The following is a 57,671-nucleotide window of genomic DNA, read 5'->3' on the forward strand; positions in this document are numbered from 1 at the left end:
TTTATTTTTTCTTTAGCTACTTAGCTTTATCAACTACTATATGAAGCAGTAGATTGATTTTTAGTATTTTAGCTAAAATATACTTCTCGCAGGCTATTGGTTTCTATTGTTCATAGCGGTACAAGGAGTAGCAACCTAGGCTCTGGTAGCGGTTCCTGGATCTATCAGGATAGTTGTTTTTTGTGGTAGTGGCCAGATTGCCTTTCAGGAAAAGCCGCCGCAGCAACTAACCGCGTCTGCCTCGTTGCAGAGCTAGGTTTGCGTCAACTAAACTTATGCAATCAGGTAGCCAAAGGGCGAGCCGCCGCTGGGGAGTAGCCCCTGACCTAGGTAGCCGATCTAGCTGGCTGGCAGAGCGGAAAAAAACCAGCTGTTGACTCAGTTACTTTGCCTTACGGATATAAATATTTCCATTAAGGGTCTTCATCATTACTTCCGCTCCGCCGCCGTTCAGTTTGCCATACGTCCAGTTGTCGACGTTCACGCGGTAGGTGCCGCCTTCGCTGGTACGATTCACTTTGGGCGCGCTTTTCTCCGTCACCAGATCGAAGTCGCTATAGATTTCGCCGTGGTCGGTTTTGAGCTTTAGCGCCGCTTTTGTGTTGCTCGGAAAGGTCACATCTACCACACCGTTTACGCTGGAGAAAGCCATGGGCGTGCTGGATGTTACGGTTTTAAAGGTCGCAGTTACGGGGCCATTCACGGTGTTGGCTACGGCTGAGCCGCCCACGTCTTTCAGCTGAATGCCGCCGTTCACGTTGCCTACTTCCAGTTCGCCCGTCACGTTTTCCACCACAATGTTGCCATCCTGCACGGTGCTGACTTGCAGCGAGAAGTGCTGCGGAACCTTAATAGTGAGGTGTACGGGGTGCCGATAAGAGTCGGTTTTGATGTTCACGCGGTTGTCGTTTTCGTCCACTGTGAGCTCCACGCCCGAGTCGTTGTCGATGCGGCGCAGCCCATTGGCGCTGGGCGGAGTGGCACGGGTTGCGGTGCGTTTGCCAGCACGGGATTCTGCGTCGATGATAACGTCTTTGCCCGAGTAGCCGACTACGCTGACGGAGCCGTTGACGAGCTTCACGCGGAGCATACCCGGTTTGCCTGGCGAGCTAAGGGGCACGACGAGTTGATCTTTGTCGCCGGATTGGGCTAGGGTTGGCAGTGAGGCACCGAGTAGCGTCGTGAGCAAGCTAGCTCGGAGCAAATGGCGGGTGGCAGTAGGAAGAAAGGTCGTTTTCACTTGGTTTGCTGTTTGATGGTTACGTCGCCGTTGAGGGTTTCGAAGCGGAAGTCTTTGCCTCCTTTGCCGAGCCGCATGGCCGTATCCTTGTTGAGTTTGTAGCGGGTGCCGTTGCCGGAATTCTGCTTGTTCTGCGTGACCTGCACGGGTAGCGCTTCGACGTTGGGAAAATCGGTGAACAGCTCGCCGTGCATACTTTTGAAGTGTACATCTGCCGAAGCATCTTTCGGGTAGCTTACAATGATTTGCCCGTTGATGGTGTGATAGGAAGAGGCGCCATCGGGGGTGCCCACGTAAGACGCCTCCACGTTGCCGTTCACGGTGTGCGCCTTCGTAGTGCCGCGCACGTTGGTGAGGGCAATGGCGCCGTTCACGTTGTAGGCTTCCAGCTTCCCGCTCACATCCTGAATTGCGACCTTACCATTGTTCACTGTCGAGATGTGCAGGTTCAGCTGGCGCGGTACCTTCACCACGTAGTTAAAAGTGTAGTGATAATCGATTTCCTTGTGGTTCCGGTTGCCGCGCTCATTATGTGGGCGTGAGTCGTAGGGCGAGGCCGTGTAGGCGATGATGCTGTCGCCGCGTTGCTCGAAACCTAGCTGCGCTTCCTTCTTACCCAGCTCCAGCGTTTGCGCGTCATCGGCCCGGATGATCTTGGTAACTTCAAGCACTACTTTGTTGCCGTCGTAGCCTTGCACTGTCACGGCGCCATCGATGTTGTAGAGGGCTAGCACATTGCGGGTTGCGGCCGTCGCAACCGTGAATTCCTTGCTGACTTTCTCTGTCGATTCGCGGTTTTGAGCCAGGGCATAGCAGCTAGACAGCAGTGTTAGTATTCCTGTCAGCTGGGGTAGGATGGAAGGTTTCATCGTAGGGTTTATTGGAGGTGGTAGGCACTGATTGACCGTTGGACAAGGACTGAATGCTTTCTTTAATTTTGCCGCGCACCGCTTCATTCAGCGCCGGATCGTTCAGCAGGCGCCGCAACGGCTTCACCGACCGTTTCTCCTGCAACTGCACCATCACATCAGCCAGCGCCGACTGCACCAGTGGCGATTCTTGGTGCGCCAACGACTGCACCAGGCCTTGGCGCACGGCCGGCTCATGGGCGAGCTGGGAGAGGGCTTCGAGGGTGGCGAGGCGCACGTTTACATTTTCGTCGTGGTTGAGCGTGCTCAACAGGGCTTCCACTACCCTAGGGTTGGCATTACTCAACTCCTTGGTGTAGCTCACCGCCCGTAGCCGCTCGGTGGCCGAGGGGTTGTCGATGAGCGAGAGCAGCATCACCTGGCGCATATCGGCTACTTGCTTGGTGAGCGTGACGAGCTGTTGATTGTCAGGAGTTTGTGCAAGCTGTTGTTTGTTCAGCCAAAAGCCAACCGCCACGCCCACTCCAACCAGACCTAGGCTGTAAGCCAGCCGCAGGGCGTGTTGCGGCGTGAAGACCTCCTGCAGCCACTGCCACACCGTGGCCCAGGAGCTAGGTTTGGCCTGTATTTCTTCCTTATAAGAAGCAAGCATGGCGTAGAACGCCGGCCGCACGTTTTCGCTGGGTTCAGGCACGGGCATGGCGCTCATCATGCCCCACACTCTTTGCAGGGCCAGCAGCTCCTGGCGGCATTCGGTGCACTCCTCTAAGTGGGCGGCCACGGCAGAGCGGTCGGCTGCCGGAAGTTCGTGGTTCAAATAATCGATCAACTGCTCTTTGGCGTGTTCACAATTCATGGATCTATCGTCAGTTTTCAATTCGTAGATAAATGGTCTTCAGCTCGTTCATGGCCCGGTGCACCCGCACTTTCACGGCGCCTTCGGTGGTGTTCAGTACCCGGGCAATCTCCTCGTACTTCAGCTCCTGAAAACGGCTCAGTACTAGCACTTCGCGGTAGTCGTCGGAGAGGTGCGCCAGGGCACGGTGCAGGGTTGCTACTTCCTGTTCGCGCTGTAGGATGTCGTCGGCCCGCACGCCGCCCCCGATTTTCTCGCTCCAGTCGGCCACATCGGTGTGATGGGCGCTGTGGCGGTTTTTCTTCACGTGGTCGGCCAGCACGTTGCGGGCCAAGTGGTACATCCAGGTGCGGAACTCGCCCTCGGCCGTGTAGGTGTGGCGGTACTTCAGCATCCGGTAAAACACGGTCTGGACCAGGTCCTCGCTGGCTTCGGCCTGGCCCAGCATGTGGTAGAGAAATCCAAAAAGCCTGCGGTGGTAGCGTTCGAAGAGCAGGCCCATTCGGTCGACATCACCGGCTTTCACCCGGAGCATTAGCGCATTGTCAGTAAGCGTATCCAACCGGGAGAGAAGGTTTGGTGGAGGTGATTTTGATGTGGACACCGCGCTTTGGCGGGGAGGTTACAGCGAGGCCAAACTTTTTTTGAGAACGGCCAAAACGCATGTAGCGCGAAGCTCCTGCTTCGCGTATCGTTGCACGACTAAAGCTAGGTTCTCCCTTAGCCTAGATCGTGCAACGATACGCGAAGCAGGAGCTTCGCGCTACATACAAACGACAAACGGCGTTACGCCACCGATGCTACAGGCCGGCGCAGCCACAATACCGCTCCCAGCAGCACCAGCAGCACCAAAGCGGGTAAGCCACCGGCCAGCCCACCAGGAATTGTAGTGGCGTGCATGATGACAGCGCCCACCATGATGATGATTAGCCCAATGGCTGCTAGGCGCGTGAAGCGCGGCACCAACAAGCCTATGCCACCTAGCACTTCTGCTACTGCAATAACGTAAGCCAGCGCGCCGGGCAGCCCAATGCTGCTGAACATGCCTACTGTAGCTGGTAGGTCAGTGAGTTTTTTTAGGCCTGAAGCAACGAAAGCTAGGCCGAGCAAGCCTTGCAGAATCCAGGCAATGATGTTGCGAGTGGAAGAAGACATAACGACAGGAATAAACGTGGAAGAAGACAACGCTATTCAGCCAGTTCTCTGGCCGTTTAGTAGGAGCAAAGGTGTCGTCTGCTTGGTTTATTCCAGCTAGCAGTTTACCAAAGGGTACCGGTATACTGCGGTATACTGTATTGATTTACAGTAACTTTGCTAACTTGCCTTTTTCACTTCTTCATCCTTACGCGAAAGATTCAAGGCTAGTCGGTGTACGGGCTCCGTCTCATCGGCCGCCGATGGGTGCATAATGTGCGCGCGGTGCATCTGCCCCAACAGGCGCAAGGCGTCGATGACCGGAAACACATTCTCGCCATAAGGAGCAAGGGTGTACGTGACGGATACCGGCACCGTGTCGGCCTCGACGTGGCGAGTGATTAAGCCATTGATCTCTAGCTCCTTCAGTTCTTTGCTGAGCATTTTGGCGGTGATGCCCGTTACGTCGCGTTGCAGTTGCTTAAAGCGCCTTGGTCCGTCGAGGAGGCCCACGATGATGGGGAGCTTCCACTTGCCGCCGAGCAGGTCGAGGGCGTCGCGCACGTAGCGCATGGCGCTGGTGCATTCTTGGGAGTTTGCGGGGCGATGAGGGGGCTGTAACATGTGGTAAAGGTCGCTCAAAATCAGGTTTGTATCCTAGAGGATACCGGTATCCTTTGGTAAACCACTAGCCCAAATAAACCACCTGGTCTCCACCTTTGCTCGCACCAAACCGCTGCGAGTAGCCACTCTGAGTATGCCTGTTGCGCGCAGGGCCTGCCCAAGCTTGGCAACCGCGGTTGAGTTTCAATGAGTAGCAACCTAGGCATCCGGCCTGGTGCAGCCGCAGGGCACGTTGCGCTTTTCATTCTTAACTGTTCTCTTTCAGCCATGCACATTCTGCATATTATTTCCAGTCCCCGCGGCAACGCGGCATTCAGTATTCAGCTAGGCAACGCCTTGGTTGATAAGATCTTGTCAGCTAACCCCGGCAGCACGGTGCAGGTGTACGATCTCACCAACAAGTCCTTTCCCCACATGGAAGAGGTGTACCTGCAAGCCATCAACACGCCCGCCGAAGAGCACACGCCCGACCAGCAAGCCGCCGTGCGCCACTCCGACGAAGCCATTGCTGCCATTCAGGCTGCCGACACCATCGTCATTGGCGCGCCCATGTACAACTTCGGCATTTCATCCACGCTCAAAGCCTGGCTCGACCACATCGTGCGGGCCCGCGTCACGTTCCGCTACACCGAGCACGGCCCCGAGGGTTTGGTGCAAGGCAAGAAAGTGTACCTGGCGGCTTCGAGTGGCGGTATTTACTCCGAAGGACCCATGATGAGCCACGACTTTGTAGTGCCCTATCTGCGGGCCGTGCTGGGTACCCTCGGCATGACCGATCTGACGGTGGTGCGGGTAGAAGGCACCGCTATTCCCGGGGTGCAAGATACCGCCTTGGAGAAGGCGCTGGCTAGCATCGATGTAGCAACCACGGTCGAAGTATAATAAACTGGTTGTTAGTAGAAACAGCCTGCCCAGAACCAGTATTTGCTGGTTCTGGGCAGGCTGTTTTCGTTTAGGCCCGTACGCCACTTATTGAGCCAGTAGTGGCCAGTGTGCCAACAGCTCGAGTTGTGAGTTTTCGGGCGCGCGCAGGTAAGGGAAACAGAAATTGATAGTGGTTTGCACTAGTTCGTTCGGCTGTTGTAGTGGCTGCAACTTCTCCCAGAGCTCGGCAAAGCAGCAGTTGGGAACATCCGCCGGGGCCACGCCGTTAGATCTTCGTTCGAACCTGGCTGCCCACGTTCCGGGCGGGGATTTGTAATCTCTGCCTCCTGACAACTGCATTGCAACTCCGGCCGAGCGGCCCGGCTTACCGTCTGATTAAGCTAGGTTGGTTCTCAAGCTTCACTTTGCGAGACCACAGGCAAGGTAAACGCGAACATGCTGCCCGAACCTAGCTCACTCTCAACCCAAAGTTGCCCACCCTGGCTCGTGATGAACTCACGGGCAATGCTGAGACCTAGGCCTGAACCGCCTTTGTAGCCGTTCTTGTCCGGAATCTGCACGAAACGTTGGAAGATCTTTTCCTGATACTGCGGCGCGATACCGGGGCCGTGGTCCCGCACCCGTACTTGTACCTGCTTCCCATCGGGAGCTAGGTCAGCTTGGATATGAATAGCTTCTTGCTCAGGCGAGTAGCGGATGGCGTTGGCGAGCAAGTTGAGCAGGACCCAGGTGGTTTTCTCGATATCGGCGCGCACAGCGGGCAGCGTTTCGGGCACTTGCACATCGAGGGTGAGCTGCTTGGGCTGGAGCTGAAGCTGGATGGTATCGGCGGCAAACTGCACGATGTCGTAGACGCGGCTGGGCTGGAAGTTGAACTGAATGTTGCCCGATTCCAGCCGTGATACGTCGATGAGCTCGCCCACGAGCTTCAGTAGGCGCTGGTTTTCACGGTTCAGAGTGGCGAGCAGCTTCTGCTGCGCTTCGTTGATGGGCCCCACGCGCTGATCTTGCAACAGCATGAGACTGAAGTTGATACTCGACAGCGGCGTTTTCAGCTCATGCGACACAGTAGCGAGGAAGTTGGACTTGGCCTGATCGAGCTTCTTGAAATCAGATACGTTGCGCAGCAGCAGGATGGAGCCCACGAACGCCTTCTTCTCCAGTGCCTCGTTGTAGGAAACTACATCATGCACGATGAGGCGGTAGTACACTTCCTCGCCGGCCTGAGCTAGGGTGAGTAGGGGCGGGTCGGCTTCGCGACGATTAGGCGGCAAGTCGAGGTGGCGCAGCATCTCGCGGAGCAGGTCGTTTTCCTGGGCAACCTCGTCGGCGGCGCGGTTTTCGAGCTGGTCGAGCGGCAACCCTAGCAAGTTGCTGACCACCGGATTTGCCACAATTACGCGGCGGTTTTGGTCAATCAGCAGCAGGCCTTCATCGAGGCTATTCACGATGCTAACCACACGGTTGCGTTCCGTAATCAGCTCGGCGAGGGTAGAGGCACGATAGGCTTTGAGTTGTAGCAGCATTTGGTTGAACGACCGCGCCACCTGCCCAAACTCGTCGTTGCCCTCTTCCGGAATGGAAGCGGTAAAATCCTGGCGGGCCGCGTTGGTGAGGCTCGCCGTCAGCTGCCGCAGCGGAGCCACCGTCGCTTCAGGCACGCTGAAAATGAACATCATCGTGAATAATACGCTGAAGGTCAGTAACCCTAGGGTGTAGCGGTTGGCCTTGGTGGCGGTTAGCTGGGCAGCTAGGTTCTTACGCGTTAGAGCGTTCATGTTCACATGAATCATGCGCGCTGTTTGAGCTCGGAGCATCTGGTGCCGGGGCAAGATCTGCTCTAGGTAAAACGAGGCTGTGGGCGCGCTTTTCGACTGCGGGTCGAGCAGTAACTGGTAGTCGGCGAAAGTGCGGGTGAGGCTATCTACGAGCTGTTGTTCGCCGGCTTCGGTGATGTTGCCGGCTTCACGGGTCAGGCTTTGGCGAAACTGTTGTAGGCCGCGTTGCAGCGAAGCGGTATACTCTGCAGGGGCCGCGCCACCTAGGTAGCGCTGCTGCTCAAGGCGAGCCAAGGCGTCGAGGGCCGCAAACATCTGCTGACCTAGCTGCACCGAGTAAAAGTTGTCTTGCAACACCATCGAGGAGGAGCGCTCCAAGTGCTTCACCGAATACAAGGCGTAGGCACTGACCCCGATAAGTAAAGCCAGAACGGCCAAAAAGCCGAGTGTGATTTTGGTTTTTAAATTCATGCTGCTGAGCAGGCAAAATCCAGAACGTTATGTTCGCTCTGTATGACACGCTGGTTGTATAATCAGTAGGTTACCAAGTAAATATCCACGTCTCGATCCGATGCCGCGACGCGCCGCACGAGTTCGGTCGTTACGCTGCGCCGGGCTAGCTTTCCTAGCCAGTTCTTTTCGCTAGTTACGCCACAAATCAGCAGCGACACGTTTTGTTCGGCGGCTACGCGCAGTACTTCGGCCACTACATCGGTGCCTTTCACCCGCAGGATTTGGCCGCCTAGCTCCGTGGCGAGCTGGAGGTTGTTGATAAGGTGGCGCTGCGCCGCCAGCCCGATGCGGTCGGCTGATTCGGCGGGCGTTTGCACGTAGAGCACGGCCCAGCGGGCGCCGCCGAGGCGGTCGGCGAGGCGGGAGGTTTTACGGATGATTTCCTTGGCGGCTTCGGCGTTGGTGTTCACGCAGGCCAGCAGACGGTCGGCGTTGCGGCGTTGGGGCTGCACCGCCGACGCGCCCGTATCAATCTGACGGCCAAGCTGGTTAGCTACTTCGCGCAAGGCTAGCTCGCGCAGTTGCAATAGGTTATTGGGTTGGAAGAAGTTGCGCAGCGCGGCCGGCACTTTCTGCGGATCGTAGATCTTACCTTCCTCCAGGCGCGCCCGCAGCTCGTCCACCGTCAGATCGACGTTTACTACTTCGTCGGCTTGCTTGAGCACTTGGTCGGGCACCCGCTCGGTGACGTCGGTGCCGGTGATTTTCAGCACTTGGTCGTGCAGACTTTCTAGGTGCTGCACGTTCACGGCCGTAATCACCGAAATGCCCGCTCGCACGATGTCTTCCACATCCTGCCAGCGCTTCTCGTTCTTGGAGCCGGGCACGTTGGTGTGGGCTAGCTCATCGACAATCACCACTTGCGGGCGGCGCTGCAACACGGCGGCTAGGTCCATTTCCTCCAGGGCCCGGCCTTTGTAATAGAGCGTTTTGCGCGGCAGCAGAGGCAAGTCGCGCAGCTGTGCCACAGTGCCGGGGCGGCCGTGCGTTTCCACGTAGCCTAGCACCACGTCCACGCCGTGCTGGTGCAAGTCGTGGGCCTCTTGCAGCATGCGGTACGTTTTGCCCACGCCCGCCGCCAGACCTAGGTACACCTTCAGCCGGCCCCGGCGCTTCTGCTGCACCAAGCGCAGGAAGCGCTCGGCGGATTGGTCGCGCAGTTCATCTTCGGCCGGAGGCATGAGGTGAGATGGTGAAATAGTGAGAGGGTGAGTGGCTTTACTGCTTTGTTGCTGACGTCAGAACGGTGTAGAGACGCAATATTTTGCGTCTCTTCGTTGAACAACGTAGGTCGTACCATTTGGAGCAAACAACATCAGCAACGAGGAGACGCAAAATATTGCGTCTTTACATCAGTAAGGAGCCTGTGATGTGGCTGGTAAAGAGACTAAAACGACAGGGCAATGCTCGACGTCACGTTGCCGTAACTATCGGACGTGCGGCCGTCTTTCTGCTGGAAGATGTTGCTCTTGGCATCCAGCAAACGGCCCTCCACGCGGAAGACGACGTTGCTGGTGGGAGCATAATCGAGGTTGAGCGAACCGCCTTTTAGCTTCACGTCGGCGTCGGTGGCGGCGGGCATGATGGAGTTGATAATCACCCCATGATCAGCGTTATAGTACTCGACGCGGGCGGCGGCGGTCCACTTATCGGCTAGCTTGTAGCGCACAAAGGCGGCGCCGGTGTGCCAGGTGTCGGCTTTGGTGCCATCCTGGGCTTTTTCCTGTTTGCCTACGTCGAACACCAGGGCTAGGCTCAGGCGCTCGGTGGCCGTGTAGCTCACGTAGAAATCGTGGAAGTAGCGGCGGCGCTTCACCGAATCGGAGGGCTGCTCGTTGCCGTAGAAGGTGCTGGAGTTGATGAGCAGCTTCTCGGTGGGTTTCCATTGAATCTGGGTGCCGAGGGCTTTGCCTTGGTTGTTCTCGCGAATGTTCTGCCAGCCATTCAGCGCCAGCGCGGTCAAGGTCAGCTTGGGGTCGACTTCGTAGGTGAAGCGGGCGCCGGCCTCGTAGTAGGGCGAGTTTTCGGCCATGAGCGAGCGGGTCAGCGTCCAGTTGTCCTTGCTGATGGCCGACTCAAAGCCGATGTGCGAGGTGAAAATACCTAGGTCGAGCCACGCTTTTTGGAACGGGCGGAAGCCGGCGTACCCCTCGTAGATGTGCTTGAAAACTTGGTCTTCAGCGGCGTAGTTGGCCGCTACGTACGTACCCGCATGTAGGGCGAAAGCTCCGCGCACCTTCTCATCCTGGTAGCGCACCCCCACGATGCCGTTGTTGATGGTAAACTCGTTTTGGCGGTCGTGGGAGTAGAGGAAGCCGGGGCGGTCGTGGGTGTTGGCGTGCTTGAAGTCATAGCCATAGTAGCCATCGACGAAGCCGTAAAAGGTGAGGGGACTGGCACTGGGGGCTTTGATCGAATCAGCGGCGGAGGGCTGCTCCTGGGCTACGGCGGCGAAAACGGGCAGCGTGAAACCAAGGGCGAGCAGCAAAGAGTTTTTCATGGGGCGGTTAGCGGCTAGCCGAAGCTAGGTTATCGAGGGCTAGGTTGAGGCGCAGTACGTTGACCCGGTCGGGGTTGATGACGCCTTTTTCTAGGTTGTTGTTAATTAAGCTTTTAATGGTGTTGGGGTCGATGTTGCGGGCCTTAGCAATGCGGGCCACTTGCACGTAAGCACCCTGCGCCGACAAGTGCGGATCGAGGCCGGAGCCCGACGCGGTAATCAGCTCGGCGGGCACTTGGTCTTTCGTTACGCCGGGGTTTTGCAGCAGAAAGGTATCAAGCCGGGCCTTCACGGTACCTAGGTACTCAGGGTTGGAAGGGCCTTTGTTGGAGCCGGCCGAGCCGGCTGCGTTGTAATCCACGGCCGAAGGACGCGAGTTGAAGTACTCGGGCCGGTCGAATTTCTGCCCAACATTGTCGTAGCCGACCACGCGGCCGTTTTTGCTTGCCGTTACACCTAGGCCTTGGCCCGGTGCGAGTTGTACCCCCGCCCACACCAGGGCCGGGTAAATAAGGCAGCACACCACCAGCAGTACCAAGGTGAGGCGGATGGCTGGAAGCAGTTGATTTTTCATTTTAAGAAAAAGTAAAAAGCTAGGGTTAGAGCTAGTTCCCCTCCTTTTTTCAAGGAGGGGGGGCGGGGTGGTTCCTCGGTGAACGACTTGCGTTTGGTCGTTCTAATTTGATTATTCGTTGTAAACAACATCAGCAACGACGGTCAACCACCCCAGCGGCGCCGAAGGCGCCGCGTCCCCTCCTCATCTGAGGAGGGGAGCTGTCGTTCAATTAATTACATAAACACACCCACCAGCAAGTCAATCAGCTTGATGCCAATGAAGGGCACGATCACGCCACCTAGGCCATACACGAGCAGGTTGCGGCGGAGCAGCGCCGAGGCGCCGATGGGTTTGTAGGCGACCCCGCGCAAAGCCAGTGGCACCAGGGCCGGGATGATGATGGCGTTGAAGATAACCGCGCTCAGAATGGCTGACTGGGGCGACTCTAAGTGCATGATGTTCAATGCACCTAGGCTCGGAATGGCAACCATGAACAAGGCCGGCACGATGGCGAAATACTTGGCTACGTCGTTGGCGATGCTGAACGTGGTGAGCGTGCCGCGGGTCATGAGCAGCTGCTTGCCGATTTCGACCACTTCGATGAGTTTGGTGGGGTCGTTGTCGAGGTCGACCATGTTGCCGGCTTCTTTGGCGGCTTGAGTGCCCGAGTTCATGGCCACCCCTACGTCGGCTTGGGCGAGGGCGGGAGCGTCGTTGGTGCCGTCGCCCATCATGGCCACGAGTTTGCCGCTTTGCTGCTCGGTGCGGATGTAGGTCATTTTATCCTCGGGCTTGGCTTCGGCAATGAAGTCGTCGACGCCCGATTTCTCGGCGATGAACTTCGCCGTTAGGGGGTTGTCGCCGGTTACCATCACCGTTTTGATGCCCATTTTGCGCAGGCGCTCGAAGCGTTCCTGAATGCCGGGCTTGATGATGTCTTGCAGCTCGACTACGCCCATTACGCGGTCATTTTCGCTTACGACCAGCGGCGTGCCACCGTTTGAAGCCACGGCTTCGGCGCGCTGAGTCACTTCTTGGGGAAAGGGCTGATTGGCTTTGGTGGCGAGCTGACGAATAGCGTCGGAAGCACCTTTGCGGATGCGGGTACCGTTAGCGAGCGTCACGCCGGAGGAACGAGTTTCGGCGGTAAACTTAATTAGCTCAGCGCCTTGCAGGTGGGTTTGCAGCTGTTGCGGGTCTACATTTTGCTCGCGGGCTAGCTCCACGATGCTCTTGCCCTCGGGCGTTTCGTCGGTGAGCGAGGCGGTGGTGGCTAGCTCAATGAGCTGGCGCTCGTCGACGCCGGGGGCGGGCCAGAAGTGGGTGGCTTTGCGGTTGCCGATGGTGATGGTGCCGGTTTTGTCGAGCAGCAGCACGTCGATATCGCCGGCCGTTTCCACGGCTTTACCCGACTTGGTGATGACGTTGGCCCGCAGCGCCCGGTCCATGCCCGCAATGCCGATAGCCGAGAGCAAACCGCCGATGGTGGTCGGAATCAAGCACACAAACAGCGCGATAAACGAGGCAATGGCAATGGGCGTTTTGGAGTACACGGCGAAGGGTTGCAACGTGACGCACACAATTACGAACACCAGCGTGAAGCCTGCCAGCAGAATAGTGAGGGCAATTTCGTTCGGCGTTTTCTGCCGGGCGGCACCTTCCACCAAGGCAATCATCTTGTCAAGAAACGACTCGCCGGGCTGGGTAGTCACCACCACCCGGATGCGGTCTGACAGCACTTTCGTGCCGCCCGTCACCGACGATTTATCCCCGCCGGCTTCGCGAACCACTGGTGCCGATTCGCCCGTGATGGCTGATTCGTCGATGGTAGCTAGGCCCTCAATGATTTCGCCGTCGGTGGGGATGATTTCGCCGGCTTCCACCACGAACATCTGGCCTTTCTGGAGCTGGGAGGAGCTAACCGACGAAATGTTACCTTTCTCGTCGATGACGCGGGCAGGCGTTTCCTCGCGGGTTTTGCGCAGGCTTTCGGCTTGGGCCTTGCCGCGGGCTTCAGCAATGGCCTCGGCGAAGTTGGCAAACAGCAAGGTGAGCAGCAGCACCAGGAAGACCACGAAGTTGTAGGCAAACGAGCCCTGCGCCGGGTCGGGGTTCACCAGCAGACCTAGGGTCACGAAGAGCATGACCACCGTGCCGAGCTCCACGGTGAACATCACCGGGTTGCGGTACATCAGCCGCGGGTCGAGCTTCACGAAGGATTGCTTAAGCGCTTCCTTCACGAGCTGGGGCTGAAATAAGGATTGGGATTTGGGAGACATGAGATTGTCGTTCTGACGGGCGCCTCACCCCCTAGCCCCCTCTCCGAAGAGGAGAGGGGAAACTAGCTCTAGTTTTCTAGAATGCTAGTTCTAGTAGGATATGGCAATGAGTTACTAAGGCTAAAAAGCTAGGCTAGTTCCCCTTCTTCTTTTCGGAGAGGGGGCTAGGGGGTGAGGCGCCCGTGTGGCGCCTAATACAGGCTAAAATGCTCAGCAATAGGGCCTAGGGCTAGGGCCGGGAAGAAGGCCAGGGCGGCGATGATGACGATGACCGCCAGCACCATCACGCCGAAGGTGGCTGTGTCGGCGGGGAGCGTGCCAGCCGATTCGGGCACTACTTTCTTGCGGGCGAGTAGGCCGGCAATGGCGACCGGGCCGATGATGGGCAGGAAGCGCGAGAGTAGCAGCACCACGCCCGTCGAGATGTTCCACCACGGCGTGTTGTCGCCGAGGCCCTCGAAGCCGGAGCCGTTGTTGGCGGAGGCAGAGGTGAACTCGTAGAGCATTTCTGAGAAGCCGTGGAAGCCGGGGTTGGCGAGCCAGCCTGCGTATTCGGTGGGGTTGCCGGCGTAGAGGTGAGCCGTCATGGCGGTGCCGGCCAAGATGAGCAGCGGGTGCAGCAGCGTCACGATAACGGCAATCTTCATCTCGCGGGCTTCAATCTTCTTGCCCAGAAACTCCGGCGTGCGGCCCACCATCAGGCCGGCAATGAACACGGCGATAATCAGGTAGGCGAAGAAGTTGAGCAGACCTACGCCGCAGCCGCCGTAGAAGGCGTTGGTCATCATGCCCAGCATCTGGCACAGACCCGAAAGCGGCATGAACGAGTCGTGCATGGAGTTGATAGAGCCGCAGCTGATAACGGTGTTGGTGATGGACCAGTAGGCCGAAGCCGCCGCCCCAAACCGCATTTCCTTGCCTTCCAGCGCCCCTAGGTTCTGGTCGACGCCCATTTGCGCAATGGCCGGGTTGCCGTGCATTTCGTAGTAAATGGTGGGGGCGAGCAGGGCCACGAAGCCCACAGTCATCACCCCGAAGATCATCCAGGCCAGGCGTTTACGCTTGAGGTAAAAGCCCAGTGCGAAGATCATGGCCAGCGGAATCAGCGTCAGCGCCACGTTCTCGACCACGTTGGTGAGGAAGTTGGGGTTTTCGAGCGGGTGGGCCGAGTTGGCACCGTAGAAGCCGCCACCGTTGGTACCTAGCTCCTTGATGGCCACCATGGCGGCCACCGGGCCGCGGCTTACCGCCACCGACTCGCCTTGCAGCGTGACTAGCTCTTGCTTGCCAGCCAGCGTCATAGGCGTGCCGTTGAACGCTAGGATGAGCGCAATGATCAGGGAGCCAGGCAACAGCAAGCGTGTCAGGCTTTTTACGAAGTAGTTGTAGAAGTTGCCGAGCTTGTCGGTGGTGCGGGCCTGCAAGGCGTTGAAGATGACCACGGCGGCGGCAATACCAGTGGCGGCCGACACAAATTGCAAGAAGGTAATCACCACAATCTGCGACAGATACGACAGGCCCGACTCGCCGGAGTAGTGCTGCAAGTTGCAGTTCACCAGAAAGGAAATAGCCGTGTTGAAGGCTAGGTCTGGTGACATACTGGGGTTGTGGTCGGGGTTGAGGGGCAGCACGCCTTGGGTGCAGAGCACGGCCATGGCCAGCACAAACCACACAAGGTTGATGGTGAGCAGCGCCACCAGGTGCTGCTGCCACGTCATTTCGCGGTTGGCGTCGATGCCCGAAAGGCGGAAAATGCCGCGCTCGACGGGCGCGAGGAAGTCCAGCGCGTTTTTGTCGCCGCGGAATACGTTCGCCAAAAAGCGTCCGAGCGGCAGCGCCAGCCCCAGCGCGAGGCCAAACATGACGAGGACACCTAGCAAATCTTGATTCATAACACGAGAGAAGTAGAAGGGAAAAGGCAGAAGGCGACTAGAAGCGCTCGGGCTTCAGCAGCACGTAGATCAGGTAGCCAAACACGGCCAGCGACAACAGAAAAAGGGCAATCATCATGGCGCAACGGGCGTTAGATGTGGTCGAAGTATTCCACGGATTTATAGAAAAGCCAGAAGCCAGCGAGGCCAGCGGCAGTGAGCAACGGAATCATGAGAGCGGGCACCATGGGGCAAAGTGGTGTAGTGAATGATTGGATATGCCAGGTAGCTTGCGAAAGTCAGCCCAACCGGCATTGTTCTGCTCAGATATTCTTTTTGCTGCTGATATACAGTGCGTTGTATTGTTGAAAATTGGCTTTGCGCTGACCGAAAAAACAGGGGGTACTAGCGTTTCGCTAGGGTCGCTTTACCAGAATGCTAGGGCCGCGCGCCACCTAGGGCCGCCTGTGGCGTTACTAAAGCAGCAAGCCACACGGAGCACAAAGGGCCGAAAAGCCAAACGCGGCTTCTCAACCTGAGAAGCCGCGTTTGGCGGTGAGTGGCAGTGGAACAGGTTTAGGCTAGGATGTCGGCACGCTGGTGTTCATAGGCTTGGAAGAGGCGGGTGGGCATGAGTTGGCGGGCTAGGGCCACGCCTTCGGGCGTGTCGTCGAGGTGCAGGTCGGGGAGGTAAATGGTTTCCATGGCCGCGGCGAGGTAGGCATTGCCGCGGCGCAAGAGCTCCTCGGCCACGGCAAAGCACTGGCGCAAGCGGGTGAGCTGGTTGGCCAAAATGGCCTGGTGGGTGTAGAGCGCAAACTGACCCAGCGGGCGGTAAAAGCCACCGCAGCGCGGAACGGGCTGAAGCTTCAGCGCCAGATCGGGAAAGTTGGAAATGAGCAGTTGGATGGTTTCGTTGGGGGTAAGCATAATCGTAAGCATTGACAAGGCGGAAGCGAAAGGCGCGGGCAGAACTGATCAAATAATCAGCTCAATAGCTAGCCAGAGAAGCAGCAAAAAACCGAGGGTATATTTCATAGAAGCAATGGTAGGTGAAGCAAAAACCTAGCGGCGGGCGCAAGCCTGCGACAACGGGCGGGGCATGAACTGCTCCAGCAACTGCGGATCTTGGGGGAGTTCGGCTAGGTGCAGCGCGGGTAGGTAGCCGTGCAGAACGGCCGCCGTCAGGGCCGGGTCGTTGAGTTGCAGCAGCTGATTAGCCAGAACCAGGCAGGCGCGTAGTTGCGGCAGGCGCCCGGTAAGGGCCACGTGGCGCGTGTAGGCCGCAAAGGCCGCCAGCAGGTCGAGGAGGGCGGCGGGCTGGTTGCAACCCGGCAGCTCATGTTCGAGGGCCGGAATGTGCTGCACCAGCAGCGCTGAAAGTTGAGAGGAAGCCATCATAGCCAGCAAAAAAGACAGTGAAACAGACTGACTGCGCGGTTGCTGCCAAGCAAGCAACTGCATGTGCCAGTAAGTTGTCAAGGCAGGTGCCAGGCGCTGGATACTTGATTCTTGCTGTTTGTAAATAGTTGTTAATGAGCTAATAATCGTAAAAGGATGCGGCCGTAAGGTCGCCAAAAAACGTGATGCCCCCTGTCGTTTCGCTACAGGTGCTCTACGCTTTTGCATAGCTCTAAATGAGATTTAGCTTTTTTGGCTGCTAATAATGCTGCTAGGTATAGCAGGAGCTACCTGCGCCTTGCTCGGCCGGATTTGTAATCCGGTCGTTCGGAGCTGCGGATTTGCAATCCGCCCGGCCGCGCCGCTAGGTGTGTTCGTGCAGGCGCAACTGCCCGCTTTGCGGGCGGGGATTACAAATCCCCAGCTCCCAACAGCCGGATTACAAATCCGGCCGAGCAAGACCGAGCAAGACGAGCAGACCTAGCAACTGCTACCACTGCACCGGTAGCACGCGAGATGTTTTCCGCTGGTCGACATGACGTTCTCCTACTGATGTTCCTTGATTTTACTGGCCATCGGCCCACCCTAGCAAAATGAAAGGCGGGGTGCCGGGGCAAGTGGCGCTTACAGGGCGGAAATCCACTGGAGAGGGCAGTGGCACCTAAATGGCGGGGAGATGCTGCGTGAGACTAGCTCACCTACTATTTCCACAGACACGAATCCTCATCACGCCACTCATGCCCGATTTACTTGCCGAAATAACGCACGCTGCGCGAGCGTACTATCAACAGCTCCAACCAATTAGCTGCACCGAAACCGATTTTCGAGATTGGCTACAGGTATTGCCGATGGTTGAGCGCGAGCAAATGATGGCAGATGGATTTGCCATTGCGTGCACGCGGCGCGCGTTTCAGCGCCACTGCTTGGAGTGGCGCGGCTACTTAATGCGCGAATTTATGCGAACCCACTTGTCGGTAGCTGCTTTCGACTTGTGGGAAGCGCACGGTGAGTTCAATGGTGATTTGTCGGCCTAGGTTCTGGTAGCCAAGTAATTAGAGCTCGTACTCTTGCAGCTTGCGGTACAGGGTCGTCAGGGCGATACCTAGGATGCGGGCCGTTTCGGTTTTGTTGCCGTGCGTTTCGAGCAGGATGCGACGTATGTGGCTTTTTTCTGCGCTCCGTAGCGTGCGCTCGTCGTCGACCAGGCTAGGAGCGTCGGGCGACGGTTGGGGCTGGTCGAACTCGGCGGGCAGGTACTCGGGTGTCAGCACGTCGCCGTCGGCTAGGATGACGGCGCGCTCTAGCACGTTTTTGAGTTCGCGCACGTTGCCGCGCCAATTGTAGTGGGTGAGGTGGCGCAGAAAATCAGCGTCCATGCCGCGCAGACGCTTGCGGAGCTTAGCGGCGTAGAGGCGCAGGAAGTGGTTAGCCAGCGGCTCGATGTCTTCGCGGCGGGCATTCAGGGGCGGCACGGCCACCGTAAACACGGCTAGGCGGTAGTACAAATCGGGGCGGAAGTGGCCGGCGTCGGCTTCCTGGCGCAGGTTGCGGTTGGTGGCGGCCACAATGCGCACGTCGGCGGAGCTAGGTTTGGTCGCGCCAATTTTGGTGAACTGCTGCGTTTCCAGCACCCGCAGCAGCTTGGCCTGGAGCTCCAGCGGCAATTCTCCAATTTCGTCCAAAAACAGCGTGCCCGTGTTGGCTTCTTCCAGCAAGCCTTTCTTATCAGTGAGAGCACCCGTAAACGCGCCTTTCTTGTAGCCAAATAGCTCTGATTCCAGCAAATCCTTCGGAAAGGCGCTGCAATTGACGGCCACAAACGGCTTCGTACGGCGCGGGCTAGCCTCGTGAATGGCCTGGGCAAACAGCTCCTTGCCGCTGCCCGTCGGGCCTTCCAGCAGCACGGTGCTATCGGTTTGCGCCACGCGTTGCGCTAGGCTTTTGGCTTGATTGAGCGCCGTCGAGTGCCCAACCATGGCGTCGAAGGTGTAGGGCAGGGCTACGCGCTTTTCCAGCTCGGCCACGCGGCGCTTCAGCTGGGCTTTGTCGACGGCGCGGCTGACCACGGCTACGAGCTGCCGGTCGGAGTCGCCCTTGGTCAGGTAGTCGAAGGCGCCTTGCTTCATGGCCTGCACCACGTCGGGGATGGTGCCGTAGGCCGTCATCAGGATAACCTCGGCCAAGGGCGCTTTTTCCTGGTAACGAGGCAGTAAGGCTAGGCCATTGCCGTCGGGCAGCTTCACGTCGGAGAGAATAACGAGGATTTCATCGACGTGTTCCTGCAAAAGCTCTAGGCCGCGGTAGGCGGTGGCCGCTTGGAGCACGGTGTAGCCTTCAAGCTCTAGAATTTGGCTCAGCAGTTGGCGTAAGCTAGGCTCATCGTCGATGAGCAGCAGGGTGCCGGTAGGCATGGGGAGAATGGTTGGTGGAAAAACCGGCCGCAAAGTACGGCGGAATGCGTGTAGCGCGGACTTTGTAGTCCGCGAGTAAGGGTAATGAACGTAAACGCTACAGTTGGTGGCGCAGACCGATAAGCGCGGACTACAAAGTTCGCGCTACAGGTATTCAGGATGGAAAAACCAGCCGCTCATGCGACAAGACGCAAATTGTTGCGTCTCTACCCCGTTCTACGAATCTCTCAACGGTCGTCATGTCGACCAGCGGGTGGCCTCTCGCAGGCAGTGCTAACCTCAATGGCTCGGTTTAGCTTTACAACAACCGCACGCGAGATGTCTCCCGCTGGTCGACATGACGTTTATTTGTTTGGCAATCTTACTGTAATCTGAATCCCCTCATGCCTTTTTCTTCTGAGTCCATTCGGGCTTGCTTTCCTGCTTTACAAGAACGCGCTGACCATAAACCGTTTATATTTTTCGATGGCCCCGGCGGCACCCAAATGGCGCAGCAAACCATCGACGGTTTGCTCGGCTACATCACCGGCGGCATGGCGAACTTGCACGGCACGTTCGCCACTAGCCGCGCCACCGACGAGTTATTGGAAGCCGGCCGCCGCGGCATGGCCGATTTTCTGAATTGCCAACCGCAGGAAGTGGCCTTCGGGCAAAACATGACCTCGCTGGCCTTCGCCATTGCGCGCAGCCTGGGTTCTTTCATCCAAGCCGGCGACGAAATCGTGGTGACGGAGCTCGACCACCGCGCCAACGTGGACCCCTGGGTGACGCTCGCCAAAGACCGCGGCGCCGTGGTGAAGTTCATCCCCGTGAACCCCGAAACCTACACCCTAGAACTCGACCACCTCGACGAGCTGATTACGGCCAAAACCAAGCTGGTAGCCGTCACGATGTCGTCGAACGTAGTGGGGACGGTGCCGCCGGTGGAGCAGATCATTGAACGCGCAAAAGCCGTGGGCGCGTTGATGGTGCTGGATGCCGTGCACGCTACGCCCCACTATCCTATTGATTTTCAGAAGCTAGGCGCTGATGTGCTGTTTTGCTCGGCGTACAAGTTTTTCGGCCCGCACCTAGGTATTGCGGTGGTGTCGGCGGGTTTGTTTGAGAATCTTCCCGTCTACAAGCTCGCGCCCGCTCCAGCCTACATCCCTGATAAGTTGGAAACCGGTACGCAGAACCACGAAGGCATTGCCGGCTTGCTCGGTGCTCTGGCGTTCATCGAAAGCCTAGGCGAAGGCAACACCCGCCAAGAGCGACTGCGCACGGCTATGCAAGCCGTTGAGGAACAGGAGCAACGGCAGGCACAGGAGCTCGAAGCCTTCTTGCAAACGCTGCCGCACGTGCGCCTGTACCGAGCCCCGGCCGGCACGCGTAAAACGCCTACCGTTGCCTTCACGCTGGAAGGCGTCAACTCGCGGGAGGCCTGCGCCTGGTTTTTCGAGAACTACAACATGAACATCGCCGACGGCCATTTCTACGCTTCCACGTTGGCCGAGAAGCTAGGTATCATGGCGCAAGGCGGCTGGATTCGGCTGGGCCTAGCTCCGTATAATACCGATCAGGAAATCGAGCTGTTCAAAACCGCGCTGCTGGCTTTTATAAAAAGAAGCTACTGAACTATATGAAAAGACCGTCATGCTGAGCTTGCCGAACCGAAGGAAGGCGCAAGCCAAGCATGACGGTCTTTTATAGCTTAGCTGTGGCCCTAGAAAATCTGCACGGGTGGCGGGTTAAGCTCTGGGCGCTGGCGCTGGTGCCAATAGGGGTAAACCGGCGGCGTGTCGCTGACCTTGTCCAGGCGGGTCACCTGCTCGGGCGTCAGGTTCCAGCCCACGGAGCCTAGGTTCTGGCGCAGCTGCTCTTCGTTGCGGGCCCCGAAAATAACACTGGTAATCGTCGGGCGCTGCAAGAGCCAGTTGAGGGCAACCTGAGCGACGGTTTTGCCGGTTTCTTCGGCTAGCTCGTCCAGCACGTCCACGATGGCAAATTGCAGCTCATCGGGTACGTCGGGGCCCTGGCCGCCGCCTTGCTGCAAGCGGCTGCTCTCCGGAATCGGCTGACCACGACGCACTTTGCCACTGAGGCGCCCGCTTGCCAGCGGCGACCACACAATGGCGCCCACGCCCTGATCCAGCCCTAGCGGCATCAGTTCCCACTCATATTCGCGGTTAATGAGGGAGTAGTACACCTGGTTGCCGATGTAGCGCGACCACCCGTACTTCTCCGACACCGACAGCGACTTCATCAGGTGCCAGCCCGAGAAATTGGAACAGGCGATGTAGCGTACTTTGCCGCTCTGCACAAGGTCATCCAGCGCGCGCAGCGTCTCCTGCACCGGCGTGCGCGAGTCGAAGCCGTGCATGTAGTACACGTCGATGTAATCGGTGCCTAGGCGCTTCAAACTATCCTCGCAAGCTTTCACCAAGTGCAGGCGCGAAGAGCCAAAGTCGTTCGGGCCTTCGCCCATCGAGAAGGTGGCCTTGGTGCCAATCAGAACCTGTTGGCGCCGGTCGCCGAGCGCCTGAGCGAAGATTTCCTCGGCCATGCCGTTCGAATACACGTTGGCCGTGTCGAAGAAATTGACGCCGGCTTCCAGGCAAATGTCGATCAGGCGGCGCGCTTCGGCCACGTCGGTGCTGCCCCAGGCTTTGAAAAACTCATTGCCCCCGCCGAAAGTCGCGGTGCCAAAGCTCAAGACGGGCACGTACAGGCCTGAGGCCCCTAGCTGTCTGTATTCCATAAGTTGTTTTGGTTGGAAGGAGAACCTAGCCATAACCGGACAATCGGTGGTCTGGTTATGGTCGAGGTGCTTACGGCGCTGCTTAGAAAGTAGTCAAAAGCCAAAAAAGAACGCCTTGCTGAACTGGTCGAACCGAATGAATGCGTAAGCTAAGCTTCGCTGCTGAAGCCGAAACGATGTAGAGACGCGACACTTCGTGTCTCCTCGTTGAACGATCTACCTGGAGCGACCTAGGCAAACAACGTCAGCAACGAGGAGACGCAAAGTGTTGTGTCTCTACAATCGGTAGGCGAAGCGGTAACTTCGACAGGCTCAGCAGGACGGCCAAAGCAGATTATTCAGCTTTGCTAAACACCTTCGATTATCCGAAAGGGCCCCACGAACCTAGCCTAGTAAGCGCCAGCCTGTCGAGCGTATGTAAGCAGTACGCTACTTATCCTCGGCTAGCCACTGCATCGTTTGATACTGGCCGGGACCTAGGAAAAGCTGCAAGATTTTATCCGTCATTTTCAAGCCATTAGCGCTGTTGGTCAGGAAAACAATACTTTCCTGCTTGCCGGGGAAGGCCATGAAAAAGCCCTGAAAGTCGCCGTTGTCGCCCCACTGCCAAATGGCCGGACCGTGGCTAGTAGTAGCTAGGCCAACCCCACAAGCCCACGCAATAGCAGCATCGGTGGAAGTAGGGGGCACGCGGCAGCGGTTGGCCGGGTTGGCTGGCGTAAGCAGGAGCTTAGCCGTGGCAGGGGCTAGGCCTTTGCCCGTTAGCACAGCCTGCAAAAAACGGTTGTAGTCGCTGGCCGTGGAGAGCAAGGTGAAAGCCCCGTAAGGCGCGGTAAAGTGCAGTTGCTGGGTGGGTTTGCCCGCGGCATCATGGCCGAAAGAGGCATTAGTGGTAAAAGCATCGCGCCAGACGAAGCTGCTGTGCGCCATCTGCAAGGGCGCAAATACTTCCTGCTGCGCCAATGTGTTGAAGGATTTTCCGGTGAGATGCTCCAGCGTTTTTTGCAGAAATACATAGGCCTCGCCGGAGTAATTCCAGCAGCTATCGGGCGCGTAGCGCAAGTGCAGGGGCGTAGTACTCCAACTAGCGCTCAAGGGATTTTCCGCCCAGTTGGGCAAGCCAGTAGTGTGCGCCAGCACCATGCGCGCCGTGATGTTGGCGGCGCGTGGCTCCTGTTGCAGCCGCGGATACGCGTAGTAAGTCAGCAGCGGCGTATCCAGCTTCAGTACGCCCTGGTCGCACAAGCGCAACGTGAGGTAAGCCAAAACCACTTTGCCGAGCGAGGCCGCTTGAAACGTGGTGCCCGCCTCAACAGCTTCAGCGCTACCGCTTTTGCGCAAACCTAGGTTGTAGACAGTGGCGGCGGCTTTCTGACTGTAAACCAGCTGCATGCCGGGTACTTTTTCTTGTTTCAGCAACGCCTCTAGTTGTGCTTGCTTCGTGGCCTTGGCACCAGGCGCCGCCCGATGCGGAGATTGAGCCGCCGCAACCAGCGCCGTGGTCCAAAGGAATAAGAGTAAAAAAGCTTTCATGAAAAACGGATCAGTAGGTGGTGCAAGCTAGATGCAAAACGCACCTGATCCGTTGGCTGAACAGAGAGATACTCAAAACAAAAGCCTCAGCGTGCGCCGAGGCTTTTGTTTGTAGAAGTAAACGGGTAGCCCAGACTACAGAATTCGAGCTACTTAAACCGGGGTGTTTTCTACCGAAACAGTAGGTAGGCAATACCTAGGGTTACGAAAATGTTGAAGGTTTGAGCGAGCAGGAAAGCGTAGAGCGGCTTCTTGTTTTCCTGCTTGAACAGGTCGTTGAAGTTGGTTTCCAGGCCAATGCTGGTGAAAGCCAGGGCAAACCACCAACCTTGCGCGCTCTTCAAACCAGCTTTCAGGCCGTCCGTTGTTTCGGGGGCTAGGAAGAAGGAGAACAGCAACGAGGCGGCAATGAAGCCCAGCACGAACTTCGGAAACCGCTCCCAAATCACACCGAGGGTCGGCTTGCCTTCGGGCTCGGCGGCGTTTGGGTGGTTGGTGTACGTCCAGTACAGCGAAATGGCAAAGGCAGCTAGCCCAAGCAGCACGTTCTGCGAAAACTTCACGATGGTGCTAATTTTCAAGGCGGTTTCTCCCACCAGCGTGCCCGAGGCCACCACGGCGCCGGTTGTGTCGATGCTGCCGCCGAGCCAGGCGCCGGTTACTTCCTGCGACAAGCCTAGCCAGTGCGCGGCGTAGGGCATAAAAATCATCATCGGGATGGCCGTGATGAGCACGAGGGAAATGACGTAGGAGAGCTTCTTGGAGTCACCTTTAATAGCGCCCGCCGTGGCAATAGCCGCCGACACACCGCAGATGGATACGCCGCTGGCAATCATCATGGTTAACTCGTCGTCGACTTTCAGCTTGCGGCACGTCCAGAAGGCAAAGTACCACACCGACAGCACCACCACCAGCGCCTGCACCAGCCCGAGCGAACCGGCCTTGAGAATGTCACCGAAAATGACGCTCGTACCCAGCAGCACCAGCCCGATTTTTACGAACAGCTCCGTGGTGAGCGTGGCCCGCAGCCAATCCGGCAAGCCAAATACGTTACTGACAATCAAGCCCGCCAACAAGCTGAAAATAACCGCTTCCAACCCTAGCCCCCGCGCCTGCGGACTTCCGGCTACAATCAGCGCCAGCAGCGTGAGCAGATACACCAGCGGAAAACCTAGGGCGAAGTTGCGCACCGACTTACCCGTGAGCCGCGCCCCAATGCCGGCGACGGCGGCCAGGTAAACGAATTGCGCCAGAATGAGTTGCAAGTTAGCGGCGCTGAAAACTTTGCCGGTAAGCTCGGCCGTGTTGTTCCAGTTGAACACGGGCACCGCAAACGGCAAACCTAGCAGCGAAAGCCCAATGAGCAGCCCGCCGAGGACGACGACCACCCAATCTTCGTGAAGGGTAAAGGCTCTGCGGGTGAGAACGGGGGAAACAGTGGTGGACATAGAAGAAAGAATAGTAAGATGGGAAACCTAGTCTTGGTAAAGCGGCGGGGCTTTGAGGTTAAACACGTCCTTCAGCGCGCGATTAGCGGCGTGGTAGCCGCACATGCCGTGCACGCCGCCACCGGGCGGCGTGGCCGAAGAGCAAATGTAAAGCCCTGATTTTGAGGTGCGATACGGCGAAGCGCGCAACGCGGGGCGCGTGTACAACTGGGTGGCATTGAGCAAGCCGCCGTTAATGTCGCCGCCCACGTAGTTGGGGTTGTGCTCCTCGATTTGGGCCGTGTCGAAGGTGTGGCGGCCGATGATCCGCTCGCGGAAGCCGGGGGCGAAGCGCTCCACTTGCCGCTCGATGATGTCGGTCATGTTGACGCGGGAGCCGTTCGGGACGTGGCAATAGGCCCAGGCGGTGTGCTTGCCGGCGGGCGCACGGGTGTCGTCGAAGAGGCTTTGCTGAGCCAGCAGCACGAACGGCTTGGTCGGGTGGTGGCCGCTGGCGGCGACTTTTTCGCTGGTGGCAATTTCGGCCAGCGTGTTGCCGAGGTGCACCGTGCCGGCCTGGTGGCACTCGGGCGCCTTGAACGGAATCGGCCCATCCAGAGCCCAATCTACCTTGTACACGCCCATGCCGTAGCGGTAGCGCCGCAGCTGCCACTGGTAAATGGTGGAAAGGCTATGCCCCGCAATCTGAAGCAGTTGGGTGGGCGTCACGTCGAGCAACACGGCGCGGGCTTTCGGCAGTTGTGCCAGTGAGCGAACAAACGTGCCCGTTTCTACCTTGCCACCTAGGGCCACGAAGTGCGCTACCAGCGCGTCGGCAATGCGCTGGGAGCCGCCTTTCGGCAGCGGCCAACCTTTGCGGTGCGCGGCCGTCAGTAGCACCAAGCCGATGGCCGACGTGGTGATATTTTCGAGCGGCTGAATGGAGTGGGCCGCCATGCCCGCGAACAGACCCTTGGCTTCTTTGGTCTTGAAGCGGTTGGTGAGCGTGGTTGCCGGCAGCAGGGCCGATAAGCCAAACTGCGCCATGTTGATGGGGTGGTTCGGAATGTGGAGCGGCGCCAGCACGTCGTTGGCAATGCTCGGCCAGTTGGCCACCAGCGGCTCCATCAAGTCGCGGTACGATTGCTCATCCGGACCTAGGCGGCGGGCGGTTTCGGCCAACGAATTAAGCACGGTAGCCGCTGTGCCATCATCAAACGGGTGCGCCGCCGCGACGGGCGGCGTAATATATTCCAAGCCATACTGCGCAAGCGGCAGCGTTTGGAAGTAAGGCGAAGCCGCCGCCAGCGGGTGAATGGCGGAGCAAATGTCGTGGTGAAAGCCCGGCAGCGTCAGCTCGGCCGTGCGCAGGCCGCCACCTAGGTCCTTCTTGCCTTCGAGTAGCAACACCGACAAGCCGGCTTGCTGCAACACAATGGCAGCGGCCAGCCCATTCGGCCCCGAACCAACGACAACGGCATCATAATCAAAGTTATCCATGGAGTTATGAAGAAGCTCCGCGGCTGATTTTCAGCGCAGAGCTTGTAAGTGAGAGAGTTGAACGTCCCGGTCCGACGCCCTAGGCGTCCGACCGGTTGTCGTTGCGAATGTTCGCATCCTATAAACAAGGCAGCCGCAACATCAGCCCGAAGTTCGTTCAACGATACCAGTCGGACGCCTAGGGCGCCGGACCGGTGCACGCTAATACTGCCCGGCCGACAACGTCGACTCCGATAAGGTGTACTTACGGTCAACTCGGTCGAGGACTACGTAGAGCGAGTCTTTTTTCTCATTGAGGCCCCGCAAAATGACGTGCTTACCGTCGTCGGTGGCCTGATAGGTGAGGATCATATGGTCGCGCTTTTCGGGGCGCTGCTCGGCCTTGACGCCGCGTACGCGGCGCGTGCTGTAGGCGCTGGGGTTGATTTTGGCGGTTTCGTCGCCGATGTGGGCGAGGGCCGTGGGGCTGATCCACTCGGCCAGGGAGGCTTGGTATTTGGCTTGGCGCTCGGCGTCGTTGCCACCTAGGTAGCTGCCGCCAAAGTCGCCGCCGTAGCCGTTGGTGTGGGCGGCGGCAATGCTGCTGCCTTTCGGCACGCGCTTCTGGGCAACCGCTTCGTCCCGGTTGCGGCGGCCGCGACGGTCGTTACCCGTGCGGATTTTGCTTTGCAAATACAGTGTGTGGTCGATGGTGCCGGCATCGTAGTAGAACACGCGCTGCCCGCCGGCTAGGCCCGTCGTTTCGAAGGTGCGATTGATGTCGCGCATGGGCGAGCCGCCGCCATTCGAGAGGTCGAGCTTCAAGGGGCGGTTCACCTTGTAGGTCAGCGTGGTCCACTTCTCAAACGTGGCCTGTTGCCACCGCACGCTGTCGAGCGGTGAGTAGGGGATGGTCTGGCCGTTGAGGCGAAATTCAGTTACGTTGTAGAGGCCGCGCAAGGCCGCGACGCCTTTTTGGGCGGGTTGCTTATAAGGGTCGTAGGTGAAGTTCTCATATTCAAGGTAGGTCAGGTACACCAGGAAAATGCCGATGGTCGCGGTTTTCAGACCTAGCCTGGTGTAGCGCAGCCACGCCTCGCGGAACCTAGGGTAATAGTGATGCGGCACCGTGTACCGCTCTTTGATGAGCAGATTATACAGGTTCGGAATGTCCTGAATCATCAGAAACGCCGCCAGCAGTACGAAGTAGGAACTGTACACGTGCACGCCACCGTCGTAAGCGAAGTTGACGAACACAATATCTCCGAGGGCACCTAGCAGCAACGCCGCCCCCAGGAAAGTCGTGCGGCGGAAGAACAGCAACACGCCTGCTAGTGTCTCCACCAGCCCCGTAAACACCTGGTACCACGGCACAATCCCAATCTGGAGCCAGAAGATTTTCTGGGCCGTCATGTCGCCAAAATCGCTGTTCAGCAGACCGATGGAAGGATACGGCATCTGCGTCGGGAATACCTTGGTGAAGCCAAACCCGATGATGCCGATACCGGCCCGGAAGCGCATTAGCACGCGCAGCCAGTAGTACAGCACCTCGTACTCCTCGCGCTTGCGGTCAACCAGCGTCCAGATTATGCCAATAACCAGCGCTATACCGAGGGCAACAAACCACTTGTCGTAGCCGAGCAGAGCCGGGGCGCCACCCTCCGCGCCGCCCGGCAGGAAGAACGTGGGCGAGAAGCGGGCAATGTCGTACACGTCGCGGTAGTGCCCGTGCAGCCAGTCAATCGTGAACAGATTCTTGTACCACCCGAAGTCACTGGGGAGGGACATGAGCACGAAAAACGGGAAGGCAATGCGGAACAGGATGCGCTGGTACGGCTTCCAAGGACGGCGCACCGAGGCTTCGGTGGCGGGTGCCGCGGTAGTCGGCAGCGGCGCAGTGAGGGAAGTAGGAGCCATGAGGATAAGAGTCTAATCAGATTTGATATACTATCGTGTCATGCTTCGACCAGCGGACGCCAGATGAAGCATGACGTTCTTTTTATCAGTGCATCACAGCTTCAGGCCAGCGCCGCGGCCGGTTTTGCTGGCTTCTTCGAGCAGGTATTTCTTGTTGCGCTTTTCGAGCACCACGTACAGATCTTGGCCTTGCGCATCGGTGCCGCTGAGGACGAGGGTGCTGGCATCTGGGCGGGTGAGGTGCAGCGTTAGCTTATCGGGGCCTTCCAGTTGGTTGCGATTTTGAAGGTTGAGCGTCTGGCCGTCGGCGCTGAGCGTGTAGCCGTAGTAGTGGCGGCCGGCGGCGCCGGCAAACTCGTAGTTGCGGGCTAGGTCGTCGGGGTGGACGGCTTCCGTGTTGCCTTGGTCGAGCACGACGGGGCGGTTGGAACGAATGCTTAGCGTGGCCCATTTTTCAAACACCACATCTTGCCAGCGCACCGGGTCGGTGGCGGAGTAAGGGTGCACTTGGCCGTTCAGGCGAAACTCGCGCACGTTGTAGAGGCCGGCAGCATTTGGCAAGCCCGCCGTGGTGGGGTAGTGGTAAGGCCCCGCGTGATACGCCGCGTAAGTTTTAGCGCCATAGATTCCTACGAAGAAGAGCACGAATGCTGCCTTCAGCGCCAGCTTAGCCGTGCGCGGCCACCCCGCGGGCAGCACCAGGCGGAAGCGGTTCGGTTGGGTGGGTTGCTCCAGGGTGAGCAGGTTGTTGAGGCGGCGCAGGTCGTACCAGAGCACCAGCAAACCTAGGGTAATCAGGTAGAAGCTGTACACGTACTCGCCGCCCTCGTAGGCTAGGTTCGAGAGGAACACGTTGCCCAAAAACGACAGCACGATAAACGCCCCGACGCTCGCCGTGCGCCGGTTGAGCAGCAGCAAGGCCCCCAGAATTTCTACCAGCCCCAAAAACGACTCGTACGAAGGCACAATACCTAGGCTCAAGGAGAAGATTTTCCAGTTGCTCAGGTCGCCGTAGCGCGTGTTCAGGTGGCTGAGCGAGGGCAGCGGTGACTGCATCGGAAAGAACTTCAGGAAACCGTACGCCAGCAGCCCCGCCGCCAAGCGGTAGCGCGCCAGCACCCGCAGCCAATAATATAAGGTGTCGTAGTTCGTGCGGGTTTGGTCGCGCAGCCCCCACACGGCCGCCCCAACGGCAGCAATACCGGCAAGGATGGCCCAGTTGACAAAGGAATCGGGCCCGTCGAAGAAGCGGGGCGAGTAGTGCGCCAGCCGGAAAATGTCGCCGAAGGAGAAGCCCGCCCAATTGCTGACCACGTCGCGGTAATACTTCCAATCGAGCGGCACAATTTGCAGGAAGAAGTACAGGAAAGCGAAGCGGAACAGCCCTTTCTCGAAGCTCGACCACCGATCGGGCGTCTGCGTTGGCGCGGTAGCTGTCGGCGCCGCTGAACGCTCCTGCACCGGCGTGGTTTGGAAAGACAAAGTGGTGCTCATGGGTTCGAAAGAATGAGTGGAAGGAAAGAGAATGAGTTATGCTTTGCCGGGCTCAGAATGACAAATGCTTGTAAGGATTATAGGTCGTTCAGGCGAGGCGCCTCACCCCCCGGCCCCCTCTCCGAAAAGGAGAGGGGGAGCCAGTTCCAAGCTGTTAGCAATTAGCTTCTAGCTGATAGCTTTTTTCTGAACAAGAGCTAACAACCAACAGCTACTAGCCCCTTCTAGGCTCCCCCTCTCCTTTTCGGAGAGGGGGCCGGGGGGTGAGGCCCCACACCAGAATGACCACGCTTAGTACCCAGCGTTTTGCGTCAGCGCGGCATCGACTTGGATCTGGCTGATCGGAATGGGGAGCAGCAGGCGGAAGGAGGGCAGGGCGGCCGTGTTGTTCAGTGGGTCTTTGAAGACGGTGGTGGCGCGGCCCGTGCGGGCTAGGTCGAACCAGCGGTGCGGTTCCAGGGCAAACTCTAGGCGCCGCTCGTTTTCAATGGCCAGCAGAATGTCGCTTTGCGAAGTGGCGATGCTGGCAGCTAGGCCGGCGCGGGCGCGCACGGCGTTCAAGTCGGCCAGCGCACCGGAGAGCTTGTTTTGCTGGGCCCGCGCTTCCGCCCGAATCAGGTACAGCTCGGCGATGCGGAAGATGTAGCTAGGGTCGGAGCCAGGGCTGCGGTAGTAGAGGTTGCCATACCACGTAGTAGGGTTTGCGCTGGCGATGAGCGTGCTACGACCGTTCAGGGTATTGTTGGGCACCGTAGTCAGCAGGCTCACCAACTCATTGTTTGGAGCCCATTGCCGGGTGCCGCCGTTGGCCGTAGGCTGCCATTGCCCGCGGTGACCGTTTACCTCCGTGGTGCCGTTGTAGAAAAGCTCAAACACCGACTCGCGGGTGCCGCGGGCATTGTTGGCGAACCACGCGTTGAAAGGCGCTACCAACTGGTAGTTGGTGTTGTCGCTGATGAGGCGGGTGGCGTAATCTTCGGCCGCGGCCCAGTTGCTTTGGTACAGATACAACCTAGCTTTCAGCGCCCACGCGGCTTTGCGGGTAGCGCGGTAGCGGTCATTGGTTTGCACGGTGGTGGGGTTGGGCAACAGCGGCTCGGCGGTTTCTAAGTCGCTGAGCACTTGGGCATAGGTTTCAGCCTGGGTGGCGCGGGCAATGCCTTGGTTGGAAGTGGCCGTGAGCGTGGGCTGCGTGATAATCGGCACCCCGCCGAAGGTGCGAGCTAGGTCGAAGTAGGCCAGGGCCCGGATGAAATACGCTTCGCCGAGGTACTGATTGCGCAGTGCATCCGTCAGCAGCGGGTCGCTCACCTTGGGCACGTTGGCAATGACGTGGTTCGCGCGGTTGATGGTCACGTAAATGGCCGACCACACCGTGCTAATGGTCGAGTTATCGGCCCGCACGTTGTGGGTGATAAACTCCTGCACCTGCGACTGAGTGCCGGTCCACTGAATATCACCGCCACCTAGGTAGCCAATCGACTGAAAGCTAGTGCCGTAGTAGCCGCCGCTCGCCAAGGCGCTGTACACGCCATTGAGCGCCGTACTGGCTGATTTTTGGTCCACAATCGTCTGGTCGTCGGCGATGGATTCGCGGGGCGCCACGTCCAAGAACTGCTCGCACGCGCTCAGACTTAAAACCAAGGCGACAGTGGAAAAAAGCGAGGCTATTTTTAGGTAAGTGAGAGACATGGTAGAGTAACTAAGTAGCTGAGCGACTGAGTGATTGGTTGCTGACTAAAAGGTGGCATTCACGCCCACTTGCAGGCTGCGTGGCTGGGGCGGTGTACCTAGGTCGATGCCTTGTTGGTTGGCGTCGCTGCTGGAAGCCGATTCGGGGTCGAGGCCGGTGTATTTGGTCAGCAAAAAGAGGTTCGTGCCTTGGGCGTACACCCGCACCGAGCCGCCGAGCAGGCGCTTGGTCAGGCGTTCGGGGATAGTATAGCCGAGGCTCAGGCTGCGCAGGCGTAGGAAGGAGCCATCTTCGAGCCAGCGGCTGCCGCCGTCGAGGTAGTTGTTCACGTTGATGCCGTCGGGCCTGGGCACATCGGTGACGTCGCCGGGCTTCTGCCAGCGCTTCAGGTTGCTAGCGAAAATAACGCGCGCCTCATCCCGCGCGCCACCGCCCTCGCCGAAGAAACGGTTGTGGTTATATACCTTGTTGCCGTACTGGAAGGAAAGCAACACATTGGCGTCAAAGCCTTTGTAAGTGATAGAGTTGGTCAGGCCGCCGAAGAACTTAGGCCAGATATTGCCCACAATGTGGCGGTCAGCGGCCGTGATTTTGCCGTCGCTGTCTAGGTCGCGGTACACAGCGTTGCCGGTTTGCGGATCCACGTACAGCTGCTCGTAGAGCCAGAACGAGTACAGCGGCGAACCTTGCTGCTGCAAAATCAGGTCGCGGCTGCCGAACTTGGTTGGGGTAGCGAGCTTCTCAATGTTGTTGACGTTGCTGGCAATGTTGAAGTTGGTGTTCCACGTGAACTGCTCCTTGCGAATGTTCACCGAGTTCAGCGCAAACTCCAGCCCCTTGTTGCTGACCTCCACCGCATTGGCCCAGTAAGAGCTAAAGCCCGTGGTAGCCGGTTCGGTCAACTGAATCAGGCCGTTCTTGGTGTATTTGCGGTACGCGTTGAACTCCAAACCTAGCCTGCCGTCGAAGAAAGCCACATCCAAACCGATGTTGGCCTGCGACGTTTGCTCCCATTTTAAGTCAGGGTTGGAGAGCTGCTGGGGCGCAATGCCAGCCGAACCTAGGTAGTTCGAACCGCCGTTCCACAGGCCGCGGGCCGCGAAGTTGCCGATGCCGTTCTGGTTGCCGGTGAGGCCGTAGCTAGCGCGCAGCTTCAAGTCGCTGAGCACATGCACGTTTTGCAGGAAATTTTCCTGCTTGATGCGCCAGGCCGCGCCCACGCTCGGGAAGTAGCCCCACTGGTTGGATTTGCCGAAGCGGGAAGAGCCATCGGTGCGGAAGCTCACGTTCAGCAAGTACCGGTCGTTGAAGTTGTAGTCGGCCCGCCCGAAGAAGGAAGCCAGCCGGTACCCCGACCAGTTCTGCGTGCTACTCGTGACCGAAGCCGCGGAAATTTCCTTGAAAGAGTTGTTCGGAAAGCCCGTGCCCTGGGCAAACGTGCGGCCGTTGGTGTCGCTCTGCAAGCCGTTGCCGACCACAATACCTAGGCCGTGCTTGCCAAATTGCTGCCGGTAGGTCAGCGTGTTTTCGTTGAGCAAGGAAGTGTATTGCGTGACGCTGGACGTGGCTAGCCCACCCACGCCAGCGCCCGCAATCAGGAACGTATTCCAGTATTCCGACTCATCGTAGTTGTTGTAATCGACGCCGAAGCTGGTGCGAAACTTCAGGTTGGGCAGCAGCTGCACGTCGCCGTACAGGTTGCCGATATAGCGCAGGCTGGTCGAGTTAACGTCGTAGTTATCAATGAGCAACTGCACATTGTCGAAGCTAGCCCGGCCCACGAGTTGCCCATTGGTGTCGTAAGGCGAAAGCAGCGTAGGCGTGTGCAGGGCCGCTTGTAGCAAGCCGCCCGCCGGTCCATCGCCCGCCCGACCTTCGTTGCGGTAGGTGCGCGAAAATGAGTTGCTCACCCCAATCTGCACCTTATCCGAAATCTGCTGGTCGAGGTTGACCTTGAAGCTAGCCCGCTGAAAATCAATCGGCCGCAGAATCGACTCCTGCTTCGTGTAGCCGCCCCCGATGTAGTAGCGCGTACTGGCGCTACCGCCCGACACCGACAAATCGTAGTTCTGCAACCGCGCCGTGCGGAACACCTGGCTCAACCGGTCGTACGTCGGCTGCTCCTCCGGCAATCCGCGCCCGCCCTGCGAAACAGGCCGATACGGGCGGTTTTCATTCGTGTGCGGCGTAGTGCCGGTAGTATTCAGCCAGTTCTCGTTCACCAGCGTCGCGTGCTCCGGGCTGGTAGCTAGGTCCCACAGCTTGGCTGCCTTTGCCCAGCCCTCCGACGCGTTCAGGCTAATCTTTGGCTTCTGGTTGAAGTTGCCGCGCTTGGTTGTCACGAGGATAACGCCGTTGGCGCCGCGGGCGCCGTAGAGCGCTGTGGCGTCGGCGTCCTTTAGCACCTCAATGTTCTCAATATCAGCTGGGTTCAGGTCGGTAATCGGTGTGCTAGCTTTGCCGCCCGTGCTGATGGTTTGCAGGCTGTTGTTGTTCATAAACACGCCATCCACCACGTACAGCGGCGTATTGGAGCCGTTGATGGTGGTGGCGCCGCGCACCCGCACGTTCGTGGCCTGGCCCGGCACGCCGCTGTTCGACGAAATCTGCACGCCCGACACCTTGCCTTGCAGCTGCGCATCGAAGCTGCCGACTGGAATGTCCTTGGTATCCGCCGGGTCCACTTTCACGATGGAGCCCGTCAGATTCTTGCGCTGTTGGGTGCCGTAGCCCACTACTACCACTTCGTTGAGCTGGCCTTGGTCGGGCGCGAGCCGCACGGTGAGGGTGCCGTCGCGCCCCGCCTTGACTTCCTGCGACTTATATCCGACGAAGGAGAGGATCAGCGTTGCGTTTTCCGGCAGTGTGGGCAGCGTAAACGTACCGTCCGGGCTGGTGGTAGTGCCTTCTGTGGTGCCTTTTACCCGCACCGTCACTCCGGGCAGGGCCGCGCCGGTTTCGTCCAACACCTTACCGGTGACGGGGCCTGCCGCGGCCAGGTGATAATGGGTGTAATTAGGTACAACTGTGCCGTGCGCCAGGGCCGGCAAGCCAACGGCCAATAAAATAAGTGGTATTGGTAATTTCATGTTGCTAGGAGTTTCCTGCCTTGTTTGCTGGATTTGCGTGCTGCTGGTATGCCTCCCCAACCGAGGCGTTAGCACTGGTTGGGGAGACACCGGCCAGGATTAGTAAAGCCTTTTGGCTTTGTTGATCGAAGAGTAAATTGCTGTAAATCAAGCGGTAGATGCTGGAAGCTAGCTATTGGAAGCAAGAGCACCTCGGCCGCGCAGCCAGCGTGCGAACTGTCCGGCTTGAGCGGTGCTGGGCGGTTCGGCAGCTAGGTTATCCAGCAAGTCGGCGCGGCGAATGCCGGCGATAATTGCCTCCGCGTAGGGAAAGTGGTTGGCGGAGCTAGCAGCTGGTGCGGAAGCCGTGTCGTTGGTGGGAGCAAGCGGCGACTCGTAAGCCGCGAAAATGCCATTCAAAACCTGATTCATGATAATGGGTAGAGTAGTTTAGGGGCACCGGAACGTAGCCACGCCTATTGAGTGAAGTCAGGGGGAAGCCATTGGCTGTCAATAGAGTAGCAAGCGGTTGGGCGTTCTGCTGCCGGCGATGTCAGAAAGTAGACGGTGGCACGTAGGCCGCGTTATTAGCAGGAGCCAGCTACGACTGGCCCTAAACCTCCCGAAGGAGTAATTCAGGCGGAGCAAGCATTGGCTTGCAAGCACTGAATTTCACTATGCGGAAGCTAACATGCTTCAGCTAGCTCAGTCATAAAGGGGGATTTGTACTTTTCCTTCCGTAAGGCTGCCTATTCGTGTTCTTAGATCAGTAGCGTAAGCGCCCTGCACAATGACACCTAGGTTAGAACCTGGTGCAAAAACGAAAGAATAGGACTTTATGCTAAGTAATAGAACTTTCCTGATGTGCAAACCGAATTAGAAAGCGCGTGGGGCGTACGGAAGCTAATCCTGGCAAGTCTTGCCAGAATCAGGCACACACAGAAAGCTGGAAGCTTTCCTGGAAAAGTGCTAGCAGAAAGAGGAAAAGGAGGGTTGGATCTGCCTCAACAACAACCCATACAGCCGGCCATGCTCATACAGACAGCTGCTGCGGCAATACCACAACAGCCACGTTGCGAAGCAACGAGCATGGAAGACAGCGTGTAGAGTTGTTGGGAGTGATCCACGGCAACTTGTTTTTATATGATCAGGATTTGGCACCGTTCCGGAATTCCGGGGGTTGTCGGCGTTTCGTCGAGCCTGTCTCTCCACGCCTCTGTATAAAAACAATCCTTTAGTCAGAAGGGATTGATTGCGCCAAAGGTAGAATCCTAGGATTGAGAATTCCAAATAATTCTTTGCAAAATTTATCAGACGTGCATGAATAGTAACTGAAAACGAGTGCTTTCGCCCACTTCGATCGTTGTGCTGAACCTGCCAAAGCATCGCTACTTCAATGGTAGATTCCGACGTGAGAGCAAAGCAGTAGCGATGCGTCGATTGGCTCAGCATGGCGTGCTAGATGAGTCGGAAAACCTAGGTTTACTTCCTATTCACAGACCCTGGTAATAGCAGAAGCTTTAGCTGGATTTTTCTAATGCGCTGATTGTGAGATAAGATGGTTTGCTAATAAAGTTATCCGACTGCCTGGTAAGTAGATATCTGGTTTGATTTTGCAGATAACCATAAAAAAATAGGACGTAGGGTATTTTATATCTCAACTTAATTCTTGATGTTGCTAACCATATTAGAGGTTCGCTTTTTAGTGCTTTTATCTTTTTAGACTCATGCGTTTGCAGCTTTATCTCACGGCCGACCAAGCCGTACCATTCGATCATCTACCCACTTTAAAAGGCGCTTTTCACCGTTGGGCTGGCCACGACGACGACCTGCACGATGGTCTTTCGCTCTACTCGCTTTCCTGGCTGCGCGGCGGGCGTGGTAGCAGAGGCGGCCTATGGTTCCGCGACGGCGCTTACTGGTCCATCTCCGCCCACGACCCGCAGCTAATTCACAGCCTCGTGGGGGGCGTCATCCGGGAGCCCGACCTAGGCCTAGGTCTGCGCGTGCGCGATGCGCAGCTGCTTGCCTCACCTGCGTTTCAGGAGGGCGAACAGTGGTTTCGCGTGCTCAGCCCCGTTTTTGTGAAGTGGGAAACCGAGCCGGGCAAACCCGCCGACCACCTCACCTACGAAGATCCGCGCACCGACGAGCTGCTCACGGCCACGCTGCGCCACAAGCTCCGCCAAGCCGGCCTCGACGACACCGGCGCCGTCGTCCGCTTCGACCGCGCCTACGCAGGCGCCAAGACCAAGCTATTCGCCTACAAAAAGGTCCAGTGCCGCGCCAGCATGTGCCCGGTCATCGTCACCGGCACCGCCGAGCAGATTCGGTTTGCCTGGTGTGTAGGGGTAGGGAACAGCACAGGGCTAGGTTGCGGGGCGCTAGAGTAGGTTTTACACAATTTATTGAGTTTGCACTATGCTTTACGTGGTAAAGTACACTGGCCCATTTGGCTATTTAAAGCCATGGACTGCGGTTAGAGATGGAGAAACCTATTCCCAGCAGTTCTTAACTCCTTCAGTTATTGAAGGTATGCGCCAGAAGCTTGGCGTATCAGCTATTCTGCGGCACAAGCTGACCTATACTGGCCTGAGTATGCAGCAGGAGCAGACGCAGCCTCGCGGCTGGACTTACGAAAAAAAGAAACAACTCATGAGCCGACCCCGCGCTATTCTGATGCGTGGGGTGATGCTGGATCCGGAACTGCATCTAGCTTTTGCTAGCGCGGAAGAGGCAGACTTGGCTGCTAGCCAGCATTTGTGCCTGTGTCGTAATGAGGATATTGTGCTGCCCTCCTTGCCGTTGGAAATGAGCAAGGAAGCCTTCAATCTGCTGCCCGGCTTTGAGTTGCGAGAAGTTGCTGCGGGCGAAGCCAATGCTTTTCTGGTGGGCTTCAATCGATTCAAGGAAGGGGCTCCAATGCATGGCCGGCTGGAAATAACCGGCAACCCTATCCGCCAAGCGGCACAGGTATTATGACGGATACCACCATCTGGGCCAAAAGTGCCAGCCATGGCGGCGCATTGAGCCTATTTGAGCATACGCGGCACGTAATGGATGTAACGGCTGCCATTGCGGGGGCACTGAAATTCGATGAGCGGTTAGCGGTACTGGGCGCGGCTATTCACGATTTAGGCAAGGCACATGTAGCCTTTCAGCGCAAGCTGACGATGAAAAAGTCACAGTTGCAGGACCCTAACCAGATACTGCATCGGCATGAATTGTCTTCCTTGGGTTTTCTGCCTTTGCTGCCCCGCGAAGACTGGCCGGCCGTGATTGATATGGTCGTAGCACACCACAAGCCAATCCGGCAGGCTGCACAGGCAGCCGATGGATTCGGCAAAGGCATTATTGACTTAGACAAGCGCAGCCGGACGTGGCTGGCTGACCATCTCGAGGGCTGGGAAGACTGGTCACCACGAGCCTTGGCGGTGCTGGAGGAGCTGGGTATTACCACACACGCAATCAGCCGGATCGAGGCCGAAGAAGCTATCCGCTTCGCGCTGGCCCATTGCAAAGCCAAGGGCTACGGCTGGTCAGCAGAGCGAGGCTTGCTGATGGCCGCCGACCATTTTGCCTCGGCCCTGACGGACAAGGCTAAAGACCAACTGTCTTTGCTATTCAAAGAGCCTAAACTGGAATATTTCAACCGCCCGCACGAGCTATACCCCTTGTCGTTGATGGCGGCCGACCAGCCCCAGCGCCACACGCTAGTAGTAGCCTCCACAGGTGCGGGCAAAACCGATTACCTATTTCGCCGTTGCCGGGGACGGGTATTTTATACGCTGCCGTTTCAGGCTTCCATCAATTCCATGTATCAGCGGCTGCTGAAAACCGACGAAGAAAAGCCGTTTGGCGGCTCCATCCGGCTGCTGCATGCCACTTCACAACTGGTGGAGAACCGTGGCAAAGTAGAAGAACAGCTTCAGTCCTTGGTGGGCGCATCGGTGAAGGTGTTGACGCCCCATCAGTTGGCAGCCATCGTGTTTGGCACACCGGGCTTCGAGGCCGTGATGCTGGACGTGCGCGGGGCCGACATCATTCTGGACGAGGTACATACCTACTCGGCCCAGGCCCAGGCGATGGTACTGGAAATCGTGGCTGCGCTGCGCCGTTTGGATTGCCGGCTGCATATCGGTACTGCCACGATGCCCAGCACGCTCTACGCGGAGCTGCTGCGCCGCCTGGGTGGCCCTGCCGAAGTAGCCGAGGTGCAGTTGGCGCCCGACGTAGTCGTCAGCTTCGACCGGCACCAAGTGTACAAAGTAGCGCGGGATGAGGACGACCCGGCCGGCTGGCCCCTCGAAACGGACGAAATACTCACCCAGGCTTTTGCCGTCGGCGAAAAGGTGCTGGTGATTTGCAATACCGTATTCGGAGCCCAAAAGCAGTATCAGCGGTTGCGGGAGCTATTTCCGGAAGTAAATCATCTGCTGCTGCACAGCCGCTTCAAGCGCGGCGACCGGGCCAAGCGGGAAAAACGGCTGGAAGATGAGTTCAACAACCCAAAGATTCCCGGCCCGTGCTTCGTAGTATCCACCCAAGTGGTCGAAGTCAGCCTAGATATCAGCTTTGACCGCATGATAACGGAGGCCGCTCCACTTGATGCGCTAGTGCAGCGGTTCGGGCGCGTGAACCGACGGCGCACCGAGGATACTATTGGCAAGTTCAAACCGGTGCACGTGCTGGCCCCCGGCCCCAGCTACTTGCCTTACGGGGCGGCGGAAATCAAAGCCAGCTACGCCCAACTGCCCGACCACGGAGGCATCCTGCACGAGCAGGAATTGCAGCAGAAGATTGATGCCGTGTACCCGCAGTTGCAACCCTGGGACATCAGCACGCACGTCATCTGGGACGGGGAGCGGTGCCGGCTACGGGAGTTGTGCAATAACACCCGCTCTGTCCTGGTCGACGCCCTACAAATCGAGTCCTCGGCCTGCATCCTGGAAAAGGACCAGGAGAAATACGAAGCCAAAGACACCCCTTGGCAGGAACGGATTCAGCTGGAAATTCCTGTCAGCTGGCGCAGTATGCGGCCTCATTTGGGCAAGTATTGCCGCTCCGACGTGGGGGCTTTGCCTTTTGTGATACCGGGCAATAAGCACTATGAAGAGCTGGGGCTGCTGTTTGATGAGCACGACATTTTTCTGGAGAATTAGCCTATGTATACCAGTTACATTGGCCAGCGCCTGCTGGCCCTCTATAACCAGCGCACCGGCAGCAGCCTAACGGCCCGGCAGTTTTTCGAGCAGCAGCTATATCCGCTGTTTTTTGAGCCAGCTAAGTACTTGCAATGGATTCCTAGCTCGCCCTTTGCACAGGTAGTGGCAGCTCGTGACCTAGTGTTGGGTGGCCCTACTGCTACTCAAATCCAGTTGGCCAACCTTCATCGCAAAATCGAAACCGTAGCGCCCGACGGCAGCTTTGTCATCGGCTTTCCGGCGGCGGGTGTGGAAGGTACTACTTCCGGGCAGGTATCGAACGTGGGGCCGGTGATGAGCAGCGAGGAAATGTATTGCTCTTGGATTGGCGGAGCCTTAGGTGTCGGTGTCAGTGGCGGCCTTTCACTGCTGCTTGATGAGGATGACGTGCTTTGGACGCTTTATGAAGGCTGGGCTTGGTACCGGAAGTTTCTGGATCAGCGGCCGAGCCTGAAAGGTAATCAGATTGATACGTGGAATGGTACATGGCTGGTTTATGTCTTCAGCGAAGATTTCGATCCTAAGTATCCGGACAACGGCTTAAACGAGTTCCGACTGACCGATACAGCGGGCGTTTCCTCACTGCCCACCCAGGAATGGGTGCAGGTACTCTTTGCCCTAGCCGGCCGGTTTCGCCGCGACTTGACCGCCTATGTGTACGGCTTTGGCAAGAGCAACCGTACCGTGGGCTTTATCCCGCTCAAGTTGGAAGGGATAAGCCATGTATGCGACTTAGAGGATAAGCTGTTTCTGTTTTCTGATACACTGAAAAGTGAGGGCCGCAGCAATCTACTGAGGTTATATACTACGCAGCACAGTTTCTCCTATGCTTGCCAGCAGGGCTCTATTGGGGTAGCCGCCATAAAACCGGAGAAGATTCAGGATTACATCGGGGAAAATCAAAAAAACGACAAGTCTTTACTCACGCCGGATGGAGAAACGTCCATTCATTTTGCCTTCTACCAAATCTGGATAATTGCCATGCTCGACAGACCAGGAATTTTAGATGCCGCCGACCGGCTGGCACAAACACTCATCCAATTCACCGAGAACAATGATCGGGCGAAAAAGGGAAATTCCGAAGCCGTAAAAACGCTCTGGAAAGCCAAAAGCCGGAAATCATTCGTCGAGGCACTGATTGCAATCCTTGAAAAGCAACGCCATTCAGTGGAGCAGATGGAGGAAGCGGTAAACCATGCGAATACGCTACCATTTGACCAATTGCCCTATTTCGTGACCCTCACGCACTTCCGCTACCTGGCTTTATCGATAAAAAACAACGAAATCGTTCCACTCGCTGACTAACTCCGCCCATGAATCCTTATATCTACCTCCGCAGCCTCCGTCACGCCGAGCACACTGTATTTGGGGTGCAAAACGGCCAGAAATTTTATACTGATGTTCAATTCAATAGGAAACAGGCATACTCCAGCGGGCAGCAGGTGAAGCGTAGCATCATGGATATGCTTACCTCTTCCCTGAATGTGATGCCCGCCCCTATCACCTTCAACTGGGTTATCAAGAAGGAAGGTAAAACCCTCGACGCCAGCCAACGCGAAGCTTGGGCTCCATGCGACCCCTCCTATGTGGACCAGTTGTTAGGGGGCTACATGAAAGCGGAAAAAGACAACTCCGTTATCAAGCGGCGTAGCCCTTTGTCCATTTCCGCTATGCGGCCCTTGCATCCTCTATTGGGTGGCTTGGAACAAGAAGGTGAACTGAGCACCTTTGACCGTACCTCCCACCCCAATCATCATCCTGTGCGCGTGAGTGATGAAAAGGGCAATTTGCTGTCGGAAGAGCAGCTTCAGGAATTCTTAGATACAACCGGCCGTAATCTATCCAATCGACTTTTGGTTAAGGAAGCAAGCCGGGCTTCTGGGCTTTTTGTATATGATGTGTGCGTGGACTTGCGGACGCTGTTCTGCGTTTCTACCAACAAGCTGGAGCCGGAGCTTAGCACCGAAATCAAGGATAAGCTTTTGGCTGAAGGATGGATAGAAACCAGCAACGTGTTCGGTCCATGCCTGCTTGCACCCAAGGCGGAGCGGGAGCGTTATATCCCGGCTCTGGCCCACACCCTGATTAACTGGCGTATCACCAGCAATCAATCGCGCACCTTCAGCCTGATGGAAACGCTGGCCTTGGCCATAAGCGACAATGCAAATCATTTGGCCGGCGCTATCCGGGCACGTCTGGATGAAGAAATAGAGCGCAAAGCCCATCCGTATCTGGATTATGACGCTGGAGCAAAGCTCTTCGTAACATACCCAGCCGAAGGATATATTCGTGGTGCCATCAATCCTACTGCTGATGCGCTGCAGCGGGCAGAGCAAGATATTGCTCAGCGTCTGCGTGACTTTGACTATGAGAATCAGGTAGCTGGTTAAGGCAACACGGGCAGCTTTCAGCAATGAGGCTGCCCACTTGCTTTTAATTCATGAGCTAGCGCTATGCACCTCACCGGCAAGCACATCAACTATTACCATATCTGTCACCGCAAGCTGTGGCTCTTTCACAATGGCATCAGCTTTCAGCACACGCACGAAAACGTGGCTGATGGCTCGTTGCTGCACCAGACGGCTTACCCGCAACGTGCTGCTCGTTACCGGGAAGTGCAGCTCGACGGTATCAAGATTGACTTCTATGATCCGCAGGACCGGGTAATTCACGAAATTAAACGTTCGGATAAGCTTGAACATGCTAGCATTGCCCAACTACAATACTATCTCTATGTGCTGGAACGGCACGGTGTACGGGAGCCGACCGGGTTGCTGGAATATCCTAAGCTGCGGCAGACGCAAACAGTGGTGCTTACCGACGCGGACCGGCAAGCAATTCCGGACTGGGAAGCTAGCATCGAGCAGCTAGTAAACCGCCCAGAGTGCCCGCCCGTCATCAATAAGCTGCTTTGCAAGCAGTGTAGCTATTATGAGTTCTGCTATGTGGCAGAATAGCATGTCATTTAATGGGGCGAAGCTATCGACTGGCTTTATAAAGGATAACCTATGCGCAAAACCTACTATCTATTCAATCCTGGCCGTCTGAGCCGCAAGGATAATACCCTGCAATACACCGCCTACGACGAGCAAGGTCTGCCCAGTCAGGTGAAGTACCTGCCAATCATGGATGTGGCCGACCTTTACGTATTCGGCTCGCTGGACGCTAATTCTTCGCTTTATAACTTTCTGGGTAAGAATGGCATCTCGGTGCATTTCTTCGACTATTATGAGCACTACACCGGCTCGTTTATGGCGAAAGAATACTTGCTGGCCGGTAAGCTGCAAGTACAGCAGACGCAGCATTATACTTCCAAGACGAAGCGTATTGCGTTGGCCCGCAAGTTCGTGGAAGGCTCCGCTTTCAACCTGCTCAAGAACCTACGCTATTACCAGACGCGTGGCCGTGACCTAGCTTCGGAAATCGACCAGATTGAAGGCTACGTGTCGGCGCTGCCGTTTGCCACTGCCGTGCCGGAGCTAATGGGCCTGGAGGGCAACATCCGCCAGACCTACTACGGCGCCTTCGACCGGCTCGTGCCCGCCGACTATGCTTTTGGTACGCGCACCACGCAACCCCCGCAAAATGAGTTGAATGCGTTAATGTCGTTCGGTAACATGCTTTGTTACTCGGCCTGTTTGTCGCAGCTCTATCATACGCAGCTTAATCCTACCATCAGCTTTCTGCACGAACCCGGCACGCGTCGCTTCTCGTTGGCGCTGGACCTGGCCGAAATCTTCAAGCCGCTGTTAGTCGACCGGCTGATTTTCCGGGTGCTCAACAAGAAGGAGATTCAACCCCGTGACTTCGTGCAGGACCTAGGTCGCTGCGTGCTGAAGGAACCCGCCCGCAAGACGGTGGTCCGCGTATTTGAAGAGCGCCTGAAAGAGACGATTCAGCACCGCTCGCTCAAGCGCAGTGTCAGCTACCAGCACCTGATCAAGCTGGAATGCTATAAGCTTACCAAGCACCTGATGCAAATGGAAGAGTACAAACCCTTTAAGGCGTGGTGGTAGGATGTACGTATTGCTAGTGTATGACATTAAGGAGAAGCGCGTGGGCAAAATGCTCAAGCTCTGCCGCCGCTACCTGAATTGGATTCAGAATTCAGTGTTTGAGGGGGAAATTACCGAAGTGAAGTTGAAAGAGCTGCTAGCCAAAGCCGCCGACTTTCTGGATACGGAGGAGGATAGCGTGCTTATCTTCAAAAGCCGCAGCCAGCAGTGGCTGGAAAAGCAAGTGCTAGGGCAGGAGCGTAACCGTTTGGATACGTTTCTGTAGCGTCGGTAAGTCGTCGCTCACGCGCAGAGAAGTAACCTAGGTGCTGCTTAGGTAGTAGTATTTTCGTAATGCGTTGATTCACAGTCGTCGTCGATACCCCGCTAAAATCGTATTACAGATGATCGACGACTTGTTGGTATGATAGAGGCAGGATTTATGTAGCTTTCCGCTGTTGAAACGGCCTTTTCTTAACGGCTATTAATCGGACTAGGTGGAATTGAAATAAGTAGCCGAACGAGGGCCGGAGCTTATAACGGGCCTATTAATCGGACTAGGTGGAATTGAAATCGAAAAAGAAAGCACTGCCTGCCACGTATCGAAGGCCTATTAATCGGACTAGGTGGAATTGAAATTACTGAGTTCGCAATGGTAGCTGAACGCGGGCCTGACTATTAATCGGACTAGGTGGAATTGAAATCGGCTTTTTTAACGAACGTCAGCGCGGCCGTTACCGCTATTAATCGGACTAGGTGGAATTGAAATGCCGCAGGAAGTGACGCGGAAACTGATGCGTTGAACCTATTAATCGGACTAGGTGGAATTGAAATGGAACGTACCTGGTGCTCTACTAGGGGCTGGTGTGCTATTAATCGGACTAGGTGGAATTGAAATTAGTGTATGCCTGCCTGTACTTCGCTCCTTTGAAGCTATTAATCGGACTAGGTGGAATTGAAATAGTATTCCGGCTCCGGGTAGTACTCGATGTTATCCGCTATTAATCGGACTAGGTGGAATTGAAATATGCAAAAGCAGGCAGGATAAACAATAGGAAAGCCACTATTAATCGGACTAGGTGGAATTGAAATATCTTCCAGCATCACGACACTAATACCATTGCTGTCTATTAATCGGACTAGGTGGAATTGAAATAACTACTAGAAGGGCAGCAAGCAGATTTAGAGCGTCCTATTAATCGGACTAGGTGGAATTGAAATAAAGATGAACCCGACAGAGGGGGCAACGTCATCTTCACTATTAATCGGACTAGGTGGAATTGAAATAGGTTGACATGATTAAGAAGCACCTCAATATGGTGCTATTAATCGGACTAGGTGGAATTGAAATCACACAGCCCGTTTCGCTACCGGTTTTCAATAAAATCTATTAATCGGACTAGGTGGAATTGAAATAGAAGTGCAAGCGCTAACCAAGCGCAATAAGCTTGTCTATTAATCGGACTAGGTGGAATTGAAATCGGTGAAACGGTGTTTACGCCTTTCGGGGGAATAGGCTATTAATCGGACTAGGTGGAATTGAAATGTTCTACCCGCGGCATCTTCTCCTGCGTGTAGGTGCTATTAATCGGACTAGGTGGAATTGAAATGAAGAACATCCGATAGTACCCATTCAGGTAAATAACCTATTAATCGGACTAGGTGGAATTGAAATAAAATAGCATTGTTCGCGTCCTGTGGGTGGAGCGACCTATTAATCGGACTAGGTGGAATTGAAATGAATTTCTTCCGCTACCTTTTCCAACTCATTAGTCAGCTATTAATCGGACTAGGTGGAATTGAAATAGGTGCCCGCCACCGACAATTTCCTGCTGGCGATTACTATTAATCGGACTAGGTGGAATTGAAATGTAGTTGCAGCTCCAAGGGCTTCACATCGAACACCACTATTAATCGGACTAGGTGGAATTGAAATGACTTTGCGTTCTTGGAGTTCAGCGCACGGAAGATTCTATTAATCGGACTAGGTGGAATTGAAATTATTTTAAGTCAAGCTTTTGTTGCACGGGTGTTTTTCTATTAATCGGACTAGGTGGAATTGAAATATGCTTTATCGCGGGAGTGCTTTACTTCTTTGATGTACTATTAATCGGACTAGGTGGAATTGAAATGACTGCATAGCCTGTGATTACGGCTTACAAGGACACCTATTAATCGGACTAGGTGGAATTGAAATTAGGGCCGTACGATTAGCAGGCAAGGCAAGGACACCCTATTAATCGGACTAGGTGGAATTGAAATTGTGCCGTTGATAATAAGCAACCCAACCCGTTCCAGCTATTAATCGGACTAGGTGGAATTGAAATTACTCAGCCGCTTGAGCCTGTCAATCCTGCTGAACACTATTAATCGGACTAGGTGGAATTGAAATGGTACTGGACCTAACCAATCCTGATTTACAACCCGAACTATTAATCGGACTAGGTGGAATTGAAATGATATGGAGCTGCCAAAACAATTAATTGCGCAGCGGCTATTAATCGGACTAGGTGGAATTGAAATCAAGGAGTATTTACTTCTGTGACGGCGTGGCCTGCTATTAATCGGACTAGGTGGAATTGAAATAGGGTTTGAGCGATTGTCGCGTTATCAACCGTCTGACTATTAATCGGACTAGGTGGAATTGAAATGATTTCCTGCCGCAGCTGCTCCATTGGAGCGCCGGTCTATTAATCGGACTAGGTGGAATTGAAATACGGTTGCCGGATCTATTCGGCCATGAGCCAGCGCGCTATTAATCGGACTAGGTGGAATTGAAATTAGATTTACACACTTCAAGCCTCCACCACCGAATGCTATTAATCGGACTAGGTGGAATTGAAATGATTAAACGCGGGTTTATCAACTACATGCACGAGCCTATTAATCGGACTAGGTGGAATTGAAATCGTGTACGTCGATCCACGGATTGATCAGTTCAACCAGCTATTAATCGGACTAGGTGGAATTGAAATACCGCAATAACTGGCTAGGTTCGCTGGTGGTGATGACTATTAATCGGACTAGGTGGAATTGAAATGGTAGAGCTGGAATATAACCGCCTCAAACTCTACCTGCTATTAATCGGACTAGGTGGAATTGAAATGCGTAAATCACTCTACGCTTCCTTCCGCGACCTCTACTATTAATCGGACTAGGTGGAATTGAAATGGCGGAGAGGAGCCGGATAATAGGTGCGGAAATGCAGCTATTAATCGGACTAGGTGGAACTGAAATTACTGTATGGTAGTCCTGAATAGGGCGAATGTGTACCTATTAATCGGACTAGGTGGAATTGAAATACGGGTATGCCGTGGCTTTTGGCTATCAAAATGGCCTATTAATCGGACTAGGTGGAATTGAAATTAGACAAGCAAACCTGGACGCTGATTAAGAAAATCACCTATTAATCGGACTAGGTGGAATTGAAATAATATCAACCGCGTCGAGTTTACCACTACTTCAATCCTATTAATCGGACTAGGTGGAATTGAAATAGCAGCGGCACTAAGTCCAGCGTGCGCGTATCCGTGCTATTAATCGGACTAGGTGGAATTGAAATGGCTGTACAATTCCTCTTTCGTTGCACCGGGTACCTCTATTAATCGGACTAGGTGGAATTGAAATGATCAGGCTGAACACGCAGACGCACTTGGTACCCGCTATTAATCGGACTAGGTGGAATTGAAATGATGCTCCAGCGGTTATTCTCGAAAACCACCGTATCCCTATTAATCGGACTAGGTGGAATTGAAATACCGACACGCAGTCGGAGATTAAGATGCACATGGACCTATTAATCGGACTAGGTGGAATTGAAATAGGCTCAGTCTTACTACGAGAACACCCGCCAAGCCTACTATTAATCGGACTAGGTGGAATTGAAATGGCTTGGCTTGCCTGATACCGATCCGACGGCGTTACCTATTAATCGGACTAGGTGGAATTGAAATCACGTTCACTATGCCGAGTGGCGCCAGCGCAGAAGTCTATTAATCGGACTAGGTGGAATTGAAATTAGGAACTTCGCCGCAAGTGGATTAGCGGGCATCAGGCTATTAATCGGACTAGGTGGAATTGAAATGATGCCGTGAGCAGCGGCAAGCAGATGTACCTCTACCCTATTAATCGGACTAGGTGGAATTGAAATTGAACCGGCTGAAGGAGTTCCGGAAGGAGCTGCCGTTCTATTAATCGGACTAGGTGGAATTGAAATTAGCTAATGTCATTGTCTCGTCGAACATGGGACAGGCTATTAATCGGACTAGGTGGAATTGAAATGAAGCGGGCGGGCGGTGCTACAAAACTGCCACGCAGCTATTAATCGGACTAGGTGGAATTGAAATAAGGTGTAAATGGAGGTATTCAGACGGGGGTAGTCGGCTATTAATCGGACTAGGTGGAATTGAAATTGAACAGTCAGAACAAGTAGGAGAACAGGCTTTTAGCTATTAATCGGACTAGGTGGAATTGAAATTTCTGTTCGGCTGTAGTAGCGGCGGCGTTTGGCCGGGCTATTAATCGGACTAGGTGGAATTGAAATTGACAGGTGCCGCGCATGTACTCTGCCCTAGTTGCCGCTATTAATCGGACTAGGTGGAATTGAAATCGGATTCCGTTCGCTGGATTCACCACCAGCTGCGGCCTATTAATCGGACTAGGTGGAATTGAAATCTGGAAACTCAGCACTAGAAGCTGTCACTGAAGCCGCTATTAATCGGACTAGGTGGAATTGAAATGATGAACAGGTAGCGGTAGGAGACAGCATTGTACAGCTATTAATCGGACTAGGTGGAATTGAAATAAGATAGTACCGTCAGGTAAGCCGGTAGTATCCTTCTATTAATCGGACTAGGTGGAATTGAAATTGGGGATTACGTCCGCCGCAGCTCTTGGTCCGATTGCTATTAATCGGACTAGGTGGAATTAAAATTCTTAGAAAATGCGCCGCAGGATAGAATGGAGCTACGCTATTAATCGGACTAGGTGGAATTGAAATTTTACCAGCACCAGGTTATACCACAGGCAGTTGAGGCTATTAATCGGACTAGGTGGAATTGAAATGTTGCAAAATAAGTTTGGGAAAGTGATATTATGGGTCTATTAATCGGACTAGGTGGAATTGAAATCTGTTATAAGGTGTATCCCCGCGCTCGGTGCCAAAGCTATTAATCGGACTAGGTGGAATTGAAGTTGTAGCTCACAGTGTGGTTACCTACGTCGAGAGGCGCTTGGCTGCGACTGGTGGAATTAAAGACGGTGTTCTTGCCTAGAAGTGGATAAAACAACATAATATTGGCAAATAGCCGCTTACTAGCACTTTAGCCTTGCGCGGTGCTTTTTGACTTCTATATTTGCGATGCGCTCCTTTGCCGGAGCACTTATCAAGAAAGGCGGAGGGACAGGCCCTGTGAAGCCTTAGCAACCAGTAGCAATACCAGGTGCTAAATCCTGTTCTGAGTCGGCTGCAGCCCGCTCAGAAGAAGATAAGTTATAAGATGCTCATCACGCGGTGCTGCTCTTCTGACTTGTCGGGAGGGCATTTTTTATGCGCTTTCGATAAGCTTTCTTGATCAAGTGCTTACGGAAAAAGAGAGGCGTTCGTCAACCGTTCAACCTCCTCGAACCTCCGTTATGTCTGTCGCTACCTGCTCCCCGCGTTCCGTTTCTTCTTCCTTTCTGACTGGTACTCGTGCTGCTCGCCGAACAGTTGTGCTGCTGCCTAAGGTGCCTCAACTGACTGTATTAGAGGAGCATGCGGTTTTGCCTTGTTGTCTTTCGCCGGAGCTGGAAGAGAAGTTCAACCACCTGTGGCACTTGGTGGGCAACACGCCCATGCTGGAGCTGCACTACCGCTACCTAGGTCAGCCCGGCCGCATCTACGTGAAGTGCGAGCACTACAACCTGACCGGCAGCCTCAAAGACCGTATGGCCCTCTTTATCTTGCAGGAGGCCTACAAAAACGGCGAGATTAAGCCTGGTGATACCATTGTAGAAGCTACCAGCGGCAACACCGGCATTGCCTTTGCCGCCATCGGCAGGGCACTGGGGCACCCGGTGCGCATCATCATGCCTGACTGGCTCAGCGCCGAGCGTGTGAACATCATCAAGAGCCTGGGGGCTGAGATTACGCTGATTAGCAAGGCCCAGGGTGGCTTTCTGGGCAGCATTGCCTTGGCGGAGGAAATAGCGGCGTCCCGCTCCGATGTGTTTCTGCCCCGGCAATTTGAGAACAGCTGCAACGCTAAAGCCCACGCCAAAACTACCGGCGTAGAAATTTGTGCGCAGCTGAAAAAGCTAGGTCGCGTGCCCGATGCGTTTGTGGCGGGTGTGGGTACGGGGGGCACCGTGATGGGCGTGGGCAGCTATCTGCGCAGCCAAAACCCGGCCGTGCGCATTCACCCCCTGGAACCCGCCGAGTCGCCGACACTGACCACGGGCTACAAGGTGGGCTCACACCGCATCCAGGGGATTTCCGATGAGTTTATTCCCGCCATTGTCAAGCTCGACGAACTCAATGAGGTAGTGCAGGCCAACGACGGCGACGCCATCTTGGTGGCCCAAAAGTTAGCTACTGAGCTAGGGTTGGCCGTCGGAATTTCGTCGGGTGCGAATGTGATTGGGGCTATTCGGCAAGCTGCCGCGCTTGGGCCCGATGCTACCGTGGTGACGCTGCTGTGCGACAGCAACAAGAAGTATCTGAGCACTGATCTGCTCAAGGAAGAGCCGGTGCGGGCGGGTTACCTGGCTCCTGAGCTGGAGTTTACGCACTATCAGCCGATTAGCCGCCTGAGCTTTCCGGTGTAAGGCCAGGTAGACAGGCTAGGTTTTAGACAAAAACTCAGCTGACCTGTGGCTGCTCGATGTGCCCGCACCAGCTTCGTTACCTTGCGGAAGATGCCCGAACGGATATTGTGAACAGGTTATTTCACCAGCAGTGTCCGCACCTTGCCGGTCTGTTTGTCTACTTCGAAAGCAGCGCGGTTGGGCATTCGGCCGGCCCAATCGGTGCGCGGCACCAGCACTTGCCATTGCGTGTCGACGTCTACGACGCTCGCCGAGTCAACCACGTAAAGATTTACGTTGGGTTGCGCTTTCAAGTAGCGGGCTATGGCGTCGCGGGCCGCTGCTTCGGTTGGAGCGGCTGTTGCGGTCGGGGCTGCCGTTTGGACTGTTTGGGTGGCAACTGCGTCAGCCGCCACGGGTTTGGCTTGCTGACAGCTGGCTAGTATTCCCATTATTGCTAAAGCTAGGTAGCGTTTTTGTAGCGGCAAAAAAGCGGAAGGAGGTAGGGAGGCAGGGCGGTTGTTCACTAAATGGGTTTGGCTATCAATTGCTTACGAAAGTAATGCGCTTTTGCGCGGCCACAAGATACAGCTTACGGGCTAGTCTGCTCTGGTATCTACGGTTGAGGTTAAAGCGCCAAAACCTTCGTGGACAGCTAGCTTTGCCGCAGCACCAGGCGCAGCGACAGCACCCCCAGCAACAGGATGGCCGCCGCGAAGCAGCCCACCACAACCGCCCACAAACTCCGCTGTATAGCCGATTCGGGAGCGGGACGCAGCAGCAGCAGCGGGAGCACTACGGGGGCTAGGGTCTGGGGAATGGTAGCGCCCGCCAGCATTTCGCAAATGCCTACTGCACAAGCAAGTAACGTGGCTGCTCCTAATGCTATCTGTTGCCAGAAGGGCAAAGCCGGCATGAAGAATGGAGGCCACTGGGCAGGGTCAGTGGGGGCAGAGCGACGGAGCGCTTTGTGTCGGCTGCTGCGCTTGGTGAACTCATCCAGCCGGCGCTTTACGTCTTTCCGAAGGTGGATAAGCGTGAGCACGGCCACCACTACCACGAGGAAAGTGGAGACGGCAAAGACAATCAGCAGCGGGACCAGATACTCTTGCTGGCCTGGAGCAGCCGCCATTAGCAGAACCGAAGAAAACGCGGGCAGACGGTGATTCATCACGTGGAAAATACGCTTTTCAGGCGTTAGTCGTATGAGGTCGGGCAAAGAGGCACTCGCGCCGGGAGCCGCAAGCTAACAGGAGAACGTTGGCGTGCTGCATCCTATTCTACAGCTCGCTGACACTGCCCCCTTGCCAAAACACGCAAGCGGCCACACTGGCAGCAGGAGGCGGTTATTATCCGCATAAAAAAGCCCCTGACCAAATTGGTGAGGGGCTTTTCGGAAAACGGAGCGTTGAATGCAAGGTTAGCGCGCGTACCTAGGTAGGCTTACTTGGTCATCTGCACCGAGCTGTCGTTGATTTCAAACGGGTGATTTTTGAGCAGGCGAATCGTTTCGGCGCCGGCCAGAATAACCGGGCCGTAGCCGTGGGCCGCGTACACGTTTACGGGGCGGTAGTAGTAAAAGGCCGGGTCGAAGCCCATACCGGTGCCCACGCAGGTGCCTTCCACCTGACCGTTGGCGTTTACTTTGGTGCTCACCGCGTTCCAGGCCAGCAGCACCATCGGGCCGTACGCTTTGGCATCGAGCCAGCCTTTGTTGATGGCGTGGGCAATGGCGTAGGCGTAGATAGCCGTGGCGGAAGTCTCTAAGTACGAGTCGTTTCGATCGAGGAGCTGGTGCCAGAAGCCCGTGCCCGACTGGCGCATAGCCAGGCCATCGGCGTGGGCGCGCAGCTGTGCCAGGATGGCGGCCCGGCCCGGATGATCTTCGGGTAGCACGTCCAGGATTTCAACTTTCGTCAGCAACGCCCAGCCGTTGGCGCGCGCCCAGTGAAACTCGGGATGCACGGCCATATCCTGCACCCAGCCGTGCATGTAGAGGCCTTTCTGCTTATCGAACATGCGCTGCGAAAACTGCGTGAACTGCTTCACCACCTCGTCGTAGTAGCGCCGCTCGCCGGTGAGCTTGCCCATCTGCGCTAGCGCCGGCAAACCCATGTACATGTCGTCGAGCCAGAGCGTGTTCGGCTGCGGCCGGTTGCGGGCCAGAGTACCATCCGAGAGCCGGAACTCCTTGGTCATGATGTAGTTGACGAAACTGTCGATCAGCGGACGCAGGTTGGGGGCGGAGAGGCCGGCGCTTTGCGCCTTGATCATGGAAGCCGTCAGGGCGCCGCCGTCGTCGAGGGCATGCGGGTTCATAAAGCCGCGCATGGGCGTGGGGCTCTGCGGGTTGGCCGTTTGGTAAGCGCGGTAATAGGGGGCTAGGTCCGAGAGAAACTTCAGGCGCGTGAACGTGTAGTCGGTGTATTTCTTGTCGCCGGTTACTTCGCCCGCCAGCAGCATGCCCGAGTACGTCACGCCCCATTCGTAGCTAGTCAGGCGGAAGTCGCCGGGCTTGATGATGGCGTCGGGGTTGAACTTGCCGCGGGTGCTGACGGCCGCATTTGTCTTTTTATCAACGAGTTCCGCGGGCGTAGCTTTGTCGAGGTAGTTATATACCCGATCCAACACCTGCTTCACGTCTTCGGGCTTGGTTTTGCCGTAGGGCACCGGGTAGTCGGGTTGCAAGAGGTGCAGGGGTGTGGTGGTGTCGTTGGCTTTGGGCGGGTTGGTTTGGGCCGAAGCCGTGACGGAACCTAGCAGCAGCAGACCTAGGGTGAAGGAGGGTAAATGGGTGGTTTTCATAGGCGAATGTAGGAACGCGCCACGGCGCGTTCGGTCGTTGAAAGATTCGGCGTTGGCAGGTGCTCTTGTAGGAACGCGCCACGGTGCGTTCTGATAGTGAACCATTTGGCGTTGGATAACAGGGGCATTTCGCGCGAACGATGCAGGCGACGAACGCGCCGTGGCGCGTTCCTACTGACCATCTGGCTTCACCACGGTGCTTTTCGGGCTGTCGAACCAATGCCAGCTGACTAAGGCATCGGGGTGGTTGGGGTCGAAAGCGGGCGTGTCGTTGCGGAGGTATTTCACCAAACCTAGCTTGTTCGCCTTAATGCCTTCCACCACGCACTTCGCAATTTCATAAGCGCCGTAGGGGTTGAAGTGGGTGTTGTCGGCGAGGGGCTGCGTTTGGCCGGGGTAGGTGTTGGCGGGGTAATGCACCAGCGCCTTTTTCGAGTCTTCCACGCCCAGGGCTTCGTAGAGCTGGGTGGTCATCTGGTTGAGGTCGACGAGGGCAACGTTTTCCTCCTTGGCCACTTTGCGGGCGGCGTCGGGGTATTCACCGAGGCTGTTCACGTTTTTGCCGGTGCCCTCGTCGAAGTTGCGGCGGGCAGTGGACGTCAGAATAACCGGCGTGGCACCTTTCTTTTTGGCTTCGCTCACAAACAGCTTCAGCCGCTCGGTGTAGCTTTTGTAGGCGCCGTCGTTGGGGCCTTTCTCCTTCTGGTCGTTGTGGCCAAACTCGATGAAAAGGTAGTCGCCGGGCTTGATCACGCTCAGCACTTTCTCCAGGCGGTGCGAGCCCTGGAAGCTACCTAGGGTCAGGCCCGATTCGGCGTGGTTGGCAATAGCCACGCCCGGTTTGAAGAAGCGCGGAATCATCTGCCCCCAAGCGGCCCACGGCTCGTCGTCCTGGTTCACGACGGTGGAATTGCCAGCCAGAAAGACGGTTACGGCGTTCTGGGCGGGCGTTATTTCAATGGCATCGAGGCAGGTTTTGGAGCCGTTGAATTCCAGCGTGAGCTTGTCGTCCCAATCGAGCTTGGTCAGCTCCCTAGGTTTCAGACTTACTTCGCCGCCGGTCGAAATCCTGCGGTCTTTGACGTTGAGCGTGAAGGTCTGGGTCGTGAATCTGCCCGGCGTCGTTTCGGTTTGCTCCAGCAGCAGGCGCCGCGATTCCGCCTTGAGCGACGTCGACGACGCGCCCTGCGCATCACCCAGGGTCACCGTCACGTTGTAGTTGCCTTCGGGCAGCTTTACCGAGAAGTAGAACGGCTTGTCGCTGGTCACGAAATCGCCCTTCAGCGCATCCTTGCCGCCGCGGCTCACGGTGGTAGCCGTCGTGTTGAAGTCGAAGCCGTAGCCTGCGGTGGGCGAGTACACGTTGGTGGGCAGCACCTGCGTGTAGCCGGGCGCCACTTTGCCGCTGCCAAAGTCGAATTTGTAAGAAGTCTTGGTGGATTGAGCGTTGGCGCTGGCAGTCAGCGTCAGGCCCAGCAGGAAGGCCGGAAAGAACGTTGGGCGTGTCATGGGAGGCGTTTGGGACTGGTAAGAAGGCTGTTACCTAGCTTACAGGCTCTAATAACACCTCCGACCCAGGCTCGTCCGTCCTGTAGTCTGCTGTTCAAAGCAGGGCTAGGGTGAACAAATGGCGTTTATAAAAATGAGAATCCGGCTGCCGTAGATGCAAGTTGAAGGGTGCATTTACGGCAGCCGGATTCTCAATCCGCTGAGCAGGCTAGCTTATTCTACTGGATTTTCACCAGCCTTTTCGACGTGGCGTTCTTGCCCGTTGTCAGCTTGAGAATATAGACGCCAGCAGCCGGGAACACCTTCTCATTCAGGCTGACCTGGTGCGCGCCCGCTTTCACTTCCTCGTCGAGCAACACGGTAATTAACCTGCCCTGAGCATCATAAAGGGAAATATTCACCGGCGCTTTTTCGGGCAATGTAAAGCTAGCCGTGGTCTGCGAACGAACCGGAACCGGCGCAATCGACAAACCTAGGTCGTGGTTTTTGGCGATGCCAGCGGTGCTCAGGATAACCCCAGTCGTCTCAAAGCAACCTAGGTCGGGCGCGGTGCCGTTGTACGGGAAACCAATGTTGGCGCCCGCATCGACCATCTCGCTGGTTGGCTTCAAGCGTAGAAAATCATTTACGGGCAGGCTGCCGTCGGGCTGGCGCGGGGCGGTGAGTAGCTCCATATCCGTGCTCAGGAAATCATCGGCTGTTACAGCAACAGCCGCATTCAGGAAGCTGTTGTGGTCAATGGTGCAGGCGGCGGGGTCGTAATCGGTGATGTCGCGGCCCGTGGAGCGCGGGGCAAAGCTGATGTTGTTTTTGATAACGTGGTTGTAGCCAGGCACGTCGGTGAGATAATCCGTTGCGTTCCTCGCTTTTCGGTTGAGCATGTTGTAGTTGGTGGCATTCATGTAGGCCGTGTTGTTGTACCAGTCGCTCCCCTCCAGGTGGTGATTGGAGTAAAAGCCATTGGACTTGTTGCGCACGGACAGACAAAGCTGAATCGTGTTTTTAGGCACCACGGCCGGGATAGAAGTGAGAGCCGCGCCGCCGTAGCCGCCTGCTTTAAAGCCATTACCATCGCCCCGGCTGCCGAAGGTGGCCGTGTAGCCATTGTAAAAGGCCCAGCAGTTCTCAAACACGGTCGGGGCAAAGGCCGAGATGCAGTCGTAGCCGTCGTCGCTGTTGAACCAGGCGCGGCAGCCCCGGAACACATTGCCGGTGTAGTTCGCGTTGTTGGGGTGGTTGCCGAAGCCATCCACGTTGCCGCCATTAGCGGCGCCGGTGGTGCTGGAGGTGTTCACGTTGTCGTTGTTGCGGTAGGCGTCGCAGTTGAGGACGAGGGTGTTGCCGCCCCTGGTCAGGTAAAAGCCAATGGCCTGTCCGTCGTGCATGCTCAGGCGCTCGTAGATGTTGTTGCCGCCCGCTCCGCTCTGCGAGAAGCAGATCGACTGCGTGTTGACGTTGGGGGCGACAAGGGGCACCCGCACCCCCACGACTTCCAGCCCACGGATATGGATGTAGGAGCCCGTCACCTCAAAGGCGCTGAGGCGGTACGGCGCAGCAAAAGGAGCGCCGGGGTTGGTCACGTTCGGGTCAACGTTGGCGTAGTTGAAGACCGGCTGCTCGCCGGGGTAAGCCCAGTAGTTGATGCGCTTGCCCGCCGAGCCGCTTTTATTCAGCAGCGTGATGTAGGCATAGGGGCTGCCGTAACCCGCTATCTGCGAATTCTGCATCAGGTAGGTGCCGCCGCGCACCCACACCGTGTCGCCAGCTACTACGGCCGTTTGGGCCCGCTGGATGGTTTTGAAAGGGAGGGAGATGGAGCCGTTGTTGTTCGCATCCTCGCCGGTAGGCGCCACATAATAGGTGGCTGAAAAGGCCGGGAAGGAACAAATCGCCAGCAGCAAGGCGGAAAGGTAGTTTTTGAGCATCAGGAATTATGGTTAATAAGATGGAGAGGAAATGGGGGGATTATAAGTCCTAATAAAACCGCCGACCTAGGTTTATCTGTCTTGTAGTGTGCTGGTTGGAAAGGCATTTTAATTATTGTTGAGTATGCATTAAGTATAAATTATTATCGATATTTTTAAATAAATTTGACCTGTTGAAAGATGATTGACGTCAATTCTTGTTGTTCTCTTAACTCTTGATTAGCTGGTAGGGGCGCAAAGCCCATAAGCGTTTGCTCATACACGCTGAGTAGCCAATGCTATTTGTTGTTGCTTCACGCTCAGTTACATAAGTGGCATGCCAAGCAGTCAAGCCCAAGGCTAGGTGTGCTGTTGTAGCAAGCGGTGCCAACTCAGCTGAAGCTAGGGCGCTGTCTGTTTCCTGCTTCCACACCCGATTTGCTCTCACTATCGACATGATCAATACAGCTACTTCTTTACCGGTATCCTTAGTACCCGCGAATGATGCCGTGCGGCTGCGCACGCTGCATCAGTACCGTATTGTGAATACGACGCCCGAGAAGATTTTTGACGAGTACGCCGCATGGGCGGCCCAACTCTTTAACCTGCCTATCGCGCTGATTTCACTGGTGGATGAAAATCAGGTTTGGTTTAAGGCTGCCATCGGCACGCAAGGCGTCAGTAGCCTTGTGCGCGGCGACAGCATGTGCTCAGCCGCTATCCTGCAAGACACCGCCGTGGTGCTATCCGATTATTCCAAGGAAAGCTGCGGACTGATCAGCCAGACTGTCGCGGAATCTATTGGGCTTCGCTTCTACGCAGGTGCTGCTTTGCAAATGCCGGATAATCAGAAGATTGGTATGATGGCAGTGATTGGCCGGGAGCCGCGCGGTTTCTCCGAGGCTGAGTCAGCCTTGCTCGTTCGCCTGGCCCAACTGGTCAGTCAGACGATCATGCTGCGCGGCCACTACCTAGCTCATGAGCAGTCTGATGAATGGGAAGACGCCCAGCAGGAGCTAGCCCAGCGCCTCGACGACAATGCCGCGTTAGCCCGCTACCTTACCACTCGCGCCCACGGCATCGACCTGGCCGATGAGGAAGTGGCGCAGGTGATTTACCGGCGTTTGGATGAGGTAAATACACTGCTGGAAAAGCGCTTAGCTGTGGCCGCTTAAAAAAAGCTAGGTCCCTGAAAACAGC

44 protein-coding genes, 1 CRISPR repeat array and 2 riboswitches are annotated in these 57,671 nt (G+C 56.3%); of the genes, 14 read left to right on the top strand and 30 right to left on the bottom strand.

All coding sequences use genetic code 11. The features are described 5' to 3' along the window. Window positions 1–382: 382 nt before the first annotated feature. From IEX74_RS19040 to IEX74_RS19065, 6 genes are all read right to left on the bottom strand, one after another. Window positions 383–1,240, bottom strand: a complete 858-nt coding sequence (locus IEX74_RS19040; RefSeq protein WP_229755374.1) for a DUF4097 family beta strand repeat-containing protein — start codon at window positions 1,238–1,240, stop codon at window positions 383–385. Then, entirely contained in the window at window positions 1,237–2,109 is an 873-nt protein-coding gene (locus tag IEX74_RS19045) for a DUF4097 family beta strand repeat-containing protein (protein WP_188815621.1), read from the bottom strand. Before IEX74_RS19045 ends, IEX74_RS19040 begins: the two co-directional genes overlap by 4 nt. After that, on the bottom strand, window positions 2,057–2,965 hold the full coding sequence (locus tag IEX74_RS19050; RefSeq protein WP_188815622.1) for a HEAT repeat domain-containing protein: 909 nt from the start codon (window positions 2,963–2,965) through the stop codon (window positions 2,057–2,059). Before IEX74_RS19050 ends, IEX74_RS19045 begins: the two co-directional genes overlap by 53 nt. A 10-nt stretch (window positions 2,966–2,975) precedes the next feature. Beyond that, window positions 2,976–3,500, bottom strand: a complete 525-nt coding sequence (locus IEX74_RS19055) for an RNA polymerase sigma factor (protein WP_188815698.1) — start codon at window positions 3,498–3,500, stop codon at window positions 2,976–2,978. 251 nt (window positions 3,501–3,751) lie between these two features. Next, window positions 3,752–4,120: a DoxX family protein gene (locus IEX74_RS19060; RefSeq protein WP_188815623.1), complete on the bottom strand. Its 369-nt coding sequence runs from the start codon at window positions 4,118–4,120 to the stop codon at window positions 3,752–3,754. A gap of 159 nt (window positions 4,121–4,279) precedes the next feature. Beyond that, window positions 4,280–4,723, bottom strand: coding sequence for a winged helix-turn-helix transcriptional regulator (locus tag IEX74_RS19065; RefSeq protein WP_188815624.1), 444 nt, complete (start codon window positions 4,721–4,723; stop codon window positions 4,280–4,282). A 267-nt stretch (window positions 4,724–4,990) separates the two neighbouring features. Here IEX74_RS19065 and IEX74_RS19070 point away from each other — a divergent pair, with 267 nt between their 5' ends. Beyond that, window positions 4,991–5,605, top strand: a complete 615-nt coding sequence (locus IEX74_RS19070) for an FMN-dependent NADH-azoreductase (protein WP_188815625.1) — start codon at window positions 4,991–4,993, stop codon at window positions 5,603–5,605. Window positions 5,606–6,000: 395 nt separating this feature from the next. Here IEX74_RS19070 and IEX74_RS19075 read toward each other — a convergent pair whose 3' ends face one another. The 9 genes from IEX74_RS19075 to IEX74_RS19115 form a co-directional block, all read right to left on the bottom strand. Continuing rightward, a complete protein-coding gene (locus tag IEX74_RS19075) occupies window positions 6,001–7,857 on the bottom strand; it encodes a HAMP domain-containing sensor histidine kinase (protein WP_188815626.1) in 1,857 nt (618 codons plus the stop codon). A 62-nt stretch (window positions 7,858–7,919) separates the two neighbouring features. Beyond that, window positions 7,920–9,080, bottom strand: a complete 1,161-nt coding sequence (locus IEX74_RS19080; protein ID WP_188815627.1) for a sensor protein KdpD — start codon at window positions 9,078–9,080, stop codon at window positions 7,920–7,922. Window positions 9,081–9,286: 206 nt separating this feature from the next. Next, complete coding sequence (locus IEX74_RS19085) at window positions 9,287–10,399, bottom strand: porin (RefSeq protein ID WP_188815628.1); 1,113 nt, start codon at window positions 10,397–10,399, stop codon at window positions 9,287–9,289. 7 nt (window positions 10,400–10,406) lie between these two features. Continuing rightward, entirely contained in the window at window positions 10,407–10,973 is a 567-nt protein-coding gene (locus tag IEX74_RS19090) for a potassium-transporting ATPase subunit C (protein WP_188815629.1), read from the bottom strand. A gap of 215 nt (window positions 10,974–11,188) precedes the next feature. Continuing rightward, complete coding sequence (gene kdpB / locus IEX74_RS19095) at window positions 11,189–13,234, bottom strand: potassium-transporting ATPase subunit KdpB (RefSeq protein WP_188815630.1); 2,046 nt, start codon at window positions 13,232–13,234, stop codon at window positions 11,189–11,191. A 191-nt stretch (window positions 13,235–13,425) separates the two neighbouring features. Further along, window positions 13,426–15,126, bottom strand: coding sequence for a potassium-transporting ATPase subunit KdpA (kdpA, locus tag IEX74_RS19100; RefSeq protein WP_188815631.1), 1,701 nt, complete (start codon window positions 15,124–15,126; stop codon window positions 13,426–13,428). A 37-nt stretch (window positions 15,127–15,163) separates the two neighbouring features. Next, window positions 15,164–15,244 (bottom strand): K(+)-transporting ATPase subunit F, encoded by an 81-nt coding sequence (gene kdpF / locus IEX74_RS23540; protein ID WP_086595640.1) that lies wholly within the window; start codon window positions 15,242–15,244, stop codon window positions 15,164–15,166. A 437-nt stretch (window positions 15,245–15,681) separates the two neighbouring features. Beyond that, on the bottom strand, window positions 15,682–16,035 hold the full coding sequence (locus tag IEX74_RS19110; RefSeq protein WP_143436575.1) for a DUF7674 family protein: 354 nt from the start codon (window positions 16,033–16,035) through the stop codon (window positions 15,682–15,684). Between the two features lie 135 nt (window positions 16,036–16,170). Further along, window positions 16,171–16,506, bottom strand: a complete 336-nt coding sequence (locus tag IEX74_RS19115; RefSeq protein ID WP_188815632.1) for a DUF7674 family protein — start codon at window positions 16,504–16,506, stop codon at window positions 16,171–16,173. 265 nt (window positions 16,507–16,771) lie between these two features. Between IEX74_RS19115 and IEX74_RS19120 the strand changes: the two genes are divergently transcribed. Beyond that, window positions 16,772–16,990: a hypothetical protein gene (locus tag IEX74_RS19120; protein WP_188815633.1), complete on the top strand. Its 219-nt coding sequence runs from the start codon at window positions 16,772–16,774 to the stop codon at window positions 16,988–16,990. Window positions 16,991–17,243: 253 nt separating this feature from the next. Further along, window positions 17,244–17,540, top strand: coding sequence for a hypothetical protein (locus IEX74_RS19125; protein WP_188815634.1), 297 nt, complete (start codon window positions 17,244–17,246; stop codon window positions 17,538–17,540). An 18-nt stretch (window positions 17,541–17,558) separates the two neighbouring features. On the opposite strand, the gene IEX74_RS19130 is transcribed toward IEX74_RS19125, so the two are convergent. Further along, a complete protein-coding gene (locus tag IEX74_RS19130; protein ID WP_188815635.1) occupies window positions 17,559–18,917 on the bottom strand; it encodes a sigma-54-dependent transcriptional regulator in 1,359 nt (452 codons plus the stop codon). A gap of 383 nt (window positions 18,918–19,300) precedes the next feature. On the opposite strand from IEX74_RS19130, the gene IEX74_RS19135 reads away from it, so the two are divergent. Further along, window positions 19,301–20,533, top strand: coding sequence for a cysteine desulfurase-like protein (locus IEX74_RS19135; protein WP_188815636.1), 1,233 nt, complete (start codon window positions 19,301–19,303; stop codon window positions 20,531–20,533). An 89-nt stretch (window positions 20,534–20,622) separates the two neighbouring features. Here IEX74_RS19135 and IEX74_RS19140 read toward each other — a convergent pair whose 3' ends face one another. The 9 genes from IEX74_RS19140 to IEX74_RS19180 form a co-directional block, all read right to left on the bottom strand. Then, window positions 20,623–21,657 (bottom strand): aldo/keto reductase, encoded by a 1,035-nt coding sequence (locus IEX74_RS19140; RefSeq protein ID WP_188815637.1) that lies wholly within the window; start codon window positions 21,655–21,657, stop codon window positions 20,623–20,625. Window positions 21,658–22,086: 429 nt separating this feature from the next. Next, window positions 22,087–23,190: a serine hydrolase domain-containing protein gene (locus IEX74_RS19145; protein WP_188815638.1), complete on the bottom strand. Its 1,104-nt coding sequence runs from the start codon at window positions 23,188–23,190 to the stop codon at window positions 22,087–22,089. Window positions 23,191–23,360: 170 nt separating this feature from the next. Then, window positions 23,361–24,638 (bottom strand): YeiH family protein, encoded by a 1,278-nt coding sequence (locus IEX74_RS19150; protein WP_188815639.1) that lies wholly within the window; start codon window positions 24,636–24,638, stop codon window positions 23,361–23,363. Between the two features lie 27 nt (window positions 24,639–24,665). After that, window positions 24,666–26,117: a phytoene desaturase family protein gene (locus tag IEX74_RS19155; RefSeq protein WP_188815640.1), complete on the bottom strand. Its 1,452-nt coding sequence runs from the start codon at window positions 26,115–26,117 to the stop codon at window positions 24,666–24,668. A gap of 201 nt (window positions 26,118–26,318) precedes the next feature. Beyond that, on the bottom strand, window positions 26,319–28,013 hold the full coding sequence (locus tag IEX74_RS19160; protein ID WP_229755375.1) for a hypothetical protein: 1,695 nt from the start codon (window positions 28,011–28,013) through the stop codon (window positions 26,319–26,321). A 93-nt stretch (window positions 28,014–28,106) separates the two neighbouring features. Then, the gene (locus IEX74_RS19165; RefSeq protein WP_229755376.1) at window positions 28,107–29,507 is read right to left on the bottom strand and encodes a DoxX family protein; all 1,401 of its coding nucleotides are present in this window, start codon (window positions 29,505–29,507) and stop codon (window positions 28,107–28,109) included. A 291-nt stretch (window positions 29,508–29,798) separates the two neighbouring features. Next, window positions 29,799–31,199, bottom strand: a complete 1,401-nt coding sequence (locus tag IEX74_RS19170) for a RagB/SusD family nutrient uptake outer membrane protein (protein ID WP_188815641.1) — start codon at window positions 31,197–31,199, stop codon at window positions 29,799–29,801. A 45-nt stretch (window positions 31,200–31,244) separates the two neighbouring features. After that, window positions 31,245–34,289 carry a SusC/RagA family TonB-linked outer membrane protein gene (locus tag IEX74_RS19175; RefSeq protein ID WP_188815642.1) on the bottom strand — a complete coding sequence of 1,015 codons (3,045 nt, stop codon included), beginning with the start codon at window positions 34,287–34,289 and terminating at the stop codon, window positions 31,245–31,247. Window positions 34,290–34,457: 168 nt separating this feature from the next. Next, on the bottom strand, window positions 34,458–34,700 hold the full coding sequence (locus IEX74_RS19180) for a hypothetical protein (RefSeq protein ID WP_188815643.1): 243 nt from the start codon (window positions 34,698–34,700) through the stop codon (window positions 34,458–34,460). 704 nt (window positions 34,701–35,404) lie between these two features. After that, window positions 35,405–35,495: riboswitch (SAM riboswitch) on the bottom strand. 500 nt (window positions 35,496–35,995) lie between these two features. Between IEX74_RS19180 and cas6 the strand changes: the two genes are divergently transcribed. The 9 genes from cas6 to IEX74_RS19225 all read left to right on the top strand — a co-directional run bounded on the left by cas6 (window position 35,996) and on the right by IEX74_RS19225 (window position 50,274). Next, the gene (gene cas6, locus IEX74_RS19185; protein ID WP_188815644.1) at window positions 35,996–36,661 is read left to right on the top strand and encodes a CRISPR-associated endoribonuclease Cas6; all 666 of its coding nucleotides are present in this window, start codon (window positions 35,996–35,998) and stop codon (window positions 36,659–36,661) included. Window positions 36,662–36,689: 28 nt separating this feature from the next. Continuing rightward, complete coding sequence (locus tag IEX74_RS19190) at window positions 36,690–37,250, top strand: hypothetical protein (RefSeq protein ID WP_188815645.1); 561 nt, start codon at window positions 36,690–36,692, stop codon at window positions 37,248–37,250. Next, window positions 37,247–39,430 carry a CRISPR-associated helicase Cas3' gene (gene cas3, locus IEX74_RS19195; protein WP_188815646.1) on the top strand — a complete coding sequence of 728 codons (2,184 nt, stop codon included), beginning with the start codon at window positions 37,247–37,249 and terminating at the stop codon, window positions 39,428–39,430. Before IEX74_RS19190 ends, cas3 begins: the two co-directional genes overlap by 4 nt. A gap of 3 nt (window positions 39,431–39,433) precedes the next feature. After that, entirely contained in the window at window positions 39,434–40,777 is a 1,344-nt protein-coding gene (locus IEX74_RS19200) for a hypothetical protein (protein ID WP_188815647.1), read from the top strand. Between the two features lie 8 nt (window positions 40,778–40,785). Beyond that, entirely contained in the window at window positions 40,786–41,862 is a 1,077-nt protein-coding gene (locus IEX74_RS19205) for a CRISPR-associated protein Cas7 (RefSeq protein ID WP_188815648.1), read from the top strand. A gap of 63 nt (window positions 41,863–41,925) precedes the next feature. After that, window positions 41,926–42,429, top strand: coding sequence for a CRISPR-associated protein Cas4 (cas4, locus tag IEX74_RS19210; protein WP_188815649.1), 504 nt, complete (start codon window positions 41,926–41,928; stop codon window positions 42,427–42,429). A 51-nt stretch (window positions 42,430–42,480) separates the two neighbouring features. Then, window positions 42,481–43,488, top strand: a complete 1,008-nt coding sequence (cas1b, locus tag IEX74_RS19215) for a type I-B CRISPR-associated endonuclease Cas1b (protein WP_188815650.1) — start codon at window positions 42,481–42,483, stop codon at window positions 43,486–43,488. Between the two features lies 1 nt (window position 43,489). Beyond that, on the top strand, window positions 43,490–43,753 hold the full coding sequence (gene cas2 / locus IEX74_RS19220; protein ID WP_188815651.1) for a CRISPR-associated endonuclease Cas2: 264 nt from the start codon (window positions 43,490–43,492) through the stop codon (window positions 43,751–43,753). 195 nt (window positions 43,754–43,948) lie between these two features. Continuing rightward, a CRISPR array of direct repeats spans window positions 43,949–48,661; the repeat unit is 29 nt; unit sequence CTATTAATCGGACTAGGTGGAATTGAAAT. 184 nt (window positions 48,662–48,845) lie between these two features. After that, window positions 48,846–48,960, top strand: a riboswitch (SAM riboswitch). A gap of 141 nt (window positions 48,961–49,101) precedes the next feature. Continuing rightward, complete coding sequence (locus tag IEX74_RS19225; protein WP_188815652.1) at window positions 49,102–50,274, top strand: PLP-dependent cysteine synthase family protein; 1,173 nt, start codon at window positions 49,102–49,104, stop codon at window positions 50,272–50,274. Between the two features lie 116 nt (window positions 50,275–50,390). On the opposite strand, the gene IEX74_RS19230 is transcribed toward IEX74_RS19225, so the two are convergent. The 5 genes from IEX74_RS19230 to IEX74_RS19250 all read right to left on the bottom strand — a co-directional run bounded on the left by IEX74_RS19230 (window position 50,391) and on the right by IEX74_RS19250 (window position 56,492). Beyond that, window positions 50,391–50,705: a hypothetical protein gene (locus IEX74_RS19230; RefSeq protein WP_188815653.1), complete on the bottom strand. Its 315-nt coding sequence runs from the start codon at window positions 50,703–50,705 to the stop codon at window positions 50,391–50,393. Window positions 50,706–50,908: 203 nt separating this feature from the next. Next, window positions 50,909–51,424 carry a hypothetical protein gene (locus IEX74_RS19235; protein ID WP_188815654.1) on the bottom strand — a complete coding sequence of 172 codons (516 nt, stop codon included), beginning with the start codon at window positions 51,422–51,424 and terminating at the stop codon, window positions 50,909–50,911. Window positions 51,425–51,696: 272 nt separating this feature from the next. Next, entirely contained in the window at window positions 51,697–53,058 is a 1,362-nt protein-coding gene (locus IEX74_RS19240) for a glycoside hydrolase family 88 protein (RefSeq protein WP_188815655.1), read from the bottom strand. Between the two features lie 171 nt (window positions 53,059–53,229). Further along, window positions 53,230–54,567 carry a rhamnogalacturonan acetylesterase gene (locus IEX74_RS19245; RefSeq protein WP_188815656.1) on the bottom strand — a complete coding sequence of 446 codons (1,338 nt, stop codon included), beginning with the start codon at window positions 54,565–54,567 and terminating at the stop codon, window positions 53,230–53,232. Window positions 54,568–54,785: 218 nt separating this feature from the next. Further along, window positions 54,786–56,492 carry a T9SS type A sorting domain-containing protein gene (locus IEX74_RS19250; protein ID WP_188815657.1) on the bottom strand — a complete coding sequence of 569 codons (1,707 nt, stop codon included), beginning with the start codon at window positions 56,490–56,492 and terminating at the stop codon, window positions 54,786–54,788. A 434-nt stretch (window positions 56,493–56,926) separates the two neighbouring features. Here IEX74_RS19250 and IEX74_RS19255 point away from each other — a divergent pair, with 434 nt between their 5' ends. Continuing rightward, a complete protein-coding gene (locus IEX74_RS19255; RefSeq protein ID WP_188815658.1) occupies window positions 56,927–57,646 on the top strand; it encodes a GAF domain-containing protein in 720 nt (239 codons plus the stop codon). Window positions 57,647–57,671 lie beyond the last annotated feature (25 nt).

It is taken from the genome of Hymenobacter cavernae, assembly GCF_014641455.1.
In the GTDB taxonomy this organism is placed as follows: Bacteria; Bacteroidota; Bacteroidia; order Cytophagales; family Hymenobacteraceae; genus Hymenobacter; species Hymenobacter cavernae.

What these genes read in the sequence shown, in the direction of transcription:
- IEX74_RS19045 (WP_188815621.1), bottom strand. Translation starts at nt 2,109, where the DNA reads ATGAAACCTTCCATCCTACCCCAGCTGACAGGAATACTAACACTGCTG.
- IEX74_RS19050 (WP_188815622.1), bottom strand. Translation starts at nt 2,965, where the DNA reads ATGAATTGTGAACACGCCAAAGAGCAGTTGATCGATTATTTGAACCAC.
- IEX74_RS19055 (WP_188815698.1), bottom strand. Translation starts at nt 3,500, where the DNA reads ATGCTCCGGGTGAAAGCCGGTGATGTCGACCGAATGGGCCTGCTCTTC.
- IEX74_RS19060 (WP_188815623.1), bottom strand. Translation starts at nt 4,120, where the DNA reads ATGTCTTCTTCCACTCGCAACATCATTGCCTGGATTCTGCAAGGCTTG.
- IEX74_RS19065 (WP_188815624.1), bottom strand. Translation starts at nt 4,723, where the DNA reads ATGTTACAGCCCCCTCATCGCCCCGCAAACTCCCAAGAATGCACCAGC.
- IEX74_RS19070 (WP_188815625.1), top strand. Translation starts at nt 4,991, where the DNA reads ATGCACATTCTGCATATTATTTCCAGTCCCCGCGGCAACGCGGCATTC.
- IEX74_RS19075 (WP_188815626.1), bottom strand. Translation starts at nt 7,857, where the DNA reads ATGAATTTAAAAACCAAAATCACACTCGGCTTTTTGGCCGTTCTGGCT.
- IEX74_RS19080 (WP_188815627.1), bottom strand. Translation starts at nt 9,080, where the DNA reads ATGCCTCCGGCCGAAGATGAACTGCGCGACCAATCCGCCGAGCGCTTC.
- IEX74_RS19085 (WP_188815628.1), bottom strand. Translation starts at nt 10,399, where the DNA reads ATGAAAAACTCTTTGCTGCTCGCCCTTGGTTTCACGCTGCCCGTTTTC.
- IEX74_RS19090 (WP_188815629.1), bottom strand. Translation starts at nt 10,973, where the DNA reads ATGAAAAATCAACTGCTTCCAGCCATCCGCCTCACCTTGGTACTGCTG.
- kdpB (WP_188815630.1), bottom strand. Translation starts at nt 13,234, where the DNA reads ATGTCTCCCAAATCCCAATCCTTATTTCAGCCCCAGCTCGTGAAGGAA.
- kdpA (WP_188815631.1), bottom strand. Translation starts at nt 15,126, where the DNA reads ATGAATCAAGATTTGCTAGGTGTCCTCGTCATGTTTGGCCTCGCGCTG.
- kdpF (WP_086595640.1), bottom strand. Translation starts at nt 15,244, where the DNA reads ATGATGATTGCCCTTTTTCTGTTGTCGCTGGCCGTGTTTGGCTACCTG.
- IEX74_RS19110 (WP_143436575.1), bottom strand. Translation starts at nt 16,035, where the DNA reads ATGCTTACCCCCAACGAAACCATCCAACTGCTCATTTCCAACTTTCCC.
- IEX74_RS19115 (WP_188815632.1), bottom strand. Translation starts at nt 16,506, where the DNA reads ATGATGGCTTCCTCTCAACTTTCAGCGCTGCTGGTGCAGCACATTCCG.
- IEX74_RS19120 (WP_188815633.1), top strand. Translation starts at nt 16,772, where the DNA reads ATGCTGCTAGGTATAGCAGGAGCTACCTGCGCCTTGCTCGGCCGGATT.
- IEX74_RS19125 (WP_188815634.1), top strand. Translation starts at nt 17,244, where the DNA reads ATGCCCGATTTACTTGCCGAAATAACGCACGCTGCGCGAGCGTACTAT.
- IEX74_RS19130 (WP_188815635.1), bottom strand. Translation starts at nt 18,917, where the DNA reads ATGCCTACCGGCACCCTGCTGCTCATCGACGATGAGCCTAGCTTACGC.
- IEX74_RS19135 (WP_188815636.1), top strand. Translation starts at nt 19,301, where the DNA reads ATGCCTTTTTCTTCTGAGTCCATTCGGGCTTGCTTTCCTGCTTTACAA.
- IEX74_RS19140 (WP_188815637.1), bottom strand. Translation starts at nt 21,657, where the DNA reads ATGGAATACAGACAGCTAGGGGCCTCAGGCCTGTACGTGCCCGTCTTG.
- IEX74_RS19145 (WP_188815638.1), bottom strand. Translation starts at nt 23,190, where the DNA reads ATGAAAGCTTTTTTACTCTTATTCCTTTGGACCACGGCGCTGGTTGCG.
- IEX74_RS19150 (WP_188815639.1), bottom strand. Translation starts at nt 24,638, where the DNA reads ATGTCCACCACTGTTTCCCCCGTTCTCACCCGCAGAGCCTTTACCCTT.
- IEX74_RS19155 (WP_188815640.1), bottom strand. Translation starts at nt 26,117, where the DNA reads ATGGATAACTTTGATTATGATGCCGTTGTCGTTGGTTCGGGGCCGAAT.
- IEX74_RS19160 (WP_229755375.1), bottom strand. Translation starts at nt 28,013, where the DNA reads ATGGCTCCTACTTCCCTCACTGCGCCGCTGCCGACTACCGCGGCACCC.
- IEX74_RS19165 (WP_229755376.1), bottom strand. Translation starts at nt 29,507, where the DNA reads ATGAGCACCACTTTGTCTTTCCAAACCACGCCGGTGCAGGAGCGTTCA.
- IEX74_RS19170 (WP_188815641.1), bottom strand. Translation starts at nt 31,199, where the DNA reads ATGTCTCTCACTTACCTAAAAATAGCCTCGCTTTTTTCCACTGTCGCC.
- IEX74_RS19175 (WP_188815642.1), bottom strand. Translation starts at nt 34,289, where the DNA reads ATGAAATTACCAATACCACTTATTTTATTGGCCGTTGGCTTGCCGGCC.
- IEX74_RS19180 (WP_188815643.1), bottom strand. Translation starts at nt 34,700, where the DNA reads ATGAATCAGGTTTTGAATGGCATTTTCGCGGCTTACGAGTCGCCGCTT.
- cas6 (WP_188815644.1), top strand. Translation starts at nt 35,996, where the DNA reads ATGCGTTTGCAGCTTTATCTCACGGCCGACCAAGCCGTACCATTCGAT.
- IEX74_RS19190 (WP_188815645.1), top strand. Translation starts at nt 36,690, where the DNA reads ATGCTTTACGTGGTAAAGTACACTGGCCCATTTGGCTATTTAAAGCCA.
- cas3 (WP_188815646.1), top strand. Translation starts at nt 37,247, where the DNA reads ATGACGGATACCACCATCTGGGCCAAAAGTGCCAGCCATGGCGGCGCA.
- IEX74_RS19200 (WP_188815647.1), top strand. Translation starts at nt 39,434, where the DNA reads ATGTATACCAGTTACATTGGCCAGCGCCTGCTGGCCCTCTATAACCAG.
- IEX74_RS19205 (WP_188815648.1), top strand. Translation starts at nt 40,786, where the DNA reads ATGAATCCTTATATCTACCTCCGCAGCCTCCGTCACGCCGAGCACACT.
- cas4 (WP_188815649.1), top strand. Translation starts at nt 41,926, where the DNA reads ATGCACCTCACCGGCAAGCACATCAACTATTACCATATCTGTCACCGC.
- cas1b (WP_188815650.1), top strand. Translation starts at nt 42,481, where the DNA reads ATGCGCAAAACCTACTATCTATTCAATCCTGGCCGTCTGAGCCGCAAG.
- cas2 (WP_188815651.1), top strand. Translation starts at nt 43,490, where the DNA reads ATGTACGTATTGCTAGTGTATGACATTAAGGAGAAGCGCGTGGGCAAA.
- IEX74_RS19225 (WP_188815652.1), top strand. Translation starts at nt 49,102, where the DNA reads ATGTCTGTCGCTACCTGCTCCCCGCGTTCCGTTTCTTCTTCCTTTCTG.
- IEX74_RS19230 (WP_188815653.1), bottom strand. Translation starts at nt 50,705, where the DNA reads ATGGGAATACTAGCCAGCTGTCAGCAAGCCAAACCCGTGGCGGCTGAC.
- IEX74_RS19235 (WP_188815654.1), bottom strand. Translation starts at nt 51,424, where the DNA reads ATGAATCACCGTCTGCCCGCGTTTTCTTCGGTTCTGCTAATGGCGGCT.
- IEX74_RS19240 (WP_188815655.1), bottom strand. Translation starts at nt 53,058, where the DNA reads ATGAAAACCACCCATTTACCCTCCTTCACCCTAGGTCTGCTGCTGCTA.
- IEX74_RS19245 (WP_188815656.1), bottom strand. Translation starts at nt 54,567, where the DNA reads ATGACACGCCCAACGTTCTTTCCGGCCTTCCTGCTGGGCCTGACGCTG.
- IEX74_RS19250 (WP_188815657.1), bottom strand. Translation starts at nt 56,492, where the DNA reads ATGCTCAAAAACTACCTTTCCGCCTTGCTGCTGGCGATTTGTTCCTTC.
- IEX74_RS19255 (WP_188815658.1), top strand. Translation starts at nt 56,927, where the DNA reads ATGATCAATACAGCTACTTCTTTACCGGTATCCTTAGTACCCGCGAAT.